We start from the raw sequence: 43,799 nt of genomic DNA, 5'->3' as shown, positions 1-43,799 counted from the left end.
ATAAACTTTTATCTGACCATAATTATCTGTAGACCTTCAAAGCATGATGAATTTTAGTGAATACAACACACCCGCAAAGTTACTCGTACTACATTATGCAAACGAGCTAAATTGCGACATCGCAACATCAATTATTACCGGCGATTACAACCTAAATAGCAAAGAAGACGCAGAGAAGCTAGCCCATTTTTTTGGGAAATGACAGATCAAGCAGCTGAAGATGAAAGCAACAATAAAGTAATTGAAGGTATTGAAGACCTACAGTCTTGGCTCGAAAAAGCTCTCTACATATTTACCGGCTACTTTAAAAAGCAAGGCTACGAGCAAGAATGGTCTAACGGCTATGACAAGTATCATACAGAGTAGAACAAAGATACGAAAAAGAGGACCGGGTACATAACTTTTAAATTCCGGCATTAGAGCCCTTGAACAATCAACTACGAAGCCGCGCTCCTGGAGCCCCTGCGAAGCGGCCATTTAAAGCAGTGAAATTCGGGGTCAATTGGCCATGGAGGGCCATTTGGAAGCACTTTGGCTCCTGCCATTACAGCATTTGCACATCCCTGTGCATCAGCAACGTTTAGGCAGTAACCTCGGTGCCGCTCGACGGTGCGCCTGTGGGCGCGACCCCAAACTTCGCTGCTTTAAATGGACAAATTGCACGGAGCAATTTGAACCGCAACTAGCGCCTGCAAGGGGCTGCATATGGACATGCGGCCGTTAACGAGCACAGCCGGGGTGGCCTTTCTATGACGCAAAATACGCGTGGTCTCCGCTGCGCTACAGCTGGTTCGTTTGAACTCGAAACAGGCCGATTTCGCTAACGATCATGCCTCCGCAACGCTCCGGCCCTTTGGCCAACCAAAGAAAATAAACAACTTGAGAAAATATTGCCATATAACAACAGCGAGATGAGTAAGCAGATCTCCAAGTGCCCATGTCCCAACCCTGAAAACTGTTACCGGCACTGGGACGCATACTAAATCTAATGCTATCGTATGAATTGGTGCTTTCACATTTTCTATTAGATGACTCGCTAACACTAGATTTTATAGAATGCCCACTTTATTAAGCAACTCAGCATCTAACCGCCAAAAAATACCCGCTCAAACTGCAGGCTATGTTAAAGGGATTTACCTATGTCGTTTATGTCGCTATATGCATCTATCACTGATGACGCCGATGCTCTATATGATGAACTTTCCAGCATCATTAGTGATAAGGAGGTCGTGAGGCAGGCTGTCATCTATTACCAGCAAGGAAAATCCCAGGATTTGATTTTTGCTGAAAGAGCGATTGCCAATGGCACACCCTTCGCAGCTGTTGAAAAAATAATCACATCAAATGTACGGAAGAGAGCTGGATCAAGACCTAAGTGGGACGCCAAATTAAGAGCTGCGTTGATCAAGAGCAAAGGCCTGCCTGACCGGAAATATGACTACGAGGCTCACCATATAGTTGCAAAATGTGACAAACGAGCAATGCCGGCGGCGGAAATATTAACGGCACTCGGTATCGACGTAGACGACCCTTGTAATGGCGTGTTCTTGCCCAAAGATGAAACGACAAAAAAACATGGGGCGATGAAAGGGGCATATATACATGGTAAAATTCATACCAAAGCATACTATGCCAACGTTAACCTGGAAATTGTCACAGCATACGAAAATAACGCGGATAAAGACGAAGTGAAACGCATATTGAAAGATATCGCCGAGGATCTACAGGCAGGTCGCTACCCACTCCACCATTATCGCCCCGGTGCAGAGGTGTACGCATAATGACCAGCTTTCTATTCAGTGTTATGCCTGAAGGGTTTAAAGAATTAACCCTACCCGACGGAGACACCCTTCTTCAGCACAATTGCCTGCGCTGGGCTGGCGAGTCTAAATTGGCGACATGGAAGCCAGTACAACTTATTTGGCTGGAGGATGACCTGACTGATCATGCAGATCAAGACGGAGACTTTCTTAAATTCGCCGGAACGATAGTCATATCAGAAAGAGCTTATCAAATATTAAAAGCACATACTGCAGGTCGCGCCGAGTTCTTACCAGTGCTTATTAATGGCGGCACCCGATACATCCTGAACGTTATTAATGTTTTAGACCTGATGGATAAAAGTCGCTCTCAATTTAAGGTTTATAGCGACGGGAATCTTGGGCAGTGTGAACACGCTCACCTCAACGCACCCTCTGATGATGAGTTTATTTATAAAGTAAGCGGATTCATGCCAAGGATTTTTATTAACAATCAGTTAAAGTCAATCATCGAGTCAGAAAAACTTACAGGCCATTTGATTCGCGAATATAAGAATCCTTAATTTTTAGTGATTTAGGATAAAGGGGTCGGAGTAAATTAATTGCTAAGGCCAGCCCTACGAAAATAGCAACGCCGAGATAAAGGGGATTAGGGTGATTAAAAATTGCATTGTCGCAATGTTTCTGCCTTTCCTTTCTGGGCTCGCTTGTTCCGAAGTGATTTTCGAATTTGAAGGTTGGAAATCAAGGGGGCAGACTCCTTGAAAAAACAACTACGAAGCCGCGCCACTGGGGCCCCTTGCGGAGCGACCAATTAAAGCAGTGAAATTTTGGGTCAATTGGGCAGCCGCCCAATTGGCTGCGCTTTGGCTCCTGCCATTGCAGCATTTGCAGACCCCTGTGCATCAGCAACGTTCAGGCAGTGACCTCGGTGCCGCTCGACGGTGCGCCTGTTGGCGCGACCCCGAATTTCGCTGCTTTAAATGGGTATAGCGCAGCCGGGGTGGCCTTTCTTTTGGTTCGTTTTCTTTGGCCGAACAAAGAAAATGAACTGGGTATTGTCACAGCATACGAAAACAACAACTGGGGTCAGATAAGAATTATGAAAGAAATTTATGATCTACAACCATTGATAATACTATAAACAAGAACCCAGGTATCACATGAAACTCATCCTACTACTTCTACTAACAATATCTTCCAACTGTTTAGCAGACAAAGTTTCCGACGATCCAATATCCGCTATTAGCCCTTCTGGTGAATATGTTGTTAGAACAATGGTGAGAAAAGACGGAACCCATCATTTCGCTCAAATATATCAGCTGGACAAGAATCTAGAATACCAAAAGAAAGTCGAATACAAACTAACGGGGTTTAGCTGGCATCCGACAACACTGCTAATTGCAGATAACGGATATGTATTTGCTGCAACCACACGAATTGAAACCTATAGATTAATTGTATACGACACTACCGGGAATTTCGTTAATAAATACTCCTACGAAGATCTTTACAGCGAACTCCAACGTAAGGAGCTTCAAAGGTTTAATTCTGCTTCCAATGATCGATGGATTTGCCTAGGATTTCAGCCTTGGATCAATGGAAACTCGCTACTCATCAAAGATCCAATTGGCGGCTATTTTTCGTTTAATGTGGAAGATGCAAGTTTTTACTACTACACCGATCCAATGCCCTGCCCAATCAGACGCCGCCAATGAATCAAGGAATCAAGCTCCCTGTTCGCTGCCAAAAGAGCGACTTCACATTGCCTACCTCCTTAAAGGCCGCGGGTTTGAGGTATTTCAATTATAGAAATGGATACTAAGTGGGGTATTCTACCCGTCAGCCGATCGCTAGATTTCTTCTACATAAAAGTAAATGGAGATAATTTTTTTGAACGACAGAACCGGCAGTGATTGTAGAGATATCTACGGACCAAATTTGGTAGGTTATATAGCTATTGTTTGCTTTCTTCCTCATATACTAGCAAGAAACGGAAAATTAGAGGGATCTCTTGCAGTATTATTAATAGCGATTTTTTTGCTGACAAATGAAATATTGGTCAAACCGTATTTCCATTATAGAAATATAAACATCTATGGATTTTTATTATTTTGTTCTACTTATATTTTCGCAGTATGGGGGTATTACGAGAACGGAGCATTCAGTTGGTTTTCTTTGTCGTGGCATGATGCTGCTTTGCTTTTCTTGTGCACCAGTTTGCTGCTATATTTTTTCCTTCAAGTGAAGATAAATGGTTTGAAAATCAAGTGATTGATAGATTGGCCGATCAATGGCCAGAAGGTGGAAAAGGGATTGGATCACATAATTTTCAATTATAGTGTCAGATTCCTTGTAAACTAAGCTACGAGACTGTTAATCAAAGGTTCGAACTCGTTGAAAAATCAACTATAAAACCGCGCCCCCTTGCATAGCGTCCATTTAAAGTAGTGAAATATGGTAGCAACTGGGCATTACGCTCAAGTTAAAATCAAAGCGTTAAATGTATTGATGATTATTTAACCAATCCAGACTTTTTATCTCTGTACTTGGCTTTAATAACTTTTCGAGATTTTTCTAATGAAAATCGGATTAATAGGTGATTTTAACGAGCTTGTAACTGCTCACAAAGCAATCCCCATGGCTATAGAGTTGGCATCCCACAGCTTGTCGCGCGATGTTTTATATGAGTGGATCAATACGGAAGAGATTACGGTCGAAAAATTGAAGGCGCTGTCCGGCATTTGGTGTGTACCGGCGAGCCCATACAAGAATATGGGCAAGGTGCTACTCGCTATAAACTTTGCAAGAAAACACGATATTCCATTTCTAGGCACGTGCGGCGGCTATCAACACGCCGCACTGGAGTTTGCAAGAAATGGACTTGGTTACTCATCTGCCGAGAACGGTGAAGTCAATCCGGATGCTGAGATGCCATTGATATCAGGTCTCGCTTGCAAGTTAGTGGAGGTAGCCGATCAAATTTTCCTTGCCACGGGGTCAAAAGTTGCAGACTTCTATGGCGAGAGCAGTATCCGTGAAGAGTATCATTGCAGCTATGGTGTCAATCACTCCTTTCTGCCTATTTTTGATGAAAGTGATATGAGATTTACTGGCTTTGACGCAAATGGAGACCCGAGAGTTCTGGAAGTACCATCGCATAGATTTTTTATCGGCACAGCCTTTCAACCCGAAAGATCGGGTTTAAAAGGCGTAGCGCATCCGATAATTAAAGCCTTTTTAGCGGCTGCTACAAACATATCATACGGAAATCAAGGGATCAGAGCACGATAAATAGGTCGGAGTACATTAACATTATGCCCCTATCTTAGGCTCCTAGATTAAGATACAAAGCACCTCATCGGGACATACGAAACCATGATATTCATAGGATTACAAATGGTCACTCATCAATCGAACGGAGTCGGTATTGATGAAAGTTAATACATTTTTAATGGCAATTATCGCATTTGCATCTAAAGCAAGCCTTGCGCTTGACTGTAGTGACACAGAATTCAATTTAGAGCTAATGAAAAAATATGAAGTGGTTGAGGCATATCTAGTTCATCACCCTAAGAGACTTGAGGAATCAGAGAAGTTACTAAAAACCTATTGCTCGAAAAACGGGTCCTGCAGCGGTCAATCTGTAAACGAAATGTACCGCACTTACTTAATTTTAGGCCATGAATTTAAATTTTTCATTGTCAATCAGTACACTAGCAAATTACCTTTACACTCCACCATTCCTGTTAATGTATCTGGATTTCCTGACCTCAAGTTAGATGAAAAATACATTCTATTTTTAAGTCATATTGATAGCGAACTGTATCTTCAGTCGTGCATGATTGTGCCACTGACAACGCCCATACGAAGCAATACATATTTTTTCGACATTCCTCCAGATAGTATAAAAGAAAAGATATCCGAAGGATTAAGAATCAAGGGGTAATACTTCTAAATCGCAATTTGGAGTGTGCTTTCATGGTGTTTTACCCCATAATATCGAAAATAGGCCTTTATCAATCCGGGCTAATGGATCAGTCTGCTTGATCAAGATTCAACAATTATGGTTCTTGGCCAATTTATCCGTGGAAATATAAAACTTTTCGCCTAACAATTAGTCAAATATGTAACACCCTAACGTAATTTTTTAACCTTAAAATACAAAGCCCACTTTTGGAGTGCATGCCTTAGTGGCGCACCGGATACGCCTGTGATGACGGAAGAAGGCTAGTAGATTCAATGGAAACCCATGATAGATAATCGGATTAGAGAAGATATTTTAAGCCGCCTTAAGAATACCGAAGAAAGGTTTGATGTAAAAATTCTCATGGCGGTCGAATCGGGTAGCAGAGCTTGGGGATTTGCGTCACCTAATAGCGATTACGATGTTCGTTTTATCTATGCAAGAAAGCCAGACTGGTATCTAGCAGTGGATTTGGAAGATAAGCGAGATGTTATTGAATACCCAATAATTGATGATATTGATTTAAACGGATGGGATGTAAGGAAGGCATTGAAGCTATTTTGGAAGTCAAATCCCGCATTTGTCGAGTGGATTCAATCGCCAATATCCTATATTGATGATGGATATTTTCGAAGTAAAGCACTTAAGTTGTTGCCTGATATATATTCTCCTGAAAAAGGCATTTATCACTATCGAAGCATGGCAAAAACCAATTACCGGGGGTACCTGCGGCAGGACATGGTTCCACTTAAAAAGTACTTCTATGTATTGCGTCCCTTGTTTGCCATTCAATGGCTTGAAAAATATGGCTCAGCCGCCCCAATAGAATTTGATAAGGTGCTATCACTAGTAACTGACAATGAGCTAATTGATACAATTCATGCGCTCTTGGAACGTAAAAAGGTGAGTGAAGAAAAAATTCTGGCGCCTGCGATACCGGTCTTAAATCAGTACATAGAAACGCAACTCGCTAGACTAGAAGACATTAAGCCCCCTAAAGTTGATAGATGCTTTGAGATGGCTCAGTTAAATGAGCTTTTTCATAGCGTTTTGGCCAGATAGAGCGAGTTGCGAAGCCTAGCGGCGACAATAGGCCAGGAAGATCGTCGGCGCACGTCAACTGTGACTTATAAATTTTCAGCAGTGTGAAAACACAAGTCAACGAGCAAGCTAATTAGGAGATTATCGTGGAAGACGTAGGAATTGTTCGGCTCTATCTTTTAAGGGCGATGTATGCACTTATCGCAGTAGGTCTTGGCGTAACGCTCTTACCCAGCGTCATTTCTACATCTGGCAATTACGCCAACTCAGATACGGTAATTGACGCCATCCTTCTGGGTTTTTCACTGATGGCTCTGCTGGGAATTCGATACCCGCTCAAGATGCTCCCCGTACTACTATTGGAACTTACCTGGAAAACCATTTGGTTGTTAGTATTCGCGCTACCAATGCACTTAAACCAGGAACTGGATCAATATGCTATTGAAACAGTGTTTGCCTGCGGCATGGGTGTCGTACTTACGCCACTAGTCATACCCTGGCGGTATGTGATGAATCACTACATTGTGGCAACGGGTAGCGCGTGGCGGTAGTTAATCAATTTTTTCGGCTTTAAGCGCCAAATTTGATTATAGGCTATCCACCCAACAAGGCGGGTCTGAAGCACTAGCAGCAAAGATATCCAACATCTCTTTTTCCGCATCCATGATCGACTTACTTAATACTTACAATCGAAAAAAGAAGTACGAACAGGTGTAGTACTTGATGTCGAATCGCAGGAAACTGTACATAGAGAGTCTAGGGGTAAATAGTGGCATTACTATAAATAACACCTAAGTTTGCGCACCACAATCATTTTACTAATACTTCCTAGCCTCCAGCTCCTTCCCCGCCCGCAGGCAAACGCGAAAATCCAGAGGGAAGTCAATGCGTAGTTTTGTAATAGGGATATTATTGCTGTTTCCAATAGCAGCGCAGGCTAATGTTGTATGGCCTGCACTGTATCTGGAAACTCGACTGTTCTCGTGGTGGGCTATTTCTGTTGGCCTGTTAGTTGAATATGTGTTTGTTCGAGAATTACTCAAGGTAACACCGTTAAAAGCCCTGCTCGCAACCATTACCGCCAATATGGCCTCCGCCATCCTTGGGATTTTACTCATCCCGCTGGCTGGTATAGCCTGGGAAGTGTTTCCCGGTCTGTTGTTTTATCACGTGTTTAATATGGGAACATTTAACCCTATCACTTGGTCCGCAACATTTATTATGGATTTCGCCATCAATGTTGCACTTGAAGGTTTGGTATACAAGAAAGTCTTTAAACTCGGATTTGTCTTTAAAAGCAGGCTGTTTTTTTGGTTTATGCTGGCCAATGCAGCAAGCGTTGGTATAGCAGCAGCAAGCTTGTTTGTTTACCCTGTGCAGCCATAAGACACAGGCACATGGGTCATCTTCCTATTAATGACACCCTACGCTCACCCCAATAAAAGAAAACACTACACTACACCGCTCTTATCGGCGAAAATCTCGCAATGTCATTAGTTGGTCATGATCAAATAGACTCATCCAAAGAAGCAAGATATTAAGTAAAATTTTACGAGTATGGTTGATCGCCCGAATCAAGAGGACTAGAAAAGCCGTGAAAATACAGAGTACATCCTGGAAAAAATCACTCTTACCTTTATGGCCTATTTTCGATAAAACGGCTATGGCGATGTATGAGATGCAGTAGAGGATATGCTTTGAAAATTTAGATTAGAATTAAGAATCAAAAAACACTTAACAATCTTAATCTAAAAAAGGATTTAATGATGAAAATCTATACTTGGAATACTCAAGGTCAACGATGGGATTCCATAAAACAGCGAATTGATACTCACGCACCAGACATCCTTTGCATTCAAGAGGCCGGTAATCTCCCCGATAAACTTGGCTATGGAGGTGTCTGTGAGTTTCAAGACCCGACCAACATTGGAACATACAATGACTACAACGTTTGGTTTCTAACATGGGACCGAAATGACGGTAATGGAAATATTCGCTGCTCGATGGCAATGATTTTTAAAGACAGCGGAAAACCTGCCGTTAGCTGGTCACGTGACACATATAAGCGACCGATAATGCGAAAACTGGTAGGAAACTATTACATTGGAAATATTCACGCCGGTGGCCAACAATACGTCAATGAAGCTGTGCAAAGCGTCAAAACCAACGCAGGCAGCCATCCTTGGTGTATTGCAGGTGATTTTAACCAGGATGCTAAGGGAAATCTTTCTTGGATGGACCGGCAGGGTGGCAATGTGGTGAAGCCCAGCGAAGATACTCGACCGCAGTCCCATAAAATTCTCGATTACGGGGTCTGCAAAACTGCAGCTACGGCAACAACACCCGATCCAAATTATGGCGGTAGTGATCATCGTGGCGTGTTAATTGAGTGTTAAGCGTTTTTTCTATATAGAAATTAAGGTCTGGGGCGCAGCCACCATAAACAGCCGACAACAAAGCAACGTTTTTAGCGCCCCTTTCTTATCAGCCAATAGCAGCATCGGACTTCTAGACCAATTGGGCAGCAGGCCCAATTGGTAGCGTATTGGAACACGCCATTGCCGGAATCACACGCCCCAATATTTAAGCATCAGTTATTAACCCATTAATCCCATTTTACTGAATTAACACCTCATAGGGATTAACCACCACTTCCCTGCCGCCCCAGCCAATATTACAGCCTCTGAAGGCAGCTCTTAGCTTGCCGGCATGTAGCCCGCCATTGTAGTGACCGCGACAAATGTAGATTTCGGCACCATTACTTTCGTGGCCGCCCACGACCGCAGCTGATGGTACGCCGCCATGGGCGTCGGGCTTCCACTGCACAAAGGTTTCGTAATGTTTAATCGCGACCTCTTGGCCACCCCAGCCGATATTACAGGCGCCAAATTCCGGTCTTACCTTGCCGGGGTGCATGCCGCCTTGGTGATTGGCTCGGCAGGCATAGAGCTGGCTGCCGTTGGACTCGTGACCAACCACCATACTGCCAACCGGTATTGCGCCATTACTGGCTGGCTCCCAGCCGGCCGAGGCAACCAATGCCCAAGTCGTCAGCAATACACCTAGAACGTTTACACACACCAAATTATTAGTAGTCATTATCTTCCCTGGAGTTAGTTAATTTTCGTCAATGGTACGTAAATGTTGCTGCACCCACCGAACTTTCACTTACAAAGTTAATACCACCCACAATGGGTGACTGGTCAGATTGGCGCAGAAACAATCAGCGGCTGATCATCCTCGTCGTCATCTTCGTAGCGCACCCCTTGCTGCAGCGCCACGGGTTCCGTGTCACTCGCTTCAACGTCATCCGTTTCCTTATTCGCCTTTTTATAGTGTTCAGACCTGTGATCTTGATCGGAGCTTGGCGCTTGCGTTGCGGCCTTACTGACTGGAGTGCTTGTGTCAGTGCCATCTACTATTTGCGCGCCTGCATCAAGTGTGGTTAATAACAACAGATTGGACAGCAACCATGCAATGATAATTTTCATAACGCCCCCTAATTACAATGACAGGGCGCTGGGCGAGTGCTCACCACCTGGCCGGAGTAGGTATTGATGGTTTCATCCACGCAATTATTGACACCATAAGAAACCCGGCGCAGAAGCAGTGAATTATTGAGCCAGCGCTGGCACAACACCACCGGTGAAGACATCTCATTCATTGGCGTATCGCTTTGTGCATAGGCGCGAGATATCAGGCTAAAGCTGGCAATCCGCTTAGGAAAAAGATTTTCAATAGACACCCACTCAAAGAGTTTTTCGTCTCCTGGGGCAACCACTCTAATTAACACATCGCCAGAGCGACAGATAGTCGCATCCACTTTAATATTGCTCTCAGTAATCAGCGGGTCCATCGGCGCCGACGAGCACTCTAGGTTTTTTTTCCACAATTCATTGCGCAGCACGGCCCGTTTTGAATCGCCAAATGCCACATCCTTTTGGTGCGACTGATAGAGCTCAAAGTAAGTGGGTACCGCACCGATTAGCGCAATGGCGAAGGCAGGATATATTAAAAACCACTGCCACCAATGTCGCGTCTCTGTCGCACCTTGTGTATTCACTGTATCCATCCTTCTACCCTCCTTTTTGTCTGCCTGTGCGCTCTGTATTTAGATCCTTTCGAGCAAGAACCACAGGTCACTAAACACGCGTTCCTCGGCTACTCAGTGCAACCCCACTACCCGCCCGTTGCCCCAAACTTTATGCAACTGGGTGGGCTTCATGCCCGGCACAAGCGCCGTGACCTTGCCGTCTTGCAAGTTCTCGGCGTTATCACAGTGCACTTTCATGCCGAAGGTATCGTTGACATCCACTATTTCGGCATTGAAATGTTGATCGTGCTGCACCAGCTGAATAAATCGCCCCTCTAATCGAGACACCTTAACGCGCGGTGCCAGCCGTTTATTCGTCGCCACCGCCTTAGGGTTATGCCACAGTCGGATAGCTTCTGGGTGGTTGGTGAAATATTCCACGGCGCTGGCATGCACAGTGAGATTTATCGGCTGTTGCTGCTCGCTAAAGGTCAGATCCGCCAAGCGATCAATCTTGCCTTTGCCAATCAGCCCCAGCGCTTTGTAAAAACCGGTCATGGCATCATGAGGTTTCACCATCGCTGCGCCGGCATCAGCTGGCAGGTGCGTTAGCTCCAAGCCCTCCAGCATGGCCGCCTTGGCAATCCAGTTCAGTGCGATGTCGGACAATGTGGCCTGGGGATAGCCGCCACCGATGTCGGAGTGGGCGCCGCGAAACCAACACTGTTCAACCGTCTGATCGGGCGCCGCCTCGCCCACCCAGATATCTGGCGCGAACAGCGAGCGTTGCTCGTCAATGGCCAGTGCTTGATAGGCACTGCGAACCTTGGGCGACAGGGTCGTGTCGAAGAAGCCTATCCAGTTGCGGCTAAGCCGTTGGCCTGTATGAGTGGGTGCGCCCAGCGCACCGACGGTGTCAAACACGCCAACCATTCTGATCTCGGTGTTTTGCCCTAACTCGAAAAGATTGCGGTTGCGCTTGGCAGGTTCGGTGCGGTAGTAAGCGTAGGCGTCTTTCAGCTCGCCCAGACGATGCTTTGGCAGCAGGCCAATACACGCCACCATGCCCGCGATGGCGCGCGCGGTATAGCCTCCTCGACTAAAACCAAACAGGTAGATGTCGTCGCCCAGCGTGTAGTTGTGCGCAAGAAACCGATAGCCATCCAAAACATTCTTGGCGACACCTTTACCGAAGGCGCCGCCCAGGTATTTATCCAGGCGTCCCTCTGTACCCACGCCCTGATCATAAAAAACCGTTTGCACTAAGCCCTTGCTGTCGCGCGGGGCTATGCAGCGCGCCAGCTTGACAATATTTGTGGGACAGGGAGCATCCGGTTCGTTCCAGGTACCATCACAAAGTATGACGATTTTTTTATTTGCCCGCAGTGACGTTGCCATGCTCAACACTCCCTTGTTACAACCACAAGAGATTTGCAATCTATGTACCAGCCACGTAACTGGCTGTTTTTTGTACAACAAAATTTCCCGCGCTGCACCCGAGTTGGCACAGCTGTATAAGTTTTCGACGCCTACTTTAGTGCAGGTCTGCCGATCAAGCCTGAGGCCAGAAGCTCACTCTCGGCGGGCGTTTTGGCACCTAAACCATTATTTTTGAGACTCACATTCAGTGAACGACAACAGATTGGTAAGAATTGGCGACTTGTAGGCTCGCAAGGAGGGCCAATGATATTGCCTGTCGAATCTCTGTACAGGCGAATCGGTATAACCTAATGCCACCCGCCCACCAATGACGCAAAGCAAGAACCCGGAGCCCCGGATCTAAAAAAGATTTTGAGGCGACCATGCTATACACTCGCACCTTCTTAATTAGTTCTAGCCACCTAAAATCACCGCAATCGCGCCGCCCTATGTGCAAATCGCTGCAAATTTGTGGTTAAGGAGTTGACACCTTGAAACGTTTACCACTAACGGGCCTGCTTTTTTGCCTTTTTTCTCTTTCGACCGTCGCATCCAGCGAGTGTGAATCATCCGCGAATACGCAGCTGGCGTTGAATCAATGTGCCCACCAGGATTTCAAAACCGCCGACGCTGAGCTGAACCTCGTCTATCAAGAGGTAAGAGCGCTGTACGCAGACAATCCAAAATTTTTAGATGCCTTGCGCACCGCCCAGCTGGCATGGATTAAATTGCGCGATGCCGATATGGCACTGTACTACCCCCACACTGGAGAGCGCGGCTACTACGGCAGTATTCAACCCCTGTGCGACGCAACAACTAAGGCGAGTCTTACCCGGCAGCGCACGGAATTTTTAAAGCAATGGCTACAGGGCAAAGAGGAAGGCGACGTTTGCAGCGGCTCAATCGCCACACATTACCAGTTAGCGCAACAGGGCCCCCAGTCATTGCCAAGCATTGCGCCACCACCGAATAATCAACCAACGGTATTCTTGCCCCTATCCAAGTGGGAGGGCTTGTCTGCCAACAAAGACCAAGCCGTGCAACAGCTGCTGACGTTATCTACCCAGTGGCCATCGTTAGAAGTCAGTGCCGACTTATCGCACGGGGCGATACACAGCTGGCTGTCCGACAGGGGCATTCGGGGACGCTACCAAATAGCCAAGCAAGTACTGGCTAAGCAGGCACTGGAAATGTTGCTCAACGAAAAGGCCTTCTTAAGTGGTCCCCATGAAAATGGCATCGATTACACAAGCACCACAGAGTTTGGTCATTACAATCCCACATTCTTAATCAAACTAGGCTCGCTATTGCAGGATATTTTTGCCAACGCGATATTTGTGTCACAAGCGCAAGCCTTGTATGACGTCGAGTTTAAGCGATACCTGCGCACCTACTACCTGGCCTATGCAGAAGCCACAAAAAATCCCGAAATCGCGATTTCTTACCAGCGGGTGATTGAAAAAGCCCAGGCAATAAGTGGGCGCCTACCGTTTCAATCGCAACCCAGCTATCACTTGCAAGAGGCATTCCGCACCTTTTCAAATGGCTTGGCAAATCAGGGTTACGACGACTATGAAGCCTTTACCGCACCGGGCTTTTGGGTAAGGCGCTCTATTGATGGCACCGCCGACGAGTTTTACGCGTTGCTAACCTTGACTTTAAACACCTTTGATAAGGCGTTTATGGCCGAAATGAAATAGTGCACCATTCCAACTGCGCCCCTAGTGATTAGGGGCGCTAAACGCACCGATATGCCAGATCGCCTAAACGGCCGCCATAAGGGGGGCAAGGCTCAATATTTTGCATGCGCTGTTCCCTGCACTGTTTCGCGCTACCACAAGAGCCCGCTGGGCGAGACCTGCGAAAATGTCTGTGAGAAAGCATCGGGAAGCAGGCGACGCTGGCTGTGCGCTGTGGGGCCAGCAGCGCCCCTTACCTAGACATACGGATGCCGTTGCTACGTGCTCCCGACGCGTATAGGCAGATGATTGCCATGAGCAGCTCCGCGCGAAGCTTAGCGGCTATTTTGATTCGACAAATTTGCCGCTAAAGGGCAGACTTCAGCTTCAAACCTATCCGACATTGAGCCGCGACGACCCACGTCAGGCGTACAGACAGATAAAGCTCCATGCATATCATTGATGATTTACTGCGCTATTGGTTGAGCGCCCACTGGACAATAGCGCTGGCAATTGCCTTTGTCGCCAATACGGCCGCTTATTTGATGAGTGCTTACACCATTGAGAGGTTGAGTCTGTTACTCGTTAACCGACGCCTGGCTCAGTGGATAGATCTTAGAGAAACAAGGGCTGGGCAACGGCATCGCGAAATCCGCTTCGGCATAGTCGCGTGCGGCATTTTTGCCCTATTGAGCCTATTCACTCGAATGGTTTACAGCACGCTGTGGCCCGGCTCACCGGCGACACTCATCTTGCAGGTTATGGCGTTTATTATCTTTTACGAAACCTACTCCTATTTTATCCATCGGCTGCTGCACACACCGAGGCTGATAAACGTTCATGGCGTACACCATCGCTCAGCGCGCACTACGCCGTGGAGCGCCTACAGCGTACACCCTATAGAGGCAGTCTTTATTGGGATATCAGCGCCTTTGTTTATGTTGCTGGTACCCATGAGCATTGGCGTAGCCTTTGTACTGCACTTTAGCGGCATGTTATTTACCATCTTTATTCACAGCAACCTGTCGATTCGCGCGTCCAATACGGCGACATCATTTGTAAACAGGTTACCTCAGCAGCATGCAAGGCATCACCAGTTAGGGAATAAGAATTTCGGCTTTGTAAACGCGCTTTGGGATGGCGTATTTGATACCAAGGCATAGTGGTCGCTATGTCGTGCCGGCTAAGTAGAGAACCAACCAAAACGCACCTTCACGTCAGGCCAACGGGCTTGCGCATCAGGTGTACACCTGAATGCTTAGCGGCCTGTTTCAATTAAAAGCGACTGTGGTAACCTCGACCATAGCTAAGATTGTACATAGCAATTGCTCTTACATGCCCCTATCCGCAGCATCGATAGGCGCAAAGCCCTCAACGCAATCAACGTCACACACCCGGACTAAGGCATAACAATGAACTATACGCGCATGACAGGTGGTATCAGCATCGTTTTAATTCTCACCATACTCTTTATTGGTTCCGCTGTGGGGCTTGCCTACCTGGGCGTGCAATGGTCGGCCCAGAAAGACAGAATTGCCGCACTCGAGCAAATGCGAAAAGTCTCCAGCAGCGATGGCATCCTGCAAGATGCCCTGACCTTTGAATTTGCCACTGTCAAAACAGACCTGGTATTCAGGCATGAAAAAACCTACGACAAGCCCAGCGGCGGCGTCGGTTTACTGAACGACAAGATCGACATTATCTACAAGGCCGAATACACCTTTACCTTTGGCTACGACCTGCAGTCTTGGGCCTGGTGTCAAAAAGTACTTTCCGAACAGGAAGGCATTATTCAGGTGAACACACCGCCCATTGTTTGGACCAATACCAATCTATCCCCATCGCTGGAGGTGGTAGCCGCCCTTGATGGCATCTTCTACACGGACCTCACAGACGATATTGCGGCAGATACCGCCGCCATCATCACCGAGAAAATCAAAGAAAAAGCGGCGAATTACCTACAGGACCCCAAAATGCGCAAGAGTATCGAAACAGCGCTACAGGGTTTTTTAATTAATACCATGAACGATGCACATCCCAACTCAAACCCGGTATCCAAAGTGGTGCTTAACTACAGCGCCGATTGCAATTAAGGCGTTTTCCGCAGGCGCCTCGGCATTGCGCCCAGGCGCCCACACGTAGGCTAGACATACACCTTAGCGACCTCGCGCCGGTCGTAACTGGGTGCCAAGATGTTATCGAAAGCTGTTGTTGATAGTCGCGGCTAATAGGCATAACGCCGCTGTCGGTTTTAGCAAAAATTGGATAAGTGAGCTGCCGCCCAATGAGCAATTCACTCGGAAAACCTCAAGCACGCGCGCAGGAATATTTGCACCTTGGAACAGATAGCATTTTTTTCCCTAACGCCCACCCGCGAATCTCACTCGCTGCTCAGCGTTACTGGCCTGGGCCCACGCGCTTCAGTTCCCGGCGTGGTACTTGAAGCCCAATACCGGCTCGCCGATGGCAGCTTCCTAGTGATCAGCACCGATGATTGCCCCTATGAGGAATGCCTGCACCTACTGCGCTTAAGCCGCGATTACACAATACAGGAGCGGGTGGATCTGGGCCGCAGCTATACGTTCGGCCTGTTCAGCGACCCAAAAATCATCCACCCATCCTGTTTGGAGTTTACGTTTTACGAGAACACCCGCTTTCAGGCCATTATCCTCGATAAACCCCAGCGCGCTTTAGGCAAACTACTCACCCACTGGGATATTACCTACACCGCACCTTTCGCCAAGAAATCACTGCAGCTAGTTAGAGTCCGCTAATCCCAAGCAAGCTATCGACACAGTGGCAGGGTTTCGTACCTCAACCCTGCCCTTGCGAAGCGCAGGTAATGGCGCTATCGGGTGACTTGGGCACCCGCGACAAACACAAACAGGCCCGCCGGCTAACACCAGCGCGCCCGCCCGGCATCACTAGCGGCTGGACACCCACTGGCGGCTGCGCTCGTGTACCCAATGATAAAGTACCGGTAACACCAACAATGTCAGCAATGTCGAGGACACGATACCGCCAATGACTACCGTCGCCAGTGGCCGCTGCACTTCTGCGCCAGTGCCGGTATTGAGCGCCATGGGCACGAAACCTAAACTCGCCACCAGCGCCGTCATCAATACCGGTCGCAAGCGCGTTAAGGCCCCCTCCACCACCGAGGGTCGCAAGTTACCCGTCGCCTGCCACTGTTCGCGAATAAACGACACCAGCACTAATCCGTTGAGCACAGCCACCCCCGACAGCGCAATAAAGCCGACGCCAGCAGAGATAGACAGCGGCATGTCGCGCAACCACAGAGCCAAGACACCACCACTGAGTGCAAGCGGCACGCCCGTAAAAATAATCAGCGCATCTTTCAGCGAACCGAAGGCCATCAACAACAATCCAAAGATAACAACCAAGGTCACTGGCACCACAATGCTCAAACGCTGGGTAGCCGAGGCCAACTGCTCGAAGGTGCCGCCATATTCAATCCAATAGCCGCTGGGCAGGCGCACTTGCGCTGTCAGTTCGCGTTCAACTTCCGCTACAAAACTGCCCAGGTCCCGCGCTCGCACGTTGACCGTCACTACCACTCGGCGCTTGCCATTCTCGCGGCTGATTTGCGCCGGGGCCGGTTTCAGGGATAGCGTAGCCACCTCGCCCAATGGCACATAACCACCTGAAGGCAATGCCACAGGTAGATAAGACAAACTGTCGATATCCTGCCGCATCGTCTCCGGTAGGCGTACAACCAGCGGGAAGCGCCTGTCGCCCTCATAAATCAGCCCAACATCCTCGCCGCCAATGGCACCAGCTACAAACGTCTGCAGTTCGCTCACATTCAATCCAAAGCGGCCCAGCGCCACGCGATTAGGCTCAATCGACAGCATGGGTAAACCCTCAACCTGCTCAACCCGCGCGTCCGCCGCGCCCTCAAGGCGCTCGACGATGCGCAAAATGGCTTGAGCAGATTGCTCAAGCTGCACCAGATCATCGCCAAACACCTTTATCCCAAGGTCGGCGCGCACACCGGAAATCAGCTCGTTAAAGCGCATTTGAATGGGTTGGGTGAACTCGTAGTTATTGCCGGGAATGCGCGTAAGCGCCGCTTCTATCTCGGCTACCAGAGCGTGTTTGGATTTAGAGGGGTCGGGCCACTCCCGCTGCGGCTTTAGCATAATAAAATTATCTGAAACACTGGGTGGCATTGGATCGGTGGCAATTTCCGGGGTGCCAATTTTTGCAAATACTTTATCAACTTCGGGAAAGGCGCGAATGCGCGCTTCCAGCTGTTTTTGCATCGCCACTGCCTGCTCCATGCCAGTTCCCGGAATTCGCAGCGCGTGCAACGCAATATCGCCCTCGTTGAGCTGCGGTATAAATTCCGACCCCATGGTCGTGGCCAACCAAATGGAAACACCGGTCACAAGCGAAGCCACAGCCACCACCAGCCAACGGCCTGCCAGAGCCAACTCCAGAATCGGCCGGTAAACGGATTTGCTCGCACTGATCAGAGGGCTTTCTTTTTCGCTAACGCTGCCGCCCATAAACACCGCCACAGCAGCCGGCACCACCGTCAGCGACAGCAGCATGGCGGCGAGCAGTGCCATCACCACCGTCGCCGCCATTGGGTGAAACATCTTGCCTTCCACGCCGGTTAGCGAAAACAAGGGAATGTACACCACGGTTATGATGGCGACCCCGAACAGACTCGGGCGTATAACCTCGGCCGTCGCCTGCGCCACAGTGTCGAGCCGCTCGCGCAAATGCAGCGGGCGCCGGTACTGCCCCTGGGCTGCCGCTAAATGCCGAATGCAGTTTTCAACGATAATCACCGCGCCATCGACTATCAGGCCAAAATCCAGCGCACCCAAGCTCATTAAGTTGGCAGACACACCGGCTTGTACCATGCCGGAAATGGTGGCCAACATAGACAGCGGAATCACCGCGGCGGTGATGAGTGCGGCCCGCACATTTCCGAGCAATAACAGTAGCACCGCCACAACTAACAAGGCGCCTTCCAACAAGTTATTCCTGACGGTGGCTATGGCTTTGTCGACCAGGGTTGTTCGATCGTAGACGGCCTCAACAGTCACACCTGCCGGCAAAAGCGATTGAACGGCCGTTAATTTCAACGCTAAATCGCGCGCAACCCTGCGCGAGTTTTCGCCGATGAGCATCATCCCGGTACCCAAGACCGTTTCGCTGCCGTCGCGGGTTGCCGCGCCGGTACGCAGCGCTTTGCCGATGGCAACCTGGGCGACATCCTTCACCGCCACGGGCACGGTGCCGTGCACGCCGACAATGACGTTTTCAATGTCCTCTATGGATTGCAATTGACCGGGCGATCGCACCAGCAGCTGTTGGCCGTGACGCTCAATATAACCGGCGCCGCGATTGCTGTTATTCTCAGCCAGCGCGCGAGAAACCGCTGCAAAGGTCACGCCCAGCTCCAACATTTTTTGCGGATTGGGCGTCACGTGATACTGTTTGTCGTAACCGCCGATGGTGTTAATTTCGACAACGCCCGGGACCTGTGCCAGCTGAGGTTTGATAATCCAGTCCTGAATTTCGCGCAGTGCCGTGGCATCAAAGGGCGCGCCGTTTTCCTGTCGCGCGCCCGGCTGTGCTTGCAGGGTATAACTGAAAACCTCCCCCAGCCCGGTGGCGATCGGCCCCATGGTCGGCTCCAGGCCAGCAGGAAGCGCGCTCTTGATCGCGGCCAGTCGCTCACCGATGAGATTGCGGGCGAAATAGATATCTGTGCCCTCGTCAAACACCGCCGTAACTTGCGACAATCCATACCGGGACAACGACCGTGTGTAGGCCAAATTTGGCAGACCGTACAGGCCCGTTTCCACGGCAAAGGTAATTCGCTGCTCTGCCTCTAGCGGCGAGTAGCCCGGTGCCTCGGTGTTAATCTGAACCTGCACATTGGTGATATCGGGCACCGCATCTATGGGGAGCTGCTTATAGCTCCAAATACCCGCGCCCACCAACAGCAAAATGACACTTAAAACGACATAACGCCTTTCGATCGAGAGGCGCACAATTGCATTAATCATTGCACTCTCCCCTTAGTGATCGTGTGCCGCGCCAGACTTTAAAATGTCCGCTTTAATGAGATAGCTATTTTCGTACACATAGTGTTCGCCGGGCCTTAATCCGCTCAACACCTCGGTGTACTGGCCGTCTGAAGCACCCAATACCAAGGGCCTGGCTTCGTAGTCGGTGCCGACATTCACAAACACCACCTGCCAGTTTCTGATGGTTTGAAGCGCCGCATTTTCCACGACTATAGGTGCGCTAATCCGCTGAATTTCGATTCGCCCCGCCACGAGATCACCGGGCGCCATTTCCCCATTGGTATTGGCCACCTTTGCCCTGGCAACGACATAGGGCTCGCCGGTTTGCGCCGGCGTCACACTGGCAATCTTGCTCGCGTGGGTATGGCCGTTATGCTCAAGGGCTACCGGCTGATGCAATTTTACGGCGGTCCGTTGACCGGGAAATACCTGAAGCTCTGCCCAGAGCTGAGAATGGTTAGCCAATACAAAGAGCGGCTGAGCAGCCGTCAACTCTCCCGTGTTGGCGGTTCGCTGTTGCACCATGCCATCGATGGGCGCGCGCACCGGATAGGATTTTAAACTGTCGTTGGACTCCACATAGGCCAGTATGTCGCCCTGCTTTACCGCGTCCCCCAGGTTGACATTTACGGCACCTACCAGCCCCTGAAACCGTGCGCGCACCTGCACAACATTTTCCACGGGCGTAACTAACCGCCCGTAGACTTGAACAACGCGCGCGATGCTGCCACCGCCCGCCGCTTTGGTGCGAATGCCACTCTCTGCGGCCAGGGGTGCAGCAATATTGACGCGCCCTTCGTAGGATGACCACTGCCATCGATAGGTTTGATCACCCAATCGAAGTTCAGCGCTCACATCGAACGAATGCGGTTCTTCAATTGTCCCCTGGCCGAGCCAGTAATTTCCCTTGCGGACAAATTCAACCCGTTGTTCAACGCCCCCTAGCCGCACCAGGGTCACTGTTAAGTCAGCCTGCGCAACGGGTTTCCCCGCCCGCTGAATCCACGCGCGGTACTCTGGCGCCACGCCGTCTTCAAATATTGCCAGCTCTAGGGTGGTGTCGCCCTGGCGCAATACGCGACCGCCGTGCGGCCCGCTCTCGGCTGGCTCGGCCCGATTCTGCATGCCTGTCGACGGTGCGTGATCGACCGCCCCGTGTCCGCCCGCATAGGTCACCGCCGCCGCAACCCCGAACACCATTATTAAAACCATTGCGCACCAGGGACGCAAAAAACGCTGGTTATACATCCTCATCCCACCGCCCCCCGCAAGTGGCGCCGAGCGCTTGGATAGCGGTACAGCTGTCTACACAAATATATTGCGCAGTACCGGATTCCAGTTGAGCGGGCGGCGTTCGCTAGCCGAATCGCAATGTGCGATGGTGAGGCCGCGCCGACAAAGCGATGCGACGTTTTTGCTGGTTGTCGCCGCTCGATGCAAACGACGGCTGATTTTTGCCTTGGTGTTAGGCAACAAAAGGATGAGCGCAATGCAGCGGCACTGCCAATGCGCGACGGTAGAAGCCGGCCACAATCACGCGCCAAGCGCGCGCCAGTGCGCCGCCCGGCCAATAGGGAAGTTGACATAACACTGTCCTGTTTTCGTTAAAACTAAGGGTTTAAACGTTGGAGAAAACAGCGTTACACAATGGGCGGGCGATAGATGGATTCGGGATGGCTGCCACAGAAAGCGGGGAACACAAAGGCAGGCTCACTCTTGTTGGGCGGAAAATCTGGCAGAAAGTTACCGCTCAGAGTGGCGGCATGGGAACCGTGGCCGTGGCAAAGACAACAGTGATCGCAACTGTCGGCCGAAACAGCAAGCGCGTTATCGGCGCTGCCGGCATTGGCTGCCACACGCTCATCCGACAATGGCAGTTCCAGCGCCAAAAGGTGCAATGGGTCTTCGCCGTCGATCACATGGCCGGCCTCCCGGCCGAACTCCAACGCCACAAACAGCCCCTGCACCAACATTAAAATCAGCAGCAGATGCCAAAGGGCGGGCGGTTGGGTATCGCGAAAGTGGCGCATGCTAGGATCTTAAAAACCAAGACTTAAATGAGTTAGTGGCAACTGATCGTCTACTTAAGGTAGGAGCGCAGGACGCTGACCACCTCTTCGACATCGGCTTCGCGCTCGGCCGCAGAAATATCGTGCACACCTAAATGTTCACGAATATGACTTTCCAGCACCTCGCCCATCAAACCGTTAATGGCACCGCGGATTGCCGCAATTTGCTGCAGCACCTTAGCGCATTCGCCCTCTTGCGTCAGCAATTTCTCAAGACCCTCGGCCTGACCGCGAATGCGGCGGACACGAGTTAATAATTTACTGCGCTGCTTTGGTGTATGGGACATGGCGGTCACTCAACATTACATACTGGGGTATAGTATGCCTGTAACCTCGCTAAAGCTCAAGCGCCGCGTCCGCCGGGTGCAGTCCTAGCCACCGGTTTGCGACAGCTCTTGTTGCGCCAGCTCTGCGGGATAAGACCGGCTAGCCACGTAAAAGCAAAAAGCCGCCAACAAGCCAGCGGCAATAACCGCCGACAACATGGCATAGCGCAAACCGTCGGCTCCCAAAGTGGCGCCAAACCAATCGCTTAACCCACCAATCACCACAGGCCCTAAGCCTAGCCCAATGATATTGATCACCAAAAACAACAGCGCGGAACCCATCGCGCGCATACGGCTATCGGCCAGATTGTGGGTAACGGCGATGGCCGGCCCCATATAGCCCGTCATGATACTGCCGGGCACAATGTACATCAGCATGGCTTGCAGCTTCGACTCAATCAGCAAGGTAAATGAGAGCAGCGGAACACATAGCAACAATACCCACATAGGAATCCACAACAACCAGCGCACGTTATATCGGCTCAGCCGGTCGGCCAGGTAGCCGCCGGCAAAGGTGCCAAGGGCCCCGCCCACGCCGGCGATTAAGGCGAGCCAACTGCCAATTTCACCGGTGCCCATGCCGTGGCTGCGCACCAAAAACGACGGCATCCAGTTTGCAAGGCCATAGCCCACAAAACTGCTTAGGCCAGCGCCCAGCGCCATCCAGCGCACGGTGCGCGAACACCAAAAATGACGTACCACCTGCATAAAAGGCAGCGTGTCTTGCGCCACCGTCGACCGGTGCGCGGCTTCGCCAGCCACAACTTTCCGCCCATTGCGCGCAGGTTCTACCACCGTGTATTTCAACAGCAGCGCCACCAGTAAACCCGGCGCGGCGACGGCCCACAAGGCAACGCGCCACCCGTACAGCTCGTTCAACCAACCGCCCATCAAGAGCCCCAGCAAAATACCCACGTTAATACCTAGCGAATAGGTTGCCATGGCCGTTGCGCGGTGCTTTTGCGGAAAAATATCGGAGATCATAGAATGCGCAGGCGGACTACAACCCGCCTCGCCGACGCCCACGCCGATGCGCGCCGCCAGCAGCTGTACATAGGATTGGGCCACCCCGCACAGAGCCGTCATGATGCTCCAAAGTGAAATAGCCAGCGCGATGATATTCCTGCGCGACCCCTTGTCGGCCCAGCGCGCAATGGGGATACCAAAGCCCACATAAAAAATGGCGAACACAAAACCATTCAACACACCCAACTGGGTATCGGACAAGCCAAACTCCAGCTTAATAGGCTCCTGTAAGATGGAGATAATCTGCCGATCGACAAAGTTAAAAACGTAGGCCAGGGTTAGGAGCCCTAGCACGTACAGGCGGTAATTGGGCCGCTCATAGGGGGAGGCCATGGGAGTATCACTGGGCATAGCAAGCTGATCCTTAGACGAGCACGTTATTAAATTTGTCTCGCGTTGATGCGCAGTGTTTAGCGCGCCAATGTCCTTCGCGGTTGGGCAGCCCACATACTAATCACTTGACCACGGCTTGACCAGCGCCTCGCTCACTGATCGCCCAAAGCCTTCGCAAGTTATACGCGGGTACAATTCGCTCGGTTAGGACTCATAATCAGTCACCAAGCTGGTGCAACTGGTATCTTGTGGGAAGTCGGTTTGACCGTCGGCGTCGTTGTCGAGTCCGTCATCGCACTCGGGTACAGCCATTAAGCGAGGGGCAAGCACAAAAAATTCGCCGCTAATATTGGCGGTAACAATGAAGCCATTGTCAAAAAACGGATAGACACTCCAGGCCCCCTCAAAAAGCGCCGTGTCGCCACTGGGCCAGGTGTCAAAAAATGCCACCTCGGCCAGCTCGCCAAACGCCAAATTACCGGTGCGAAGAATACGCACGCCTGCAGTGTAATTAGCCTGAAAAACGTGATTCTGCTTTACATAAAGATTGTGATCAATGCTTTGAGTACTGCTCATGTGTGCACCCGTAAACCGAGGCTGGGCAATCCTGCTGACATCAAAGACCAGCGTGCGCGTGCGAATACCAAAATTTAATTCGTCGGATTCATCGCCTAACATAAAGTAGTTGTGGTCCTCAGAGAGCCAGCCCTGATGGGTGTACCCCACCTGATCGTAGGCAATTTTCGCCACTAAAACCGGCGCCGACTTATCGGTAACATCGGCGATAGTCAATGTATCTTCATTGGCGCCAAAACACAGTTCGCGCCCCCGGTATACAGGATCGTCGCCCCAGTAAATCACGCACTGCACGTCGTGGGTGTAGCCGTCTTCGCTAAAGCAACCCGCAAACGCCGGTTGATGTGGATCGGACATATCGATCATATGTAACCCACCGGCACAGCTGTCGGACCCCACCACATAGGCAAATTGGGTTGCCTCGTTCACCGCCACATTGTGCGCCGAACCAAAGGCCTGATAATGCGCAATGGGCGCGATCACTGCGCCATTATTCTGATCAACCAAGCCTTTTAAATGCACCACCTGCATGCCATGCCCTTCGGCCTCGCTGACCACGACTCCGTGACCGTTGACCACCTTGACATCGCGCCAACCTGAGCTGCCGGAGGCCGTAGGTAAAAAGGCGGCAAACGTCGATGTACCCTGCGCACTGATGCGTACAAAGGCCGTGCCATTACTTAATGCCACCAAGGCATAGTCGTCGCCATTGAGTGCATCCTGCCAGCCCCAAATGTCTGAGGCCTGGGCCGAAAACTGCAAGCCTCCGACGAAGTCCACATGCGAACAAGGGTAACGCCCCGCAAAACCATTGACACAATCACTGCCCATAAGCTCGCTGGCCGTTACTGTGGGCGCAGTTGGCTGTGGCGGTGCCGGGTGCACATGCCCTGCCCCGCCACCGCTACCGCCGCCACAAGCACCGAGCAGCAACGCCACGCCAACCAATACCCAACGACCAGCAACTATCCATTGAACGATCATTGTACGAGCCCTCACTGTGCCAATGCGCGGTGTTCATCTGTTAAAAACAGCGTTTCAATGTACCAGACATTGCCACCTAAAACAGCGCTGCCAATCACCGCGAACAGCACCGGTAAAGACTGCTGCAAGAAGCTGGGCCTGGTCACGGCGAGCGCCTACACCAATGACTGCCAGCGACCAGATACGCAATAAAAAAAAGGGCCCCTTTTCAGGAGCCCCTTTCAATGCGTTAAACGCTAAATGTTGCTGGCGAAACTTACTGCCAATCTACATTCAGGTCTACACCCGAGTAGGCGCGGTAGCCATAAATGCTAATGTGCCACGTGCCTGAACCTGGGTTGCTAAAGTTACAGGTTTCGTTGTTGCCACTTTCATAGGGGCGGCAGTCATAGGCACTGGAGGTGGGCTGAGCGCCGCGACGAACGTACATATCGGCATCACCTGTACCGCCTGACATAACTACGTTCATGCTGGTCATACCGGCAGGAATTTCTACCGTGTAGTGTGCCCAGGCACGACGGTTGCCCGAGAGATCCGTGGCACTTGCGCTGCCCGCACCGCCGCCGCCAGAGGTAGGCTCGGTAAAGGAGCCCGTCAGGCTCACGCCGTCAAAGGTGGAGTAGGCTTTCAACATGACATGGTAGGTACCGGCCTGCACATTGCTGATGGCACACGACTCAGTGTTGCCACTCTTGTAGGGACGGCAGTCGTAGGTGTTAGCGGTAGGTGCGGCACCAAAGCGCACGTACAAATCGGCATCGCCACTGCCACCGGCGGTTGCAAAGTTCAAGTTAGTAGCCCCGGCGGGCACTTCCAGCGTGAACATCAACTCATCGCCAGTGCTGGCACTCAAACCGGTTTTAGCCACACCGTTTTCCAGCGTACCTTCTACAGGGCCTGGGCCACCGGTGTCGCCCGCGCAACCAAAGGTTGTCAGGTAATCACTGGCCGCTTTGGCTTTTACAATACCGTTGCCAAAATACACGTCGTGACCGTTCGCACCGGCATCTTCTGCCGTGGCTTTCAGTGCATTGCGGATATCGGTACCGGTACAGGCTGGGTGATTAGACCAAACCAATGCAGCCACACCCGCTACAGCCGGCGTTGCCATGGAAGTACCGCTCATGTAGCCGTAGTCGCCTGGCTGCACCGCAACCGTAGCAGAGGCCGAGCTTACCAGGGCAGACTTATCTTCCAGCGCCGCGCCCACTGCAGGAATAGTGGTGGCATTGGTATCACCCAAGGTGCCCGACAATACACCGGCGACGTTATTCACGATAATGGCACCAATGCCACCGCTGTTTTGACAGTTTTGTACTTTATCGTGGAAAGAAATGTTACCGCGATCAATCACACACACTTTTCCGCTTGCGCCAGAATTGGTGCTTTCGGCAGTGCCCATGTAGAAAGTTGCACCGGTTACAGAGCCAACATTTTCAAAGGCGGAAGACGCGTAGTCATTGCCATCGACATTCAGGCTGGGCAGAGTCGCACCGCCGGCTGGATAGGTGGACAAGGTGTTAACGCCACCGGCTGTGACTTCAACACAGTTGGTTTTTGCAGCGTTACAGGACGGGAACTGGGAGAAATCGGCAATGGCATTGTCGCTGTCATTCGCGCCCACCATCATCACAGAATCATAACCTGCTGGGTAGGAGCGAACGCTGTTGCCATCGTTACCTGCAGCCGCCAATACCAAGCCACCATTGTTGGTGAATTCTTTAAAGGCGTTTTCTTCTGTGGCGTTAGCTGCACCACCGCCCAAACTCATAGTGATGATAGTTGCACCGGCATCGGTACACAGGGAAGCAGCTTGCGCTAGATCTGAAGAATAGCCCCAGCCGTCGTTGTTAAATACTTTGATGATGTGCATGGGCACGCCTGGCGCCATACCGATCACACCAAATCCATTGTCTATGGCGCCCACGGTGCCGGCTACGTGCGTACCGTGCGGGCCGCCGTCGGCAAACCAGTTGCCGGTGCCCGAATCGTTATCACCGGTGATGGTGCTCCAATTGAAATCGTTGTTCAGACCGCCGGTTTCACCGGTAGAGCCGGCAATACCCGAGTCAATCACACACACTTTCTGACCTGACTGCAGGTTCAGCTGGTTAGCCTGTGACTGATAGACGGCATAGGGGGTAATCTGCGTGGCCGCCGGGTTGCCAACGTCGTCGTTGTACAGGCCCATCAGACGGCGCGGCACGTCTTCTTCTACGTACTCTACCTCTGGGTCCATGCGCAGTTCGGCAATCGCCTGAGCACTCAACTCAGCCGCAATCGCATGATTGTTTTTCATGCGCAATTTTACCTTGGCACCGTGCTTCATCAGCTTGCGCTGGGCTTTGGTCAACTCGCCGTCTTTGATTGCCATTAAACCGCTGCGGCGCAGCTCGGTATTGCCCGAGGTTTTCTTGTACTTAATGATGTAGCGCTTGGGCAACGGGCTATCGGCCTGAGTTTGTGCGCTGGCATTGGTTTGTAAGGCGATGCTTGGCGCATCGGCTTGGGCGCTGGTATGAGCAGAAAGTGCGATCCCCAGGATACTGGCGGTCACGGCAGTGGCTAGTTTACTAACAGGAAACTTCATATGCATTTCAATCCTACTAAAGTGTGGTTTTTATTTTTATCCATCGGTACAACATCAATGTGTACAACAACACAACGCAAAGAAGGTGCCATGCCAATACACAGCAGCAAAAGAATAAGGAGTGAACGAAGACCAAGCAGAATGCCTTGCCTTTACATTGATAAAAACGCTGTCAGTTTTCACTGATCATTATTCTTAAACTGTCACCCTGTCGAAGACCACAGTCGGGTGCTCTCGCCCTCTTATTGCGCCCCCAATATAGGTAATATCCATGTAATAAAAAAGAAGTAGGCTAAAATAGAACACATCTGATACTTTTTTTTAATTTTTTTGCGTACTTTTTGCGTAACAAAGCACTAAAAAAGCCTTTCACACAAAGATGGCCAAGGAGTCACGAGCTATTGAGTCGAAGAAAGGGTCTTAATCCAGCCACTTACCGCTGGAAAATTTCCAAAATGCGACTTAACCGCCGCTTAACCCCTCTTAAAACCACTTAATTATCGGCGATAAAATTAATTAAATTTACACGGCTCCGCCGCTGTCGATTAACACACATCACGCCCTATCCATGCACCAATAAGTGGCACGACAAGGTCGGCGTGCTTCTAGTCAAATGAACAATACAGCGAAGGACATACCCTGCTCTACCGGTCGGCAAAACGACCGAGACAAAACCATGGTACCAGTTAGTTAGCCATTGGCCTGCGCGCCCCGACAGGAGCCTACGCCTGTGAATTGCATTCAATTTTCTGATAAAACTCGCGCTACAATAGCCGCCGCCACCCATTTCAACCACAAGGAAGTTTCCATGCCCTTCGCTCGACTGGTCACCGCCCTCCTATTCATCCAGGCTGCACAATTTTCTTATTCCGATACAGAACCAGACACACTGGCGCGTCTGAAGTTTCTCACCGACGAAACGCAACAGAAAAAAACACTCTGCCACATAACAGCGGTAAACGGGCAAACATTTTCAAGTTACTACAACTACTACCGCACTGACGGCGTTTTTCCAAAAAGCGATATAGAAGAACTCGTGTCGCTCCACGACACCGCCAAAGACAGTCTCAGGTACGCACTTTTTTCCATGGGCATCAATCAGGCCTATGCCGGAATTCCTGGCGATACCGTAGAGGCCAACATGTTTCAGTCCTGCATGAATCACAGTTTGGACGAAGTTGCGAACATGGACGAGTCCGCATCCGAGCGCGCCGATATGGCGCGTCACCAAGCCGCATGGGAGGATGCAAACTGCGACGCTAAAATGGCGCAACTCTACGAGGCAGAGCACCTGGTTTCAGAGGGAAAACCATTAAACGAGAATTTCTTGACCGTGATTGAAGACACCGCCATGCGCGCGGCAATGCGCAAAGCGGCCGCACAATCGGAATCTCTTTTTTCTGCTTATGTCGAACAGTTCAATCAAGAGTGCGGGCGGACTGCTACCGAAATAGCCAGATTGCGCCAATCTGAGCCGGACGCCCAATGCCTGCATTCGGTCAATCAACTCGAAGCCATGTACGACCGCTTTTTGGCTAGCGGTGATCAGCGTTTCGCCGAAGAACAGCTCGCCCAGTGGATTCCCGAGCAGACAGTGAAAAATCAATTAGCGGCAGCGCTACACTCCGAAGACGCATTCTGGGACAAGGTTAGCAACTACCTCGACAATCGTTGTCAGGCGCTTTAAAGATGGACGACGTCATCAGCAACAGCTTGGTACCCTCATATGGATAACATCAATTTTAACGCTACAGATCGGGATAGTCTCGCCGAGATCATGCGCATGCGGCGCGATGTGCGCGGCAATAACTTTCGACCAGACCCGCTACCCGCGCAGGCCATTCAACAAATTCTGGAGGCCGCCACCCTGGCGCCGTCTGTCGGCTTTTCGCAGCCCTGGGAGTTCGTGATTGTGCGAGACCTAGCCACCAAAACACAGGTAAGAGAAAGTTTTGAGAAAGCCAATCAGTCGGGAAAAATACAGTTCACCAACGCAAAGCAGCAGCAGTATTGCGCGCAAAAGCTCGAGGGAATATTAGAAGCACCCCTAAACATAGCCGTCTTCTATAAGCCTTCTGCCATGCCCGTATTGGGGCAACACACAATGCCGGAGATGGGGGAATACAGTGTTGTTTGCGCGGTTCAAAATATGTGGCTCATGGCGAGAAGCCTGAATATCGGCATGGGTTGGGTAAGTATCCTATGTCCCGAGGAGGTTAAGCGAATTTTAAATGCTCCAGTGGAAAATAAGCTGGTAGCCTATTTATGTTTAGGCTACGTAAAAACCTTTTACGAAACGCCCGAGCTGGAGCGCCTGCGTTGGGAAAAACGCAAGCCCCTGCAAGAAGCTATTTTTCTGGATGGTTATCCCACCTGCAACTCAGCCCCCTGATAGCCTGGGGGCGCGGACTCATCGCTAGCGCTAGCCTTCGAGTTTTGCCGTTAAGCGCAGCACGGCGCCTTCCAAGCGCTTTATTTCCCGTAACAGAGAGCCGCGATTCATCTCCTGCATCACCCATTGTTTACAGGCAATTTGAACCATGGCCGCCAGCAGAACGCACACACCCCAATAAAGCCGGTCGTCGGTCAGGGTCGCGGTAAAAAACCGAAAACCGGTCCAAAACATTAGCCCCGTCACAATTAGCGTCACCACATTTAACAGAATCACCCAACGCCCCAAGCCCGCACTAAATGCCCCTAATACCATATCTTTCATGCCATCTCGCTGCTGCAAGATTGCGTCTATTTCAGCCGACTCACCATCGAGGGCCTCTTTGATACGCTCATCTATTTTCATCCTTCACACCTCTAACACTCAAATTTTTGCTGCAATAATCCGCGAGCGCGATGCAGGCGGGATTTGACGGTACCCTTGGGAATTCCCAACACCAGGGCAATTTCCGAAACACTTAACTCATCCAAGTAAAACAGCTGAATTATCTGACGTTCATTCTGCGGTAAACGGTTCAATGCCCGTACCATGTCGCGGCGCTCGTCTAACAGATGCAGGCAATCGTCCGCCTGCGCCTGATCGATGAGAGGCACGTTGCGCCCTTGTCGCCTTAGGCTATCTAAAATATGCCAGCGTACCTGCCGATACATCCACACGCGAAAGGCGCCCGGTTCGCGTAAACGTCTTAGTGCAGAAGCCATTGCCAACCAGGCATCTTGCACGGCGTCCTGGGCGATTTCGCGCTGCTCACACATTCGGTACCCGAACCGCAATAGCGCCGGTGTGAGATATTCGTACAATTTGGCAAAGGCGAGACGATTTCCCTGCCTAGCCGCCATAACCAGCAACGCCATGTCTGCACTGTTCACAGTGTTATTTCCCTGAATCTATTGCGCCTGTCGCGTTCCGCGCATTACCTGCGCCTTTGCCATTTCAAACTTCCCGGTGAAGGCTAGGTCACTTTGCGGTAGGTGTTGGCTTATATCGCTATAGACGGCTCAGCGACGCCAAGGGTTCATTTAATGTTGGGGCGGCGTCAGTGGCGTACAGCTCGAGGCGCTGAGTCAGGCCATTAATGGGCGCGCCATGCCTCAGAGTCCACCAGGAAGAGCCAAGTCACCATAGGGGCTGGGGCGGAATGCAGGGCGCCCAATGCTTCCGCCAGCAAGGATTCGAGGGTAGCTAGGGCGTGCAACGCAGGTCGCCATGCAGCGGCAAACCGGTGCATGCCGCTGAATTTAAACGCGCAAACTCTGGAACACTTGTCGGCGGTCCGGCATCCACACTGACGAATTAACCCCGCGCCTCTGTGCGCACGCGCTCTAGCACCTCTAGTAGCGTACTGCTGGCCTGTGCACCGGAAAGGCCGTATTGGCCAATGACAAAAAAGGGCACGCCTTGAATGCCATACTGTTGAGCCAACGCCTCATCGTTGCGTACCGCATCGGCAAAAGCATCTAAATCCAACACCGCACGCGCGGCGCCCACATCCAAGGCCAATTGCGCCACCGGTTGTAAAAGCGCGTCTGGCTCGGCCAGGTTTAAACCCTGGCCTAAATAACCACGCATCATCGCGTCCGTGAGTGCGTGTTGCGCAGCCTGGGTTTGGCCTGCCGCATCGGTGCTGCCCGCCCATTGAATCAATCGGTGCGCATTAAAGGTATTCGCCACGACGATGCGATCAAAGTCGGCGTGCCCGCCCTCGGCGCGAATGTTGTCGGACATTGTGGTAATCATTTGCCTGGCCTCCTGTAGCGAGCGGTTGTACTTCTTTGCCAACCGCTCAGCGTAGGGTGTGTGATCCGGCGATCTTGGGCGCGGGTCTAACTCAAAGGCCCGCCAACTCACCGTAACGTCGGGGGCTTCGGCGTCCCGTGCAAATTGCGCGAGCGCCTGCTCCAGGCGCTGTTTACCCACGAAACACCAGGGGCAGGCGATATCGGACCAAACTGAAATTTCGATAGTTCCCATTGCTGTACTCGCTTAACTCTGATCGGTCGACAAGGTTGTATCTGACAATTAATGCGCCTTTAAAATCTCGCGAGCGGCGTTAAAGCCCGGCAAGCCCGTCACGCCACCGCCCGGATGCGTACCCGCGCCACATATAAATAGATTCTTCAGCGGCGTACTGTAATCGGCGTAACCCAGAAATGGCCGGTTACACCACAGCTGGTCCAAGGTTAAGGCGCCGTGAAAAATATCGCCGCCCACCAGCCCGAATTTACGCTCTAAATCCAGCGGTGAGTGTACCTGCCGCGCTAACACTGCGCGTTTGAAATTGGGGGCATAGTCATTGACTGTCTCGATAATCAAATCGGCCACCGATTCGCGGTGATCATCCCAGCTGCTGCCATCGGGTAATTGGGGAGAAAATTGTTGGCAAAAAAGGCTGGCAACGTGTTGCCCTGCCGGAGCCAGGGTGTCGTCCACGGTGGAGGGAATCAACATCTCAATCACAGGACGCTCGGCCCAACCCTGTTGACGAGCATCGAGATACGCCTGCTCCAAATACTGCATCGACGGCCCGATAATAATGCCCGACTGGTGGTGCGGCTGACACTGTGTGCCCGGACGGGCCAAAAAATCCGGCAACTCCGATAGGGCCACATTCATCCGGAAGGTGCCTGAACCCACTTTAAAACCGCGCACCCTGCGGCGAAATTCGTCCGACAAATGCTCGGGTGCCACCAGCGTTTCAAACAACAATTTAGGCCCGACATTGGAAACCACCTGCGCGGCTTCGAAATGGCGCCCGTCCACCAGGCGTACACCGGTGGCCTGTCCGGCCTGCACCGTAACCTCCGCCACCGCGGCGTCGGTTTCGATACATACGCCGCGCGCCAAGGCCTCTTTGTGCATAGCTTGGGTAATGGCCCCCATGCCGCCAACAGCATGCCCCCAAGCGCCGGGCACTCCATTGGCCTCGCCAAATACGTGGTGCAGCAAGACATAGGCGGAACCGGGCGTACTGGGCGCGCCATAGGCGCCCACGATACTGTCAAAGGCAAACGCCGCTTTTACCACGTCGCTTTCAAACCAGGCATCCAATACATCGCGCGCACTTTTGGTGAACATATCCAATGCATCGCGCCGCTCGGGTAGCGACAGTGCCCGCAAGCCCATGGCAAACTTGCCTACATGTAACAAGTCCGAAAGACCACCCCCGACATTGGGGGGCGTACTGAGCAGCTCGGAGCGCAATAGTGCGGCCTGGGTTTCCAACATCCGGTAGAAGTCAGCCAAAACGCGAGCATCGCGCGCGGAGTGGCGCGCCACCTCAGCACGCGTTGCCTCGAAGTCTGACATAAACGAAAGGCTGTCGCCGTTGGGCAATGGAAAGAAATTGGACTGGGGGCGCAAGCGAACCTCCAGCCCATGGGCCTGTAAATTCAGGTCTTTAATTATTTTCGGATTCAGCAAACTTACAGTATAGCTGGCAGTGGAATTTCGAAATCCGGGATAAAACTCTTCGGTAACCGCCGCGCCTCCGGTTATAGATCGGCGCTCCAGCACCCTCACCCGCTTACCGGCACTCGCCAAGTAGCAAGCACACACCAACCCATTGTGGCCACCGCCAATGATGACGACATCATCTCGTTGCATAATGATCCTTTATTATTTTCGTTTGCGCTGTGATCGCCATAGTAAGGCGAATAACCGCACTGGGAAAGAGATTCCTATTCGCAAACCCACCCGGCATTTATTGCAGGTGGCTAAGCTGATACCCCTCCAGCCACTGCTCAAACTCTTCGGCGGGCAGCGGGCGTGCTATGAAGTAACCTTGGGCATAATCGCAGCCCAGCGTTTTCAAATGTGCAAGGGTGGCTTGATCTTCTACACCCTCGGCGACAACCTGTAGCTTAAACAGGTGCGCTATTTCAATAATAATTTTTACGATATGTTGGTCCTGCGGATTGTTCAACATGTCTCTGACAAACGACATATCAATTTTTAGTTCGTTGGCGGGAATCTCTTTAAAATAGGATAGCGATGAGTAGCCGGTACCAAAGTCATCAATGGACAGCGAGATACCGCTGTTTTTCAATCGCAGCAGTGTTTCTAATCCTGATTTTTTATCCTCGATGACTGCGGACTCGGTAATCTCAAGAAGCAATCTGTCACTTGCCAAACCCCAAATGGCCAGTGCATCCTGCACCAGATGGCAAATTTCCGGGCCGGCAAGCAAATCGGCTTGAACATTTACCGAAACCGCCAAATTCAACCGTGGCAGCCAAGTTTTCGCCTGGCGTACTGCCGTGTGCACCACCCATTTGGTCAGATTGTATCCTTCGCCGAGCCGCGTCGCCAACGCCACCAACTGGTCGGGCGCCACAAATCCGTGACCCGGCCGCTGCCATCGCAACAGGGCTTCCGCTTGATCGACCTTACCCGTTTTTAAATTAAGCTTGGGCTGATAGTAGAGCGTCAACGCATTGGCCATGAGCGCCGCTCTAAAATCGCGCTCCAGGTGGTGTTGCTGGTGCGCAACGTCCTCGGCGGAATCGACACCCAAGGTTTGCGGGCGGCCGGCCCTGGCACTGCCGAGGGAGGCCTCTGCGCGCTTTAGCAATCCGTAGGCATCTACCACGCCGCCCATCCCGTAGGCCACACCCACAAATACTTCGGGTTCCAAACGCCAGGTTTGAAGTCGCACTTCTTCTTGTAGAACCCGCGTGACTTTATTGGCAGCCATCATCAGCAGTGCAGGGCTCAACATGGCGGGTAAAATAAATGCAAACTGGTGACTGCCTATGCGATACAGCGTATCGGGCAGTTTTCGAATAGCCAGCAAGCGTGCCTGCCAAACGTGCAAAACGCTATCGCCTGCCGCATAGCTGAAGTGCTCATTGATCTGGGCCAGGTTGGCGAGATCAATCAGCAGCAGGCCGGTATGCGCCGTTTCCTGCGCCAACCAGCGATTTACGCTGCGAAGAAAATCTTCGCGCTGAATGATGGGGGCGGATCGATCTGAAGTATCCATGCAACTACAGCGCGATAGAAGCCAGACTAATGCCGTAGGCATCGGGCTCAAGGCTGCCCAAAATTTCCAGCGGACTCCCATCGGGATTGCGAGTTTCTTTCATCAGATCGCGAATTTTCACCTCGATCAGCGGCGCCTTGTTAGCATCTAAAATGACCATGACCTGCGGCCGCAAACGGCGCGCGCGATACTCCGCCAGCACCACAGCCACTTCGCCAGAGGTTAGCTCCACCAAGGAGCCCGCGGGGTAAATACCCACCGCCTGAATAAACTCTTCAACCAATTCCGCCTGGAATTCGGAACCTTTTTTTTCGTACAAGCGCTTTATCGCCTTGGCGGGTGGCAGGGCCTTTGCGTAAGCCCGGTTACTGGTCATAGCATCGTAGCTATCGGCAATGGCGGCAATACGGGCAAACACCGGGATTTTTTCGCCCACTAAGCGGAAAGGGTAGCCAGAACCATCGTAGCGCTCGTGATGGTAGGCCACCATTTCCAGCACATCTTTGTTAATAACTCCACTTTTTCTGAGTGCCTGCACACCCAGCTTTACGTGCTCTTTGACCTGTTCAAATTCAGCCCCGGTTAGAGGGCGCTCGGCGGTGAGCAAGGCGCGATCAATTTTGAGTTTTCCGACGTCAAATAGCAGCCCGCCAATGCCCAGCGAGCGCAAGTCGGGTTTGGGCAGCCCCAACTGACGCCCCAATGCAACGCTCCAGATGGCGCACCCCAAAGAGTGATTAAAGCTGTAGTCGTCAACGCTACGCATTTTACCCAGCCATAAACAAGCATCTGGATTGCGGGTGATGCTTTCAATCATGGGCTCTACGGCCTTCTTGATTTTAGGCATGTCCAGCACAATTTTATCGCGCGAAGTCAATATGCTTTTTACGCACTCGCCGAGTGTTTCCAAGGCCGCCTTGGCTTTGGGCAACTCCAAATTCCAACTGTGTTTATCGTGATAGGGCTGCAGGTTATGCTCGGGAAACAGTGCCTGCACCGAGGCCTTTTCTGCGCGCAGCATCAACTTGCGCACGGGTTCATCGCGACTGGGGCGATAATTTCGATCCACGTACACATAGGAACAAATACGGCTGATAGCCTCGATATCCTGGAGGGACTCTATTAAAAAGCCCTGCAACAAAAACGGCGTTTCCAACCAGGGGCGATCCAGCTGCGACACAAACATGCCGATTTTCAAATCGTGTACATCTACTTTTTCGGTTTTTAACATCCAGCCCCCTGCCACTGATCACCCCCAATACCGCAAACTTGGGGCAAGCCTAAGTGTAGCTGCCGGCGCTCAGATTGCCGGCTGGCAGGCCCAGTGAAGGCAGATAATTTGTGGGGCTTTAGCGTAGACGCAGGGCGCGATCTGCCTGTCGCGGCACCCTAGGCACTTGGCTCAGGCGCGCGGCGGCGCGACCGGTAGCGCTAGGTATTTTGGCGAAATACGCTGGGTTCAGGCGCGCAGATATGCAGGCGTCGACGGGTGACAGGGTGAATCAGGGTCAGGCTCTGGGCGTGCAAACAAAAGGGCCGGTCGGCGCGGCCATAGCGTTCATCGCCCACCACCGGATGGCCGAGCCAAGCCAAATGGGCGCGAATCTGGTGTTGACGGCCGGTTTCTATACGCACGGACAGGAGCGTGCAATTGCCGACGGCACGCAGGGTTTCGTAGTGCGTCAATGCCGATTTGGCCTGTGGATGGGCCCCCACGTGCATCTGGTATTTTACCGCATCCATACGCAGGGGCTGATCGATGGTGCCGGCACTCGGCGAGGGCCGCCCCTGCACCAGCGCCAAATACTGCTTGGTGGTTTGGTCCCAGTGGGCCATGACTGTTTCGCGCAGTGCGCGGCTGGTGGCAAACAAGAGCACGCCCGAAGTATCCCTGTCTAACCGGTGCACGGGCCACAATTTGACCGGTGCCTGCGCACGGCCCAGTTGGTGGCGCAGCAGCGCCAGGGCATGGTGGGTGTTGTCATCTTGGCTAGCCACCGACAACAGACCAGCCGGCTTGTTGATAGCAATCAGCTGCTCGTCTGCGTATAGCACTTCCAGCTGTTGAGTGCGCAGGCGCTGTTGCTGCACAGCCTGCGACACCGGTGCCGCGTGTATCTCGATCTGGTCGCCGGGCTGCAAGGGGAGATCGTGGCGTTTAACCCGGTTGCCGTTAACGTGAATACACCCGGATTTTAGACGCTGTTTTAGCGTATTGCGCGACCATTCAGGCAGTGCCCCCGCCACATAGTTCAGCAGTAATCCCGCCTGATCCACACACAATTTTTGAGACATTCAGGCCGGCCCGTCAGTAGTTTAGCCGCCCAGTGTAAACTGCCCTGCTGCCCCTAACCAGCGCGCGTGCAGCAAATAATTCGCGCCTTAGTTGGGGACTTGGGGCCGCTATCCGTCAGAGGGACTGCCCATTTGCGGCGACGGCCCAAACACCGTGACCGCTGTCGCCCTTACGCCGGCATCGACTGACAACGAGAGTAATCGCAATGAACATCCAGACCAAACCTGTAGCCCTGTCGTTATTGGTTCTGGTGTGCGCCATTTGGGGCGTTGGCTTTGTGGTCACAGAACATGCCCTGGGCACCTTCACAACCCAATCGCTTAACGCGCTGCGCTTTGCACTGGCGGGCTTAAGCCTGGTGCCCCTGTGGTGGACCCTGCGACACCAGGCCCGCCCCTGTTCGCTCGGCAGTCTGCTGAAAGGCGGTTTGAGTTTGGGATTGGTGCTCTATGTGGCCTTTTACACGCAAACAGAGGGCCTGCGTTATACCAGCGTATCCAATGCAGGCTTTATTACCGGCATGTGTGTGCCGCTGGTGCCATTGCTGGCCTGGTTGCTGTTTAAGCAGCGCATAGGCAAGGCGGTTTGGCTGGCGGTGGTGCTGGCAACGCTCGGCCTATACGCGCTGACCGGTGGCGCCTCTGCCACCCCCAACAAAGGCGATGCGCTGGTATTGCTGGGCGCTTTGGCCTTTGCCACCCACATAGTGCTCACCGGTCACTTTGCCCGCAAACTGCCGGTGGTCAGTTTGAGCCTGGTGCAGATGTTTGCCGTCTCGGCCTACAGCCTGGCCGCTTCCTACGCCTTTGATAACAGCCCAGGCCAAACCGTCTTTTCGCTTTCTGCAGATCACTGGCGGGCACTGCTTAGCGCGGACATTATTGGCGCCTTTGTGTGGATGGCGCTGCTGTCCACCGCCTTTGGGTTTTGGGTTCAAACCAGTTGCCAACAAACCCTGGAGGCGCATCAGGTAGCCCTGGTATTCGCGCTGGAACCCGTCTTTGCACACCTCGCGGGCGCACTGTGGCTGGGCGAGCGCTTGGACGCTCTGGGTTGGGCCGGTGCCGCGGCAATTCTCGCGGCCATGTTGGTGGCCGAACTGGGCGAGCGGCGCGCCAACGCGCAATTGCACCCTGCCGACCAGATGGCGGCCCCCGATCCGGAACTCGATCCACCGCCCACCTCCGCCGGCGACCAACGCGCCGCGGGGTAAAACCTGAGGCGCTGTGTGGTATAGTCGAGAGGTTTCACTTTCCGCTCACAAGGACGTCCGATGCTAATAGGTCACTACAGCGCCGCCTTGGTCGCCAAGGCCGTCAAACCGCAACTGCCAATCTGGCAATTATTTATCGCCGCCCAGTTTGTAGACTTTTTGTGGGTGGGCCTGGCTTGGCTCAATATCGAATACTTTTCGCTGAATTTCAGTTTGCCCACCAACCCCCTGGTGCTCGAGCATCAACCCTATTCCCACAGCGTCTTGGCTACCTGCCTGTGGTCGGCCGGCGCCGTGGCTTTCTGTTGGCTGGCACTGCGCGCCCGACACGCCGCCTGGGTATTAGGCGCCGTAGTGGCATCGCACTGGCTACTGGATTTTCTGGTCCACCGGCCGGACCTTTTAGTGTGGGGCAATGTCAAAGTTGGCCTGGCGCTCTGGAATAACACAGCGGCGGCCATGGCGCTGGAGCTCGCGCTGATCGCCGCGGCCGGCGGCTACTGCGTCTGGGCTAGCCCCGCCCACTGCCGTCGTTGGTATGCCGCCCTGGTGTGTCTGCTGCTGACCGCCACGGTGGTGAACTACCAATCGGCCATGCCACACAGCACATCGGGTATTTTATTGGGTGCCCTAGCGGTTTACCTGAGCGCACCCGCGATGGCCTGGTGGCTAGAGCGCCAGACACAGAGAGCCCCTGCTGCTTATGCCGTTGCCAATTAATCGCGCGCTGCTGGGCCTTTTGGTTGGCACCTACTCACTCGGTGCCGCCAGCATGCCCTTGTCTCAATGCCTGGCCATGGCCAGTGATTACTATCAGCAGGTGTACTGCGAAGTTCGCGCAAAGGACGCTGGCGACGCCCTGCCACCGCTCTATCAGTTTAAAAATAATCCGCTGCAAACCCAATGGTTGCTATTGAAGCGACCTGCAGAAAAGCTGGGTATTAGCCTGCGCAAACCCCAGGGTGAGCCGGCGACCAGGCCTCGCGCTGTGGTCATTGCGCCTACCCCGCCAAAGGCCGCCCCACAGCGAGCAACCACTGCGTCGCCATCGACGCACGCCGCCCCACATTCGCCCCCGCACAGTTTAGATTGCAGCCACACGGCAAACCTTTTAGTGTGCGGCGAGGCTCGCTACCAGTTGCAAACCAATCTGCACAACCGTCGCCTGGCTGCCAATGCGCTGAGCGCTGAAAACCGGCTCACACTGCCGGCGTATACCGGTGACATCCACGACGAGTCGGCCGTGCGGCGCTACTTGTACGACGCCTACGCCGATTATCTCGATAAAATGCGCAGTATTGGCCTGGGCGGAATCACAACCACCTTTGGTAATTTCAGTTACCTGTTTTACGATTACCATGCCCAGGGGCTGGATTTTGCCGCGCGTTTTGAGCAGTTATTTCACTATTTGAAGCGCGATAAACGCACGCTGGCGGTGTCTGAACAACAGGCCGATACAAGCGGACTACAGCTGACCCAGTGCGCGCCCCTGCGCCAATACATGATTTGCGAGCACCAGGGCAGCAACCTGCTGTTTGCCCGCCTTTAATCCGCCACCCATTACAATTAGTTAGAGCGACCACTATGAGCGGTTTTACTAAACAGGACCTGGAGCGCGAAAGCCAATCCGAGCTGGGTCAGGGGCACATGTGCACCAACAATATTCATCCCCACCACCTGAAAATTTATCGGGTAAAAAAAATTGCCGGTAAAGCGCAGAAACACTGGGAGCTGTTTAGCCTGTGGCTGGCAACACCGGAGGATGTCGCCAATGGCGACGCCAGCCGCGAAGACGAAGTGCTCAATCTCAGCTCCATTGAAATTGAATTTTGCCCCTTCTGCGGCACCCAGCTAACGCAGTAGCGCCCACCGGCCACACGTGTCAGTCGACGGGGGTTTTGCACCGTTGACTCGTCTCCTTGAGTACTACTGCGCGCTTGCCCCGCACACCACGAGTACAGGAGCTACCCCATGAATCGAATTTTCGTCGGCTTGGTCTTCATTGGCTGCTGCGCCTCCATTCGCGCGGAATGGGTCGCGCCGCCAGCCGAAAAGGCCGCCCTTTATGCCATTGGCTCGGCCGCCAGTGCTGCGCGTATAGAGGCCGATATCGCCAAGCTGGTAAGTTTTGGCACGCGTCATACGCTATCTGACATCCAGTCGGACACGCGCGGCATTGGCGCCAGCCGGCGCTGGATCGAGGCCGAGTTTAACCGTATCAGTGAGGCTTGCGGCGGCTGTCTGGAAGTCATCACGGTGGCAGAGACTGTGTCCGGAAAACGCATCCCCCAACCCACGGAAGTGGTCAATGTCATCGCCCTACAGCGCGGCGCCACAGACCCTCAGCGGGTCGTGTTAATGGCCGGCGATATAGACTCGCGCGTGAGCGATGTCATGGATGCCCACAGCGATTCACCCGGCGCCAACGACAACGCCTCGGGAGTGGCCGGCGTACTGGAAGCGGCGCGCCTGCTAAGTGGCTACCGCTTCAACGGCACGGTGGTCTACGCCGCCCTGTCGGGCGAGGAACAAGGGCTCTACGGTGGCGAAATTCTAGCCCGCTACGCCAAGCAACAGCAGTGGCGCATTCAGGCCGTTCTCAATAACGATATGATTGGCAATATCGAGGGTATCAATGGCGTGGTGGACAATCGCACGGTGCGCGTCTTCTCCGAGGGCACCCGCGCCGTCGAATCGCCGGAAGAAGCTCGGCTGCGCCGCTACACCGGCGGCGAGGTTGACTCGGCCTCGCGCAATCTGGCGCGCTACATTGAAAAAGTGGGCGAGCAATATGTGCCCAACCTCGATGTCATGATGATTTACCGCCTGGATCGCTTTGGGCGCGGCGGCCATCACCGACCCTTTAACGAGGCGGGAGTTCCGGGAGTGCGCATCATGGAGGCCTGGGAAAACTACAATCGCCAACACCAGGACTTGCGCACTGAAAAGGGCATCGCGTACGGCGACACGCTGGCGGGCGTCAACTTTCCCTATGCCGCCAAGCTTACCAACCTGAATGCCGTTACCTTGGCGTCTATGGCCTGGGCACCGGCACCGCCGGCCAATGTGGCGATCAGCGGCCAGGTCAGTGCCGACACCCAGCTGCGCTGGGATGAGGCCAGTGGCGCCGAGGCTAAAACCCTGGCCGGTTATCGGGTGTATTGGCGCCTGACCACAGATGCCCAGTGGCGCCACAGCCGCTTTGTGGGCAGGGTCAACCAATTTACGCTACGCAACATCGTAATCGACAACTACTTTTTTGGTGTGGCCAGCGTGGCCCAGGACGGCACCGAAAGCCCCGTGGTTTTTCCTGGCCCCGCCGGCAGTTTTTAAACAGCGGCCACCCATTCAACTCCATCCGGCGCCCGCTCAACAGAGCGGGCGCACCGTGACGGGAGCGCCACCTCGCCGCCCCCTGAAAAAATACTTGGCAAACCCATAGACAAGCGGCACACAAAGGCCTAAGTTCAGTGCGTGGTTTACGTCGCCGCGCGCCATTGTGCGCCGATCGTGAACCCGCCCCTACGTCTTCCGTTTACGGGCCAAGCCCCCAGGAGTCGAATATGAGTAAAGAGTTAAAAAGCAGTAAAAACACCAAGAAGAAAGCCCTGTTGTCGCCTAAGGAAAAAAAGGCCGCTAAGATTGCCAAAAAGCATTCCAAAAGTTTTCTCGACGTGTAAAGCCCATTCTGCAGCCCGACGCGCGTTGGGCTGCTAGCATCCTCCAGTTAAATACCTACCACAGACTCGCTTGCAAACTGTCACAGGTAATTGTGCCTAGATAGCGCGGACTGCGCTCGTCGGTGTGTCTGTACTGTTAAACCCTATTGACGATTATTGGCGCGCGAACAGGCACATTGGGCAGGACCATTCAGTCGTCCCGATAGATGGTTTCAATTAAGTGGTAGCCGAATTGGGTTTTAATGGGACCGTGCACCTGCAGCACCGGTTTTTTAAACACCACCTGGTCGAAGGCTTTCACCATTTGTCCGGGCCGAAACTCGCCCAGATCACCGCCCTTTTTACCGGAGGGGCACAGAGAATGTCGCTTTGCGAGGGTGCCAAAGTCCGCGCCCTTGATTAATTGCTGCTTTAAGCTTTCAGCTTGCGCCTTGGTTTTGACCAAAATGTGGCGTGCACAGGCCTTTGCCATGGTAATACTCCTAGCGATTGCATTGAGGGACCCGGCGAGCTAACCGTAGATATTGGCGTAAACAGCGCCAAAACCGTTAAAAAACGCGCCCCTTTCCCCTATAATGCGCAGCATTTTACCCCAAGGCACCGGAAAACCCATGCGATTGCTATTGAAACTCCTGCGCGAAGGCTTAGGCCGCATTATCATCCTGGTCGATTTCCTCACCCGCCCCAGCCCCCTGAAGCGCTCAAAGCCAGAGCAAGCTAAAGTGAATGCTCAACTGGCACACATGGCGCTCTACCAGTTCTACGCCTGCCCGTTCTGCATTAAAACCCGACGCGCCCTGCGCCGCCTCAACCTGCCCATGCAAACGCGCAGCATTAGCGAGGGCTCGCCCTACCGGGAAGAGCTGGCAAAGGCTACCGGTAAACTGCAGGCGCCCTGCCTGCGCATAGAGCAAGACGGCCGCGTCGAATGGCTGTTTGATTCTAAAGACATCATCGCCTACTTGGAAAAACGCTTCGACAACCGCGCGGGCACCGTTTGCGTGAAAAGCCCCGCCTGACGGCTGTCACACAGCATTGACTATACTGAGGTAATCCGGCAGCCCAAACGCTGAGCTGCCCCTGCAGCTTGCACCTCAGGATGCCCTATGCGCGCGTTGTATCGTCTACTCCCTCTAATCTTGGGCGCTTTGTTACCCCTGGCCACCCAGGCAGGCGATTCAAAGGCGCCCGCCAAGTCGCCCTTAATAATCGTATATGGGGCCTATGTGACAGAACCCTATATTTTTTTAGACAAGAATCAGGTGGTGGGGGGCGTTTACTGGGACCTGGCACAGCTAATAGA

43 protein-coding genes (1 of these 43 only partly in view) are annotated in these 43,799 nt (G+C 52.5%); 23 read left to right on the top strand and 20 right to left on the bottom strand.

What is annotated here, in order from left to right; genetic code table 11:
- The first annotated feature begins 198 nt into the window (after window positions 1-198).
- The 10 genes from ACW8F6_RS07000 to ACW8F6_RS06955 all read left to right on the top strand — a co-directional run bounded on the left by ACW8F6_RS07000 (window position 199) and on the right by ACW8F6_RS06955 (window position 9,164).
- A complete protein-coding gene (locus tag ACW8F6_RS07000; protein WP_491575144.1) occupies window positions 199-366 on the top strand; it encodes a hypothetical protein in 168 nt (55 codons plus the stop codon).
- A 773-nt stretch (window positions 367-1,139) separates the two neighbouring features.
- A complete protein-coding gene (locus ACW8F6_RS06995) occupies window positions 1,140-1,781 on the top strand; it encodes an AHH domain-containing protein (protein WP_491575143.1) in 642 nt (213 codons plus the stop codon).
- Entirely contained in the window at window positions 1,781-2,323 is a 543-nt protein-coding gene (locus tag ACW8F6_RS06990; protein WP_491575142.1) for an imm11 family protein, read from the top strand. The genes ACW8F6_RS06995 and ACW8F6_RS06990 overlap by 1 nt, the downstream gene beginning before the upstream one ends.
- A 600-nt stretch (window positions 2,324-2,923) precedes the next feature.
- Entirely contained in the window at window positions 2,924-3,478 is a 555-nt protein-coding gene (locus ACW8F6_RS06985) for a hypothetical protein (protein WP_491575141.1), read from the top strand.
- Window positions 3,479-4,340: 862 nt separating this feature from the next.
- On the top strand, window positions 4,341-5,054 hold the full coding sequence (locus ACW8F6_RS06980) for a CTP synthase C-terminal region-related (seleno)protein (protein WP_491575140.1): 714 nt from the start codon (window positions 4,341-4,343) through the stop codon (window positions 5,052-5,054).
- A gap of 139 nt (window positions 5,055-5,193) precedes the next feature.
- Window positions 5,194-5,709, top strand: a complete 516-nt coding sequence (locus ACW8F6_RS06975; protein WP_491575139.1) for a hypothetical protein — start codon at window positions 5,194-5,196, stop codon at window positions 5,707-5,709.
- Window positions 5,710-6,012: 303 nt separating this feature from the next.
- Window positions 6,013-6,789 carry a nucleotidyltransferase domain-containing protein gene (locus ACW8F6_RS06970; RefSeq protein ID WP_491575138.1) on the top strand — a complete coding sequence of 259 codons (777 nt, stop codon included), beginning with the start codon at window positions 6,013-6,015 and terminating at the stop codon, window positions 6,787-6,789.
- Between the two features lie 125 nt (window positions 6,790-6,914).
- Window positions 6,915-7,319 carry a hypothetical protein gene (locus ACW8F6_RS06965; protein ID WP_491575137.1) on the top strand — a complete coding sequence of 135 codons (405 nt, stop codon included), beginning with the start codon at window positions 6,915-6,917 and terminating at the stop codon, window positions 7,317-7,319.
- Between the two features lie 334 nt (window positions 7,320-7,653).
- The gene (locus tag ACW8F6_RS06960) at window positions 7,654-8,154 is read left to right on the top strand and encodes a hypothetical protein (RefSeq protein ID WP_491575136.1); all 501 of its coding nucleotides are present in this window, start codon (window positions 7,654-7,656) and stop codon (window positions 8,152-8,154) included.
- Window positions 8,155-8,534: 380 nt separating this feature from the next.
- Window positions 8,535-9,164, top strand: a complete 630-nt coding sequence (locus tag ACW8F6_RS06955) for an endonuclease/exonuclease/phosphatase family protein (RefSeq protein WP_491575135.1) — start codon at window positions 8,535-8,537, stop codon at window positions 9,162-9,164.
- A 220-nt stretch (window positions 9,165-9,384) separates the two neighbouring features.
- On the opposite strand, the gene ACW8F6_RS06950 is transcribed toward ACW8F6_RS06955, so the two are convergent.
- From ACW8F6_RS06950 to ACW8F6_RS06935, 4 genes are all read right to left on the bottom strand, one after another.
- Window positions 9,385-9,867, bottom strand: a complete 483-nt coding sequence (locus ACW8F6_RS06950; protein WP_491575134.1) for a DUF3421 domain-containing protein — start codon at window positions 9,865-9,867, stop codon at window positions 9,385-9,387.
- Window positions 9,868-9,971: 104 nt separating this feature from the next.
- Window positions 9,972-10,259 (bottom strand): hypothetical protein, encoded by a 288-nt coding sequence (locus ACW8F6_RS06945; protein WP_491575133.1) that lies wholly within the window; start codon window positions 10,257-10,259, stop codon window positions 9,972-9,974.
- Window positions 10,260-10,267: 8 nt separating this feature from the next.
- Window positions 10,268-10,840 (bottom strand): hypothetical protein, encoded by a 573-nt coding sequence (locus ACW8F6_RS06940; RefSeq protein WP_491575132.1) that lies wholly within the window; start codon window positions 10,838-10,840, stop codon window positions 10,268-10,270.
- A 93-nt stretch (window positions 10,841-10,933) separates the two neighbouring features.
- Window positions 10,934-12,199, bottom strand: a complete 1,266-nt coding sequence (locus ACW8F6_RS06935; protein ID WP_491575131.1) for a T6SS phospholipase effector Tle1-like catalytic domain-containing protein — start codon at window positions 12,197-12,199, stop codon at window positions 10,934-10,936.
- 512 nt (window positions 12,200-12,711) lie between these two features.
- Here ACW8F6_RS06935 and ACW8F6_RS06930 point away from each other — a divergent pair.
- The 4 genes from ACW8F6_RS06930 to ACW8F6_RS06915 all read left to right on the top strand — a co-directional run bounded on the left by ACW8F6_RS06930 (window position 12,712) and on the right by ACW8F6_RS06915 (window position 16,673).
- Complete coding sequence (locus ACW8F6_RS06930; RefSeq protein WP_491575130.1) at window positions 12,712-13,920, top strand: lysozyme inhibitor LprI family protein; 1,209 nt, start codon at window positions 12,712-12,714, stop codon at window positions 13,918-13,920.
- Window positions 13,921-14,348: 428 nt separating this feature from the next.
- Window positions 14,349-15,062 carry a sterol desaturase family protein gene (locus ACW8F6_RS06925; RefSeq protein ID WP_491575129.1) on the top strand — a complete coding sequence of 238 codons (714 nt, stop codon included), beginning with the start codon at window positions 14,349-14,351 and terminating at the stop codon, window positions 15,060-15,062.
- 249 nt (window positions 15,063-15,311) lie between these two features.
- Window positions 15,312-15,992: a hypothetical protein gene (locus ACW8F6_RS06920; protein WP_491575128.1), complete on the top strand. Its 681-nt coding sequence runs from the start codon at window positions 15,312-15,314 to the stop codon at window positions 15,990-15,992.
- Window positions 15,993-16,235: 243 nt separating this feature from the next.
- Complete coding sequence (locus tag ACW8F6_RS06915; RefSeq protein ID WP_491575127.1) at window positions 16,236-16,673, top strand: hypothetical protein; 438 nt, start codon at window positions 16,236-16,238, stop codon at window positions 16,671-16,673.
- A 150-nt stretch (window positions 16,674-16,823) separates the two neighbouring features.
- Here ACW8F6_RS06915 and ACW8F6_RS06910 read toward each other — a convergent pair whose 3' ends face one another.
- The 8 genes from ACW8F6_RS06910 to ACW8F6_RS06875 form a co-directional block, all read right to left on the bottom strand.
- The gene (locus tag ACW8F6_RS06910) at window positions 16,824-19,949 is read right to left on the bottom strand and encodes an efflux RND transporter permease subunit (protein ID WP_491575126.1); all 3,126 of its coding nucleotides are present in this window, start codon (window positions 19,947-19,949) and stop codon (window positions 16,824-16,826) included.
- Window positions 19,950-19,961: 12 nt separating this feature from the next.
- Window positions 19,962-21,170 carry an efflux RND transporter periplasmic adaptor subunit gene (locus tag ACW8F6_RS06905; protein WP_491575125.1) on the bottom strand — a complete coding sequence of 403 codons (1,209 nt, stop codon included), beginning with the start codon at window positions 21,168-21,170 and terminating at the stop codon, window positions 19,962-19,964.
- A gap of 440 nt (window positions 21,171-21,610) precedes the next feature.
- Window positions 21,611-22,000 carry a hypothetical protein gene (locus tag ACW8F6_RS06900; protein ID WP_491575124.1) on the bottom strand — a complete coding sequence of 130 codons (390 nt, stop codon included), beginning with the start codon at window positions 21,998-22,000 and terminating at the stop codon, window positions 21,611-21,613.
- Window positions 22,001-22,050: 50 nt separating this feature from the next.
- Window positions 22,051-22,326, bottom strand: a complete 276-nt coding sequence (locus ACW8F6_RS06895; protein WP_491575123.1) for a metal/formaldehyde-sensitive transcriptional repressor — start codon at window positions 22,324-22,326, stop codon at window positions 22,051-22,053.
- 84 nt (window positions 22,327-22,410) lie between these two features.
- Window positions 22,411-23,742 carry a spinster family MFS transporter gene (locus ACW8F6_RS06890; RefSeq protein ID WP_491575122.1) on the bottom strand — a complete coding sequence of 444 codons (1,332 nt, stop codon included), beginning with the start codon at window positions 23,740-23,742 and terminating at the stop codon, window positions 22,411-22,413.
- Between the two features lie 186 nt (window positions 23,743-23,928).
- Window positions 23,929-25,284, bottom strand: a complete 1,356-nt coding sequence (locus ACW8F6_RS06885) for a choice-of-anchor B family protein (RefSeq protein WP_491575121.1) — start codon at window positions 25,282-25,284, stop codon at window positions 23,929-23,931.
- An 11-nt stretch (window positions 25,285-25,295) separates the two neighbouring features.
- Window positions 25,296-25,430, bottom strand: coding sequence for a hypothetical protein (locus ACW8F6_RS06880; protein WP_491575120.1), 135 nt, complete (start codon window positions 25,428-25,430; stop codon window positions 25,296-25,298).
- Between the two features lie 110 nt (window positions 25,431-25,540).
- Complete coding sequence (locus tag ACW8F6_RS06875; RefSeq protein WP_491575119.1) at window positions 25,541-27,874, bottom strand: S8 family serine peptidase; 2,334 nt, start codon at window positions 27,872-27,874, stop codon at window positions 25,541-25,543.
- Between the two features lie 808 nt (window positions 27,875-28,682).
- On the opposite strand from ACW8F6_RS06875, the gene ACW8F6_RS06870 reads away from it, so the two are divergent.
- Together ACW8F6_RS06870 and bluB are read left to right on the top strand one after the other, a co-directional pair.
- Window positions 28,683-29,561 (top strand): hypothetical protein, encoded by an 879-nt coding sequence (locus tag ACW8F6_RS06870; RefSeq protein WP_491575118.1) that lies wholly within the window; start codon window positions 28,683-28,685, stop codon window positions 29,559-29,561.
- 39 nt (window positions 29,562-29,600) lie between these two features.
- Window positions 29,601-30,266 carry a 5,6-dimethylbenzimidazole synthase gene (bluB, locus tag ACW8F6_RS06865; protein WP_491575117.1) on the top strand — a complete coding sequence of 222 codons (666 nt, stop codon included), beginning with the start codon at window positions 29,601-29,603 and terminating at the stop codon, window positions 30,264-30,266.
- A 30-nt stretch (window positions 30,267-30,296) separates the two neighbouring features.
- Here bluB and ACW8F6_RS06860 read toward each other — a convergent pair whose 3' ends face one another.
- The 7 genes from ACW8F6_RS06860 to ACW8F6_RS06830 all read right to left on the bottom strand — a co-directional run bounded on the left by ACW8F6_RS06860 (window position 30,297) and on the right by ACW8F6_RS06830 (window position 37,602).
- Window positions 30,297-30,671, bottom strand: a complete 375-nt coding sequence (locus ACW8F6_RS06860; RefSeq protein ID WP_491575116.1) for a DUF6768 family protein — start codon at window positions 30,669-30,671, stop codon at window positions 30,297-30,299.
- 11 nt (window positions 30,672-30,682) lie between these two features.
- Window positions 30,683-31,195 (bottom strand): RNA polymerase sigma factor, encoded by a 513-nt coding sequence (locus ACW8F6_RS06855; RefSeq protein ID WP_491575115.1) that lies wholly within the window; start codon window positions 31,193-31,195, stop codon window positions 30,683-30,685.
- 424 nt (window positions 31,196-31,619) lie between these two features.
- On the bottom strand, window positions 31,620-32,297 hold the full coding sequence (locus ACW8F6_RS06850) for a DsbA family oxidoreductase (protein WP_491575114.1): 678 nt from the start codon (window positions 32,295-32,297) through the stop codon (window positions 31,620-31,622).
- A 48-nt stretch (window positions 32,298-32,345) separates the two neighbouring features.
- Window positions 32,346-33,929 carry a phytoene desaturase family protein gene (locus ACW8F6_RS06845; protein ID WP_491575113.1) on the bottom strand — a complete coding sequence of 528 codons (1,584 nt, stop codon included), beginning with the start codon at window positions 33,927-33,929 and terminating at the stop codon, window positions 32,346-32,348.
- A gap of 97 nt (window positions 33,930-34,026) precedes the next feature.
- The gene (locus ACW8F6_RS06840; protein WP_491575112.1) at window positions 34,027-35,307 is read right to left on the bottom strand and encodes a putative bifunctional diguanylate cyclase/phosphodiesterase; all 1,281 of its coding nucleotides are present in this window, start codon (window positions 35,305-35,307) and stop codon (window positions 34,027-34,029) included.
- A 4-nt stretch (window positions 35,308-35,311) separates the two neighbouring features.
- A complete protein-coding gene (locus ACW8F6_RS06835; protein WP_491575111.1) occupies window positions 35,312-36,538 on the bottom strand; it encodes a cyclic di-GMP phosphodiesterase in 1,227 nt (408 codons plus the stop codon).
- A gap of 200 nt (window positions 36,539-36,738) precedes the next feature.
- Window positions 36,739-37,602: an RluA family pseudouridine synthase gene (locus ACW8F6_RS06830; RefSeq protein ID WP_491575110.1), complete on the bottom strand. Its 864-nt coding sequence runs from the start codon at window positions 37,600-37,602 to the stop codon at window positions 36,739-36,741.
- Between the two features lie 206 nt (window positions 37,603-37,808).
- Between ACW8F6_RS06830 and ACW8F6_RS06825 the strand changes: the two genes are divergently transcribed.
- The 5 genes from ACW8F6_RS06825 to ACW8F6_RS06805 all read left to right on the top strand — a co-directional run bounded on the left by ACW8F6_RS06825 (window position 37,809) and on the right by ACW8F6_RS06805 (window position 42,149).
- The gene (locus ACW8F6_RS06825; RefSeq protein WP_491575109.1) at window positions 37,809-38,816 is read left to right on the top strand and encodes a DMT family transporter; all 1,008 of its coding nucleotides are present in this window, start codon (window positions 37,809-37,811) and stop codon (window positions 38,814-38,816) included.
- Between the two features lie 60 nt (window positions 38,817-38,876).
- Window positions 38,877-39,536, top strand: coding sequence for a hypothetical protein (locus tag ACW8F6_RS06820; protein ID WP_491575108.1), 660 nt, complete (start codon window positions 38,877-38,879; stop codon window positions 39,534-39,536).
- Entirely contained in the window at window positions 39,520-40,365 is an 846-nt protein-coding gene (locus ACW8F6_RS06815) for a hypothetical protein (RefSeq protein ID WP_491575107.1), read from the top strand. The genes ACW8F6_RS06820 and ACW8F6_RS06815 overlap by 17 nt, the downstream gene beginning before the upstream one ends.
- Before the next feature lie 35 nt (window positions 40,366-40,400).
- Complete coding sequence (locus ACW8F6_RS06810; protein WP_491575106.1) at window positions 40,401-40,679, top strand: hypothetical protein; 279 nt, start codon at window positions 40,401-40,403, stop codon at window positions 40,677-40,679.
- Between the two features lie 108 nt (window positions 40,680-40,787).
- Window positions 40,788-42,149, top strand: coding sequence for a M28 family peptidase (locus ACW8F6_RS06805; protein WP_491575105.1), 1,362 nt, complete (start codon window positions 40,788-40,790; stop codon window positions 42,147-42,149).
- Window positions 42,150-42,686: 537 nt separating this feature from the next.
- On the opposite strand, the gene ppiC is transcribed toward ACW8F6_RS06805, so the two are convergent.
- On the bottom strand, window positions 42,687-42,968 hold the full coding sequence (ppiC, locus tag ACW8F6_RS06800; protein ID WP_491575104.1) for a peptidylprolyl isomerase PpiC: 282 nt from the start codon (window positions 42,966-42,968) through the stop codon (window positions 42,687-42,689).
- Between the two features lie 139 nt (window positions 42,969-43,107).
- Between ppiC and ACW8F6_RS06795 the strand changes: the two genes are divergently transcribed.
- Together ACW8F6_RS06795 and ACW8F6_RS06790 are read left to right on the top strand one after the other, a co-directional pair.
- Complete coding sequence (locus ACW8F6_RS06795; protein WP_491575103.1) at window positions 43,108-43,515, top strand: glutathione S-transferase N-terminal domain-containing protein; 408 nt, start codon at window positions 43,108-43,110, stop codon at window positions 43,513-43,515.
- An 87-nt stretch (window positions 43,516-43,602) separates the two neighbouring features.
- Window positions 43,603-43,799, top strand: partial view of a substrate-binding periplasmic protein gene (locus tag ACW8F6_RS06790; protein ID WP_491575102.1) — the 5' portion only. The gene runs 607 nt beyond the window's last position; 197 of the gene's 804 nt are visible here — the first part of the coding sequence; the start codon lies at window positions 43,603-43,605; its stop codon lies off the right edge, out of view.

Source organism: Simiduia sp. (assembly GCF_058345725.1).
Note: the sequence above shows the minus strand (reverse complement) of the source record. Positions and strands in the feature narration are given on the sequence as shown.

Bases quoted from the DNA above. Each gene is read 5' to 3' on its own strand.
- ACW8F6_RS07000 (WP_491575144.1), top strand. From the start codon at position 199: ATGACAGATCAAGCAGCTGAAGATGAAAGCAACAATAAAGTAATTGAA.
- ACW8F6_RS06995 (WP_491575143.1), top strand. From the start codon at position 1,140: ATGTCGTTTATGTCGCTATATGCATCTATCACTGATGACGCCGATGCT.
- ACW8F6_RS06990 (WP_491575142.1), top strand. From the start codon at position 1,781: ATGACCAGCTTTCTATTCAGTGTTATGCCTGAAGGGTTTAAAGAATTA.
- ACW8F6_RS06985 (WP_491575141.1), top strand. From the start codon at position 2,924: ATGAAACTCATCCTACTACTTCTACTAACAATATCTTCCAACTGTTTA.
- ACW8F6_RS06980 (WP_491575140.1), top strand. From the start codon at position 4,341: ATGAAAATCGGATTAATAGGTGATTTTAACGAGCTTGTAACTGCTCAC.
- ACW8F6_RS06975 (WP_491575139.1), top strand. From the start codon at position 5,194: ATGAAAGTTAATACATTTTTAATGGCAATTATCGCATTTGCATCTAAA.
- ACW8F6_RS06970 (WP_491575138.1), top strand. From the start codon at position 6,013: ATGATAGATAATCGGATTAGAGAAGATATTTTAAGCCGCCTTAAGAAT.
- ACW8F6_RS06960 (WP_491575136.1), top strand. From the start codon at position 7,654: ATGCGTAGTTTTGTAATAGGGATATTATTGCTGTTTCCAATAGCAGCG.
- ACW8F6_RS06955 (WP_491575135.1), top strand. From the start codon at position 8,535: ATGAAAATCTATACTTGGAATACTCAAGGTCAACGATGGGATTCCATA.
- ACW8F6_RS06950 (WP_491575134.1), bottom strand. From the start codon at position 9,867: ATGACTACTAATAATTTGGTGTGTGTAAACGTTCTAGGTGTATTGCTG.
- ACW8F6_RS06945 (WP_491575133.1), bottom strand. From the start codon at position 10,259: ATGAAAATTATCATTGCATGGTTGCTGTCCAATCTGTTGTTATTAACC.
- ACW8F6_RS06940 (WP_491575132.1), bottom strand. From the start codon at position 10,840: ATGGATACAGTGAATACACAAGGTGCGACAGAGACGCGACATTGGTGG.
- ACW8F6_RS06935 (WP_491575131.1), bottom strand. From the start codon at position 12,199: ATGGCAACGTCACTGCGGGCAAATAAAAAAATCGTCATACTTTGTGAT.
- ACW8F6_RS06925 (WP_491575129.1), top strand. From the start codon at position 14,349: ATGCATATCATTGATGATTTACTGCGCTATTGGTTGAGCGCCCACTGG.
- ACW8F6_RS06920 (WP_491575128.1), top strand. From the start codon at position 15,312: ATGAACTATACGCGCATGACAGGTGGTATCAGCATCGTTTTAATTCTC.
- ACW8F6_RS06910 (WP_491575126.1), bottom strand. From the start codon at position 19,949: ATGATTAATGCAATTGTGCGCCTCTCGATCGAAAGGCGTTATGTCGTT.
- ACW8F6_RS06905 (WP_491575125.1), bottom strand. From the start codon at position 21,170: ATGGTGTTCGGGGTTGCGGCGGCGGTGACCTATGCGGGCGGACACGGG.
- ACW8F6_RS06900 (WP_491575124.1), bottom strand. From the start codon at position 22,000: ATGCGCCACTTTCGCGATACCCAACCGCCCGCCCTTTGGCATCTGCTG.
- ACW8F6_RS06895 (WP_491575123.1), bottom strand. From the start codon at position 22,326: ATGTCCCATACACCAAAGCAGCGCAGTAAATTATTAACTCGTGTCCGC.
- ACW8F6_RS06890 (WP_491575122.1), bottom strand. From the start codon at position 23,742: ATGCCCAGTGATACTCCCATGGCCTCCCCCTATGAGCGGCCCAATTAC.
- ACW8F6_RS06885 (WP_491575121.1), bottom strand. From the start codon at position 25,284: ATGATCGTTCAATGGATAGTTGCTGGTCGTTGGGTATTGGTTGGCGTG.
- ACW8F6_RS06875 (WP_491575119.1), bottom strand. From the start codon at position 27,874: ATGAAGTTTCCTGTTAGTAAACTAGCCACTGCCGTGACCGCCAGTATC.
- ACW8F6_RS06870 (WP_491575118.1), top strand. From the start codon at position 28,683: ATGCCCTTCGCTCGACTGGTCACCGCCCTCCTATTCATCCAGGCTGCA.
- bluB (WP_491575117.1), top strand. From the start codon at position 29,601: ATGGATAACATCAATTTTAACGCTACAGATCGGGATAGTCTCGCCGAG.
- ACW8F6_RS06860 (WP_491575116.1), bottom strand. From the start codon at position 30,671: ATGAAAATAGATGAGCGTATCAAAGAGGCCCTCGATGGTGAGTCGGCT.
- ACW8F6_RS06850 (WP_491575114.1), bottom strand. From the start codon at position 32,297: ATGGGAACTATCGAAATTTCAGTTTGGTCCGATATCGCCTGCCCCTGG.
- ACW8F6_RS06845 (WP_491575113.1), bottom strand. From the start codon at position 33,929: ATGCAACGAGATGATGTCGTCATCATTGGCGGTGGCCACAATGGGTTG.
- ACW8F6_RS06840 (WP_491575112.1), bottom strand. From the start codon at position 35,307: ATGGATACTTCAGATCGATCCGCCCCCATCATTCAGCGCGAAGATTTT.
- ACW8F6_RS06835 (WP_491575111.1), bottom strand. From the start codon at position 36,538: ATGTTAAAAACCGAAAAAGTAGATGTACACGATTTGAAAATCGGCATG.
- ACW8F6_RS06830 (WP_491575110.1), bottom strand. From the start codon at position 37,602: ATGTCTCAAAAATTGTGTGTGGATCAGGCGGGATTACTGCTGAACTAT.
- ACW8F6_RS06825 (WP_491575109.1), top strand. From the start codon at position 37,809: ATGAACATCCAGACCAAACCTGTAGCCCTGTCGTTATTGGTTCTGGTG.
- ACW8F6_RS06820 (WP_491575108.1), top strand. From the start codon at position 38,877: ATGCTAATAGGTCACTACAGCGCCGCCTTGGTCGCCAAGGCCGTCAAA.
- ACW8F6_RS06815 (WP_491575107.1), top strand. From the start codon at position 39,520: ATGCCGTTGCCAATTAATCGCGCGCTGCTGGGCCTTTTGGTTGGCACC.
- ACW8F6_RS06810 (WP_491575106.1), top strand. From the start codon at position 40,401: ATGAGCGGTTTTACTAAACAGGACCTGGAGCGCGAAAGCCAATCCGAG.
- ACW8F6_RS06805 (WP_491575105.1), top strand. From the start codon at position 40,788: ATGAATCGAATTTTCGTCGGCTTGGTCTTCATTGGCTGCTGCGCCTCC.
- ppiC (WP_491575104.1), bottom strand. From the start codon at position 42,968: ATGGCAAAGGCCTGTGCACGCCACATTTTGGTCAAAACCAAGGCGCAA.
- ACW8F6_RS06795 (WP_491575103.1), top strand. From the start codon at position 43,108: ATGCGATTGCTATTGAAACTCCTGCGCGAAGGCTTAGGCCGCATTATC.